40 protein-coding genes and 1 tRNA gene are annotated in these 50997 nt (G+C 60.2%); 22 read left to right on the top strand and 19 right to left on the bottom strand.

Annotation, left to right across the window (positions count from 1 at the left end; translation table 11 throughout):
• Window positions 1–96: 96 nt before the first annotated feature.
• The 3 genes from dnaA to QZ522_RS01925 form a co-directional block, all read right to left on the bottom strand.
• Window positions 97–1467 carry a chromosomal replication initiator protein DnaA gene (gene dnaA, locus QZ522_RS01935; RefSeq protein WP_294606881.1) on the bottom strand — a complete coding sequence of 457 codons (1371 nt, stop codon included), beginning with the start codon at window positions 1465–1467 and terminating at the stop codon, window positions 97–99.
• Window positions 1468–1953: 486 nt separating this feature from the next.
• Window positions 1954–2217 carry a 30S ribosomal protein S20 gene (gene rpsT / locus QZ522_RS01930; protein ID WP_294606879.1) on the bottom strand — a complete coding sequence of 88 codons (264 nt, stop codon included), beginning with the start codon at window positions 2215–2217 and terminating at the stop codon, window positions 1954–1956.
• Between the two features lie 181 nt (window positions 2218–2398).
• The gene (locus QZ522_RS01925; protein ID WP_294606877.1) at window positions 2399–3217 is read right to left on the bottom strand and encodes a sulfotransferase family protein; all 819 of its coding nucleotides are present in this window, start codon (window positions 3215–3217) and stop codon (window positions 2399–2401) included.
• Between the two features lie 151 nt (window positions 3218–3368).
• Between QZ522_RS01925 and QZ522_RS01920 the strand changes: the two genes are divergently transcribed.
• The 3 genes from QZ522_RS01920 to QZ522_RS01910 all read left to right on the top strand — a co-directional run bounded on the left by QZ522_RS01920 (window position 3369) and on the right by QZ522_RS01910 (window position 6213).
• The gene (locus QZ522_RS01920; RefSeq protein WP_294606875.1) at window positions 3369–4946 is read left to right on the top strand and encodes a DUF5928 domain-containing protein; all 1578 of its coding nucleotides are present in this window, start codon (window positions 3369–3371) and stop codon (window positions 4944–4946) included.
• An 8-nt stretch (window positions 4947–4954) separates the two neighbouring features.
• Entirely contained in the window at window positions 4955–5341 is a 387-nt protein-coding gene (locus QZ522_RS01915) for an HIT domain-containing protein (protein ID WP_294606873.1), read from the top strand.
• A 77-nt stretch (window positions 5342–5418) separates the two neighbouring features.
• A complete protein-coding gene (locus QZ522_RS01910; protein ID WP_294606871.1) occupies window positions 5419–6213 on the top strand; it encodes an ion transporter in 795 nt (264 codons plus the stop codon).
• 16 nt (window positions 6214–6229) lie between these two features.
• On the opposite strand, the gene QZ522_RS01905 is transcribed toward QZ522_RS01910, so the two are convergent.
• Entirely contained in the window at window positions 6230–7123 is an 894-nt protein-coding gene (locus QZ522_RS01905) for a GlxA family transcriptional regulator (RefSeq protein WP_294606869.1), read from the bottom strand.
• Window positions 7124–7284: 161 nt separating this feature from the next.
• Here QZ522_RS01905 and QZ522_RS01900 point away from each other — a divergent pair, with 161 nt between their 5' ends.
• From QZ522_RS01900 to pheS, 7 genes are all read left to right on the top strand, one after another.
• Window positions 7285–8535, top strand: a complete 1251-nt coding sequence (locus QZ522_RS01900) for a sarcosine oxidase subunit beta family protein (RefSeq protein WP_294606867.1) — start codon at window positions 7285–7287, stop codon at window positions 8533–8535.
• 70 nt (window positions 8536–8605) lie between these two features.
• Complete coding sequence (locus QZ522_RS01895) at window positions 8606–8893, top strand: sarcosine oxidase subunit delta (RefSeq protein ID WP_294606865.1); 288 nt, start codon at window positions 8606–8608, stop codon at window positions 8891–8893.
• The gene (locus QZ522_RS01890) at window positions 8890–11838 is read left to right on the top strand and encodes a sarcosine oxidase subunit alpha family protein (RefSeq protein WP_294606863.1); all 2949 of its coding nucleotides are present in this window, start codon (window positions 8890–8892) and stop codon (window positions 11836–11838) included. The genes QZ522_RS01895 and QZ522_RS01890 overlap by 4 nt, the downstream gene beginning before the upstream one ends.
• On the top strand, window positions 11831–12397 hold the full coding sequence (locus QZ522_RS01885) for a sarcosine oxidase subunit gamma (protein WP_294606862.1): 567 nt from the start codon (window positions 11831–11833) through the stop codon (window positions 12395–12397). Before QZ522_RS01890 ends, QZ522_RS01885 begins: the two co-directional genes overlap by 8 nt.
• A 45-nt stretch (window positions 12398–12442) precedes the next feature.
• Window positions 12443–13435, top strand: a complete 993-nt coding sequence (locus QZ522_RS01880; RefSeq protein ID WP_294606860.1) for a helix-turn-helix domain-containing protein — start codon at window positions 12443–12445, stop codon at window positions 13433–13435.
• A 205-nt stretch (window positions 13436–13640) separates the two neighbouring features.
• Window positions 13641–14489, top strand: a complete 849-nt coding sequence (locus QZ522_RS01875) for a fatty acid desaturase (protein WP_294606858.1) — start codon at window positions 13641–13643, stop codon at window positions 14487–14489.
• 51 nt (window positions 14490–14540) lie between these two features.
• On the top strand, window positions 14541–15614 hold the full coding sequence (pheS, locus tag QZ522_RS01870; RefSeq protein WP_294606856.1) for a phenylalanine--tRNA ligase subunit alpha: 1074 nt from the start codon (window positions 14541–14543) through the stop codon (window positions 15612–15614).
• Between the two features lie 143 nt (window positions 15615–15757).
• Here pheS and QZ522_RS01865 read toward each other — a convergent pair whose 3' ends face one another.
• Window positions 15758–16966 (bottom strand): aminopeptidase P family protein, encoded by a 1209-nt coding sequence (locus QZ522_RS01865; protein WP_294606855.1) that lies wholly within the window; start codon window positions 16964–16966, stop codon window positions 15758–15760.
• 223 nt (window positions 16967–17189) lie between these two features.
• Here QZ522_RS01865 and QZ522_RS01860 point away from each other — a divergent pair, with 223 nt between their 5' ends.
• The 5 genes from QZ522_RS01860 (at window position 17190) to infB (ending at window position 23680) form a co-directional block, all read left to right on the top strand.
• Window positions 17190–18185 carry a P1 family peptidase gene (locus tag QZ522_RS01860; protein WP_294606883.1) on the top strand — a complete coding sequence of 332 codons (996 nt, stop codon included), beginning with the start codon at window positions 17190–17192 and terminating at the stop codon, window positions 18183–18185.
• Window positions 18186–18322: 137 nt separating this feature from the next.
• Complete coding sequence (gene rimP / locus QZ522_RS01855) at window positions 18323–18904, top strand: ribosome maturation factor RimP (protein WP_294606853.1); 582 nt, start codon at window positions 18323–18325, stop codon at window positions 18902–18904.
• A 4-nt stretch (window positions 18905–18908) separates the two neighbouring features.
• Window positions 18909–20522, top strand: coding sequence for a transcription termination factor NusA (gene nusA / locus QZ522_RS01850; RefSeq protein WP_294606851.1), 1614 nt, complete (start codon window positions 18909–18911; stop codon window positions 20520–20522).
• A 23-nt stretch (window positions 20523–20545) separates the two neighbouring features.
• Window positions 20546–21169 (top strand): RNA-binding protein, encoded by a 624-nt coding sequence (locus QZ522_RS01845; RefSeq protein WP_294606849.1) that lies wholly within the window; start codon window positions 20546–20548, stop codon window positions 21167–21169.
• A gap of 6 nt (window positions 21170–21175) precedes the next feature.
• On the top strand, window positions 21176–23680 hold the full coding sequence (gene infB / locus QZ522_RS01840) for a translation initiation factor IF-2 (RefSeq protein WP_294606848.1): 2505 nt from the start codon (window positions 21176–21178) through the stop codon (window positions 23678–23680).
• Between the two features lie 405 nt (window positions 23681–24085).
• On the opposite strand, the gene mutT is transcribed toward infB, so the two are convergent.
• The 3 genes from mutT to QZ522_RS01825 are packed head-to-tail and all read right to left on the bottom strand — an operon-like array spanning window position 24086 to window position 26597.
• Complete coding sequence (gene mutT, locus QZ522_RS01835) at window positions 24086–24484, bottom strand: 8-oxo-dGTP diphosphatase MutT (protein WP_294606846.1); 399 nt, start codon at window positions 24482–24484, stop codon at window positions 24086–24088.
• Window positions 24485–24506: 22 nt separating this feature from the next.
• A complete protein-coding gene (argJ, locus tag QZ522_RS01830) occupies window positions 24507–25736 on the bottom strand; it encodes a bifunctional glutamate N-acetyltransferase/amino-acid acetyltransferase ArgJ (protein WP_294606844.1) in 1230 nt (409 codons plus the stop codon).
• A gap of 3 nt (window positions 25737–25739) precedes the next feature.
• On the bottom strand, window positions 25740–26597 hold the full coding sequence (locus QZ522_RS01825) for a peptidylprolyl isomerase (RefSeq protein ID WP_294606842.1): 858 nt from the start codon (window positions 26595–26597) through the stop codon (window positions 25740–25742).
• Window positions 26598–26787: 190 nt separating this feature from the next.
• Between QZ522_RS01825 and secA the strand changes: the two genes are divergently transcribed.
• The 3 genes from secA (at window position 26788) to QZ522_RS01810 (ending at window position 32142) form a co-directional block, all read left to right on the top strand.
• Complete coding sequence (gene secA / locus QZ522_RS01820) at window positions 26788–29484, top strand: preprotein translocase subunit SecA (protein ID WP_294606840.1); 2697 nt, start codon at window positions 26788–26790, stop codon at window positions 29482–29484.
• 95 nt (window positions 29485–29579) lie between these two features.
• The gene (locus QZ522_RS01815; protein ID WP_294606838.1) at window positions 29580–30557 is read left to right on the top strand and encodes a hypothetical protein; all 978 of its coding nucleotides are present in this window, start codon (window positions 29580–29582) and stop codon (window positions 30555–30557) included.
• Window positions 30558–30582: 25 nt separating this feature from the next.
• Window positions 30583–32142 (top strand): phosphate ABC transporter substrate-binding/OmpA family protein, encoded by a 1560-nt coding sequence (locus tag QZ522_RS01810; protein ID WP_294606837.1) that lies wholly within the window; start codon window positions 30583–30585, stop codon window positions 32140–32142.
• A 34-nt stretch (window positions 32143–32176) separates the two neighbouring features.
• Here QZ522_RS01810 and radC read toward each other — a convergent pair whose 3' ends face one another.
• The 3 genes from radC to dnaK form a co-directional block, all read right to left on the bottom strand.
• On the bottom strand, window positions 32177–32941 hold the full coding sequence (radC, locus tag QZ522_RS01805; protein ID WP_294606835.1) for a DNA repair protein RadC: 765 nt from the start codon (window positions 32939–32941) through the stop codon (window positions 32177–32179).
• A 118-nt stretch (window positions 32942–33059) separates the two neighbouring features.
• Window positions 33060–34211 carry a molecular chaperone DnaJ gene (gene dnaJ / locus QZ522_RS01800; RefSeq protein ID WP_294606833.1) on the bottom strand — a complete coding sequence of 384 codons (1152 nt, stop codon included), beginning with the start codon at window positions 34209–34211 and terminating at the stop codon, window positions 33060–33062.
• A gap of 79 nt (window positions 34212–34290) precedes the next feature.
• Complete coding sequence (gene dnaK / locus QZ522_RS01795) at window positions 34291–36201, bottom strand: molecular chaperone DnaK (protein WP_294606831.1); 1911 nt, start codon at window positions 36199–36201, stop codon at window positions 34291–34293.
• Window positions 36202–36413: 212 nt separating this feature from the next.
• Between dnaK and QZ522_RS01790 the strand changes: the two genes are divergently transcribed.
• Window positions 36414–37022, top strand: coding sequence for an alpha-ketoglutarate-dependent dioxygenase AlkB (locus QZ522_RS01790; protein WP_294606829.1), 609 nt, complete (start codon window positions 36414–36416; stop codon window positions 37020–37022).
• On the opposite strand, the gene QZ522_RS01785 is transcribed toward QZ522_RS01790, so the two are convergent.
• A complete protein-coding gene (locus QZ522_RS01785) occupies window positions 37019–37840 on the bottom strand; it encodes an ABC transporter permease (protein ID WP_294606827.1) in 822 nt (273 codons plus the stop codon). The genes QZ522_RS01790 and QZ522_RS01785 overlap by 4 nt on opposite strands.
• Window positions 37841–37975: 135 nt before the next feature.
• Here QZ522_RS01785 and cysQ point away from each other — a divergent pair, with 135 nt between their 5' ends.
• Window positions 37976–38818 carry a 3'(2'),5'-bisphosphate nucleotidase CysQ gene (gene cysQ, locus QZ522_RS01780; RefSeq protein WP_294606825.1) on the top strand — a complete coding sequence of 281 codons (843 nt, stop codon included), beginning with the start codon at window positions 37976–37978 and terminating at the stop codon, window positions 38816–38818.
• Here the strand turns inward: cysQ and QZ522_RS01775 are convergent.
• From QZ522_RS01775 to QZ522_RS01760, 4 genes are all read right to left on the bottom strand, one after another.
• A complete protein-coding gene (locus QZ522_RS01775; protein WP_051776621.1) occupies window positions 38815–39489 on the bottom strand; it encodes a hypothetical protein in 675 nt (224 codons plus the stop codon). The genes cysQ and QZ522_RS01775 overlap by 4 nt on opposite strands.
• Window positions 39486–40325, bottom strand: coding sequence for a sulfotransferase domain-containing protein (locus tag QZ522_RS01770; RefSeq protein WP_294606821.1), 840 nt, complete (start codon window positions 40323–40325; stop codon window positions 39486–39488). Before QZ522_RS01770 ends, QZ522_RS01775 begins: the two co-directional genes overlap by 4 nt.
• 3 nt (window positions 40326–40328) lie before the next feature.
• Window positions 40329–41603 (bottom strand): polysaccharide biosynthesis C-terminal domain-containing protein, encoded by a 1275-nt coding sequence (locus QZ522_RS01765; RefSeq protein ID WP_037165200.1) that lies wholly within the window; start codon window positions 41601–41603, stop codon window positions 40329–40331.
• Window positions 41604–42234: 631 nt separating this feature from the next.
• A tRNA-Thr gene (locus QZ522_RS01760) sits at window positions 42235–42310 on the bottom strand.
• A gap of 172 nt (window positions 42311–42482) precedes the next feature.
• Between QZ522_RS01760 and QZ522_RS01755 the strand changes: the two genes are divergently transcribed.
• The gene (locus QZ522_RS01755) at window positions 42483–43256 is read left to right on the top strand and encodes an NAD kinase (protein ID WP_037165203.1); all 774 of its coding nucleotides are present in this window, start codon (window positions 42483–42485) and stop codon (window positions 43254–43256) included.
• 132 nt (window positions 43257–43388) lie between these two features.
• Here the strand turns inward: QZ522_RS01755 and prfB are convergent.
• From prfB to QZ522_RS01740, 3 genes are all read right to left on the bottom strand, one after another.
• A protein-coding gene (gene prfB, locus QZ522_RS01750) for a peptide chain release factor 2 (protein ID WP_102248611.1) occupies window positions 43389–44520 on the bottom strand; the annotation gives its coding sequence in 2 pieces (ribosomal slippage) (window positions 43389–44450 and window positions 44452–44520; 1131 coding nt in all).
• A gap of 102 nt (window positions 44521–44622) precedes the next feature.
• Complete coding sequence (locus QZ522_RS01745; protein WP_294606814.1) at window positions 44623–47079, bottom strand: penicillin-binding protein 1A; 2457 nt, start codon at window positions 47077–47079, stop codon at window positions 44623–44625.
• Window positions 47080–47325: 246 nt separating this feature from the next.
• A complete protein-coding gene (locus tag QZ522_RS01740; protein ID WP_245280229.1) occupies window positions 47326–48561 on the bottom strand; it encodes an N-acetylmuramoyl-L-alanine amidase in 1236 nt (411 codons plus the stop codon).
• A 600-nt stretch (window positions 48562–49161) separates the two neighbouring features.
• Between QZ522_RS01740 and QZ522_RS01735 the strand changes: the two genes are divergently transcribed.
• The coding region (locus QZ522_RS01735) for a ribonuclease E/G (RefSeq protein WP_294606811.1) at window positions 49162–50997 on the top strand (1836 nt) is incomplete at its 3' end.

The raw sequence follows: 50997 nt of genomic DNA, 5'->3' as shown, positions 1-50997 counted from the left end.
TGATTTATTGCGTTTTCGGCTGTATTTGAGGCAGCGTCAAGGTCAGAGCCGCCCGATGGGGCAGGTCTGACCGTCAGGTGCGGATAAGTCTGGCGCTTAACCCTCGAGGGTGCGACGCAAAAGCTCAAGATCCTCGGCGATCTGGGCATCCTGAATACGCAGTTCCTCGATCCGCTTTACACCATGCATCACGGTGGTGTGGTCACGTCCGCCAAACCGGCGGCCGATTTCGGGCAAAGAGCGGCTGGTCATCTGTTTGCAAAGGAACATCGCCACCTGACGCGGCCGCGCAAAACTGCGCAGGCGTTTGGGGCCGATCATGTCGCTCAGCCGGATGTTATAGTGATCCGAGACCTTGCGCTGAATCTCTTCGACCGAGACCTTGCGTTCGGAGGCGCGTAGCACATCGGCAAGGCAATCCTGGGTCAGCTCAAGCGTGATCGGCTGACCGACAAGCGAGGCAAAGGCAAACAGCCGGGTCATCGCGCCTTCCAGAACGCGCACATTGGTGCTGATGCGATGGGCAAGGAATTCCAGCACGCCGTCGGCCATGTTCAGGTCGGGATATTGTTCGCGGTGACGCTCGACCTTGGACTGAAGGATGCCAAGGCGCAATTCGTAATCGGTCGGGTGCAGGTCAACCACCAAGCCGCATTGCAGGCGCGACTTGATCCGTTCTTCCAGATTGGCGATTTCGCCGGGGGCGCGGTCGGCGGAAATCACGATCTGCTTGTTCTGATCGACCAGCGCGTTGAAGGTGTGGAAAAACTCTTCCTGGGTGCTGTCCTTGCCCGCGATGAACTGAACGTCATCAACCATCAGCACATCAACCGAGCGGAACATTTCCTTGAAATCCATCATCTTGCGGTCGCGCAGCGCCTGCACGAAGCGATACATGAACTGTTCGGCCGACAGGTAGACGACATTCAGGTCTGGACGGGTGGTCTGAAGCTCCCAAGCGATGGCGTGCATCAGGTGGGTTTTGCCAAGGCCGACACCACCGTAAAGGAACAGCGGGTTGAACGTTGTCGGCCCGCCTTCGGCAACGCGGCGCGCGGCGGCATTGGCAAGTTCGTTGGGTTTGCCGACAACAAAGGTGTCAAAAGTAAAGCGCTCATCCAGCGGCGCGGTCGGCACCATGCTGTCGCCCGCCGGCATGCCGTTCGCGCTGCCTGTGGCCGGCTGCGACTGGCGTGCCGGTGCCCGAGTGGGGCGTTCGGCGGTGTTGGCTGCCACCTGAAAGTGAATGCGTCGGACGTCGGGGACGACCGAATTCATCTGATAGAGGATAAGATCGCCGAAGTGTTGCGAGACATAGTTGCCAAGAAAGCTGGTGGGGACCTGAAATGTCGCCACACCATCCGCGAGTTCGGAAAACTCCAGCGGTTCAATCCAGTTCTTGAAATTGCTCTGCCCGACTGATTGCTGAAGCTTCTGCTTCAACTGGCCCCATTGATCTTGTGTCATGCTTCCCCGTTTCGCGACTATTGATCATCCAAATACCAGCCTGACATGGTCAGGCCGCCTTGGTCTGCGACCAGGATCGGGTTTTGAAAAAAAGACATGTTGCCCGATGACCAAAATCAACGGCTGTCAAATCTTTAACACAAAGCCAAATACATTTCAGTAAGCCATAACTAAGGTGTCGCGGCCCGTCCCAAAAACCGCGCACTTTGAGTGCCTTATAAAATGCATACGCAATGGACATAAGCAGAGTACAGCATACAACGGCTTTTGTTTCTCAAAAGCATACGAGTGCTGACTTAGCCTGTCCCCCCAAGCGTGAATCGCCTGCTGAAGCTAGCAAAGTCGCAAGCGCGCGGGCAACTGATCTTCGCGCTTGACAGGGGCTTTGACTGAAAAGAATCTATCGGGCCTGTTTTGGAGGAGGAAAAACAAAAAGGCACCGATCGGACCGGTGCCTTTTGCATTCAATAACTTAGCTGGGTTGGCTTAGGCGATTGCCTTGACCCGTGCAGCAAGGCGCGAAATTTTGCGCGAAGCGGTATTTTTGTGGAACACGCCTTTGGTGACGCCACGCATCAGCTCGGGCTGAGCCGCGCGCAGAGCGGCAGTTGCCGCTTCCTTATCGCCGGATGCGATGGCTTCTTCTACTTTGCGCAGAAAGGTGCGGATGCGCGAGCGACGCGCCTTGTTGACGGCAAAACGGGTTTCGTTCTGACGTGCGCGTTTTTTGGATTGGGGCGTATTAGCCATGTGAATCAGACCCTTACTTTGGTTTGGTATGTGTTATGTGACGCGCAACGATACCAGACCGGGCCCCCGATCTCCGGGGTCATGATTCTTGCCTGAGCGGGCATCACGCGCATGTATGGGGCGGCATATACGCCAGTTCGGTGCAAATGCAAAGCCCCTTATGAAATCACCGGTCTATCGGTCAAACGCCCAGCTTTGCATGCACTTCCGCAAGGTCGATTTCGCCGGTCGGCATTTTGTTGGCAGGATTCTCGAAGTCATATTTGAACAGCTCGAAATCGCGCTTGTAGATTTCATAGACCAGATGCATCGACAGATCGTCGAAATAGTCCTCTACCGGATGGGCGCGCTTTGGACCGTGCCCCTCGGATTCATTGAACCGCGGCATTTTCTTGAGATCGACCTTTTCCGGGCTGTTGATCGCGTCAAGCACCTCTTGCATCCCGTCATTGAATTTCTCGGTCCAGAAAATCTTGTCATAGGTGCCGCCGTTCACGATGAATGTCGACACGTGGCCCGACATGGCCGACCAGTGAATGTCGGGCTCCATCGGGCGTTTCCAGCGGATGGTGTCGCGCGCGAACAAAAGAAAGCGACGAAAGCTTTTGATTTGGTCAAAGTCCTGTTTGCCGTCATCGCCGCCAACCTCGATCCCGTATTTCTGGACAAGGGTCGGCACAAGCTTGCCGCGATAGCGCCTGCCGTTGCGCTGAATGCCGCAGATCTTGTCGAAAAAGCTCGACAGGATGCGGGTGTAGGGATTTCTCACGCAGGTGAAGGCATAAGAGGTGTGCGTCCTGGCATTCGCATTGATCAGTTTCTGGCTGTCCTCACGGGCCCATTTATGCAGGCCGTCGGTCGCGTCATGAATGTCGCCGTCAAAAAATTTGCCATGATCCGAATAATAAAGAACCTGACCGATCGTCGAGCAGGCGCATTTCGGAACCACGCGATAAACCACGCTTTCACTCTCGGTCATCCAGGTGCCTGGGAACCCCATATTTACTGCCTCCGCACACTGCTGCCTGTTTTTTGCAGCTTTGAATTATGTCTACCCGGTTCAAAAAACCAAAGAAAGTCTGTTTATTCGGACCTTCTTCACGGCTATTGCTATAAACAGTCCAGGAAATCAGGGTTAAATCGTTTCTGTAATGGCAAAAATCGCCTTTATCCTTCTATGCCATAAAGACCCCGAGGCGATTATTCGTCAGGCGCAGATGCTTACGGCGGCGGGCGACTATATGGCGGTTCATTTCGATGCCCGCGCCAAGCCCGAGTATTTCGAGCGGATCAAAACCGAATTGGCCGACAATCCGAATGTGACCTTCGCCAAAAAGCGGATCAAGTGCGGTTGGGGCGAGTGGTCGCTTGTGCAGGCGACGCTTTACGCTGTCGAGGCCGCAGTCCAAGCCTTTCCGCGCGCCACGCATTTCTACATGCTGTCGGGGGATTGCGCGCCGATCAAATCCGCCAGCTTTGCGCATGAGTTTCTGGATTCCGCGGATGTCGATTACATCGAAAGCTTTGATTACTTCGACAGTGACTGGATCAAGACCGGGATGAAGGAAGAGCGGCTTATTTACCGCCACTTCTTTAATGAACGGACCCAGCCCAAAAGGTTCTATGCCTCTTACAACCTGCAAACCAGGCTTGGCCTGACCCGCGAGATCCCGCGCGACATCCAGGTTCAGATCGGAAGCCAGTGGTGGTGTCTGCGCCGCCGCACGATTGAATGGATTCTTGATTTCACGCGCAAGCGGCGCGACGTGATGCGCTTCTTTCGCACGACCTGGATTCCCGACGAGACGTTTTTTCAAACGCTGGTGCCCCATCTGGTGCCCGAAAATGAGATCAGCACCCGGACCCTGACGTTCCTGATGTTCACCGATTACGGCATGCCGGTGACCTTTTATAACGATCACTACGATCTTTTGCTGGGTCAGGATTACCTGTTTGCCCGCAAGATCAGCCCTGAGGCGCTGGAACTCAAGCGACGTCTTGGCATGCTTTATGCCAATGACAGCGCCCGCTTCCAGATTTCCGACGAGGGGCGCAGTCTCTTCAAGTTTCTTTCGGCGCGAGGCCGTGATGGGCGCCGCTTTGCAAGCCGTTTCTGGGAAACCGAAAGCAGCCTCGGCCGCGAGCGCGAATTGATGATCGTGGTCTGCAAGAAATGGCATGTGGCCAAGCGTCTGCTGGACCGGATTCGCCAGGTCACGAACCTGCCCGCGATCGAGTACCTGTTTAACGAAGAGAGCACGGCCCTGCCTGATCTGGGGGGCATTCAGGCCACCTTGGCCAAACGCACGCGCCATCGCCGTGCCCTGATGCGGATGCTGTTTGATTATTACGAAACCGACCGCCTTATCGTGTGCATGGACCCCGGCAGCATTGATCTGTTGCAGGATTTCTGCGGGGACCGCGCGACCACCAGACTTTTGGAGGTACAATGCGATTTTAGCGATGAATACCTTATCGGTCATGCCATGCGCGTCGGCCTTACCGGCGAACAGACGCCCGAGGATACGCTTGCGCGGCTGTTACCGACCATCCGGGGCGACATGACCTATGAAAGCGACAGTATCCGGGATGCAGGTTTTGAAAACCATCTGATCCTGCGTCAATCCGACGAGCGCGATCAGCATGCCGATCTTCTGGTGCGCTTCCTTGATATCTCGCGCGAAAAGGCGCATGAAATCACCCGACAAGACCATCTTTTTGCAGACTGAGGACCACCATGCCCTATGCCTATGACGAGCAGAACATTTTCGCCAAGATTCTGCGCGGTGAAATCCCCAATAAGACCGTTCTGGAAACCGGGCATAGCCTGGCGTTCTATGACATCGAGCCGCAGGCGCCGGTGCATGTGCTGGTGATCCCCAAGGGGCCCTATGTCTGTCACGATCATTTCGCCCTTGCCGCGACAGATGCCGAAATCGTCGATTTCACCCGAACGGTGGGCGAGGTTTGCCGCCTGACCGGCGTGCAGCCGGGCGAGGGCGGCGATGGCTTTCGCAGCATAAGCAACGCGGGCGAGAATGGCGTGCAGGAGGTGCCGCATTACCATCTGCATATTCTCGGCGGTCGTCCGCTTGGCCGGATGCTTGCGCGCGCCAAGGACTAGAGGTTCGCGGCTTGCAGCTTTGCCGGTGTGCGCCCATATGAAGCGCAAATATTCAGGCAGGACATATAGGCAGGCCCATGATTTCTCGCACCCACGTCGGCAGCTTCCTCGATAAATCCACTGTTCAGAACGCCATTCTCGGGGTGATCCTGTTCAACGCCCTCATTCTGGGAATGGAAACCTCGGCCCCGGTCATGGATCGGGCCGGTGATCTCATCACCCTTTTGGATCAGCTTTGCCTTGCGGTCTTCGTGGTTGAAATCGCGGCCAAGCTTTTTGCACGCGGTGTGACCGGGTTTTTCTCTCGCGGCTGGAACATCTTTGATTTCGTGATCGTCGGCATCTCTCTGGTGCCCGCCACGCAAGGTCTTTCGGTGCTGCGCGCGCTGCGCATCCTGCGGCTTTTGCGGGTGGTTTCGGTTGCGCCGTCCTTGCGCCGGGTGGTCGAAGGGCTGGTCAATGCCCTGCCGGGAATGGGGTCGGTTTTCCTGCTGATGGGGATGCTGTTTTACATCGGTTCGGTCATGGCGACCAAGCTTTTCGGCGCACATTTCCCCGAGTGGTTTGGCGATCTGGGGCGCTCTGCCTATTCGCTGTTTCAGATCATGACGCTTGAATCCTGGTCGATGGGCATCGTACGCCCGGTGATGGAGGTGTTCCCCTATGCTTGGGCGTTTTTCGTGCCTTTCATCATGGTCACGACCTTTGCCGTGGTGAACCTTCTGGTCGGTCTGATCGTGAATTCAATGCAGGATGCGCACCATGCTGAGGATGTCGAAAGGACCGACAGTCATCGCGACGAGGTCGTCGGGCGGCTCGCCAGAATCGAGGCGCTGCTTCAGGCGGATCAAACCAGGCGGCGGCCAGACTAGGGTCTGATTCAGCACTTTACGCTTGGCGATAGCGCGAGGGTGCCTGTCCGAATTGCGCGGTATAGGCCCGCGAGAAATGCGAGGAACTGGCAAAGCCGGTGGCAAGTGCGATCTCGGTCAGCGACAGGCCCGAATTGCGCAGCAGGTTCTGCGCCCGCTCCAGCCGCAATTCGCGGTAATAGCCCATGGTCGTGGTGCCAAGCTTGTCCTGAAACAGCCGGTTGAGTTGCCGCGCCGACAGTCGCGCCTGTTTTGCAAGCTGATCAAGGCGCAGGGGATCGGCGATATTGCCCTCCATCGCCTCGACCGCGTCCAGAATGGCCGGAGCATGAGTGCCGACCCTCTCGACAAGCCCCGATCGCTGTGGCCCGGTGGGCGGGCGGATCTCGGTATGCATGAACCAGTCGCTGACGTGACGGGCGAAATCGGTGCCATGATGCTGGGCAATCAACGCATGCATAAGGTCCATCGGCGCGGTGCCCCCGGCACAGGTCATCCGGTCGCGGTCGATCACGTAAAGCGTGCGCTCGATCGCAAGCTGCGGCGAAATTTCGGCCAGGGCCGTGGCATATTCCCAATGCACCGTCATACGCCGCCCAGCCATTAGCCCGGCGCGCGCCAGGATGATCGGCCCGCCCGATACCCCGCCAAGGACAACCCCGGCGCGTGCCTGTCGCGTGAGCCATGCGGTGATTGGCCGGGCAGGATAAAGGGCCGGATCGCCCCCGGCGACTACAAACAGGTAATCAAGGCGAAGATCATCCCCCAGCCCCGCCTGCGGCGTTATCTCGGCGGCCCCGGAACTTGCGACCGGTCTGGCCGTGGCGGCGATGTTGATCACCTCGTACAACCTGCGCCCGGCCAAAAGGTTGGCGGCGCGCCAGGGTTCTGTCGTGGCGGCATAGGACATAAGCGCAAAGCCTTCTATCGGCAGGATGCCGATTCTCAGGGGCTAGGCCGGGTTTCGTGTAATCTTGTCCATATTTGGTACGTATGTGACTTTTTCAGGCAAGTCTATCCTTGGTTAAAACGCGATGCTGGATCAGAGACACCAACAGGATGCATCGCCTCATGCGCTACTCTGCCTTGAAAATCCTCCGCGAGGGGCTGACCGGGAACAAAGGCTGGAAACCGGTTTGGCGCGAGCCTGACCCGAAACCGGAATATGACATCGTGATCATCGGTGGCGGCGGTCATGGTCTGGCAACGGCCTATTACCTCGCCCGAGAATTCGGGATGCGCAACATCGCGGTTCTCGAAAAGGGCTGGATCGGCTCGGGCAATATCGGGCGCAACACCACGATCATCCGCTCGAATTACATGCTGCCGGGCAATGAACCGTTTTATGAAATGTCGCTCAAGCTCTGGGAGGGGCTTGAACAGGATTTCAACTATAATGCCATGGTCAGCCAGCGGTCGATCCTGAACCTGTTTCACACCGATGCACAGCGTGATGCCTTCGTGCGCCGCGCCAACGCGATGTTCCTGGCCGGTGCCGATGCCGAGCTTGCAACCACCGAACAGCTTCGCGCCGAATTGCCGTTCCTCGATTATGAAAACGCGCGCTTCCCGATCAAGGGCGGGTTGTTTCAGCGGCGGGGCGGCACGGTGCGCCACGATGCAGTGGCCTGGGGCTATGCGCGCGGTGCGGATGAACGCGGCGTGGATATCATCCAGAACTGCGAGGTGACCGGCTTTGACATCGAAAACGGCAAATGCCGCGGTGTTCAAACCTCGCGCGGTGCGATCCGTGCGCGCAAGGTCGCGGTCTGTGTCGCCGGCTCGTCGGGCCGGGTGATGGCGCAGGCGGGCATGCGCCTGCCGATCGAAAGCCATGTTCTCCAGGCGTTCGTGACCGAAGGCCTCAAACCGGTCCTGCCCGGCGTGATCACCTTCGGGGCGGGCCATTTCTACGTTAGTCAGTCCGACAAGGGCGGGCTCGTGTTTGGCGGCGATATCGACGGCTATAATTCCTATGCGCAACGCGGCAACCTGCCCGTGGTCGAGGACGTCGCCGAGGGCGGCATGGCGATCATGCCGATGATCGGGCGCGCCCGCCTGCTGCGAAGCTGGGGCGGCATCATGGATATGTCGATGGATGGCTCTCCCTTCATCGACAAAACCGATATCGACGGCCTCTATTTCAACGGCGGCTGGTGCTATGGCGGGTTCAAGGCAACGCCGGCAAGCGGCATGTGCTATGCGCATCTGCTGGCCAAGGACACACCCCACCCGGTGGCCACGCAAATGCGTCTTGACCGGTTCAGGCGCGGCAACCTGATCGACGAAAAAGGTCAGGGCAATCAGCCCAACCTGCATTGAGGCGCGCCCATATGACCTTTCATCTTTCCAAAAATACTCAAGTCCAACCGCTGACAAAGGGCACGGACGCATGATCATCAATCACCCCCTTCTTGGCCCCCGCGATGCCGCCGAATTTGTCTATCTCGGCGATGCCTCTCTGATTGAGCGCCCCGACTGGCAGGCCGACGATGCCGCCGAGGCGTTCCATGCATACGGCTATCTGCGCGACAACCCGGCGGGCAAACATGCCGAGCTTTGGTATCACGAACAGGGCGACCGCTCGTGGCTCGTGGTGACCCGCGACACCACCACCCATGAGATTACTTCGGTCGAAATGGCCCGCGATGTGGCCCGGGCAAAGGGGCGTAGCAAATGAGCCAGGTCAACCGGATCAGCGGCGGCCAGATCGACCGCGCACAAGAGTTCAAATTCACCTTCAACGGTAAAGCGATGCAGGGCCATCCCGGCGATACGCTGGCCTCGGCGCTTTTGGCCAACGGCCAGCGCCTGGTGGGGCGGTCGTTCAAATACCACCGCCCGCGCGGGATATTCACTGCCGGATCGGAAGAGCCGAACGCGCTTGTCGAGCTTCGAAGCGGTGCGCATCAGGAGCCCAACACACGCGCCACCGTGACCGAGTTGTTCGACGGGCTTCAGGCCAAAAGCCAGAACCATCGCGGATCGCTTGAACACGACCTGATGGCGGTGACGGATTTCATGTCGCCATTCCTCTCGGCGGGGTTTTATTACAAGACCTTCATGTGGCCGCGTGCCTTCTGGGAAAAGCTCTACGAGCCGATCATCCGCAAATCCGCCGGCCTTGGGCGCCTGTCGATGCAGGAAGATCCGGACATCTATGACAAGGGTTATCTGCATTGCGACCTGCTTGTGATCGGCGCCGGTCCCACGGGTCTTGTGGCGGCGCTCACGGCGGGACGTGCCGGGGCGCGGGTCATTCTGGCGGATGAGGATTTCACCCTTGGCGGGCGCCTCAATTCCGAAACGCTTGAAGTTGGCGGCGTGCCCGGTGCCGGTTGGGCCAAAGAGGCGCTGGTTGAACTGGCGGCGATGGACAACGTGCGCCTGATGTCGCGCACCACGGTTTACGGTGCCTATGATCATGGGGTTTACGGCGCGCTTGAGCGTTGCACCGACCACTTGGCAAGCTCGGGCGGCAAGCCCCGGCAAATCCTGTGGCGTGTAACGTCGAAACGTGCGGTTCTGGCGGCGGGGGCGACCGAACGCCCGATTGCCTTTGGCAACAACGACCGCCCCGGCGTGATGCTGGCCGGTTCGGTGCGCTCTTATGCCAACCGCTATGGCGTCACACCGGGCCAGCAGGTTGCGGTGTTTACCAATAACGACGACGGCTGGCGCACGGCCGCCGATCTTGTCGCCAAGGGCGTACATGTGCCCGCGATCATCGACGTGCGCGACGCGCCTGCGGTTTGCGATGTGCCGGGCGCGCGTCACATTCGCAATGCGGGTGTGGTCGATACGATCGGGCGCAAGGGGCTGAAATCGGTTACCCTGACCGATGGTCAGGTGATTCCGGTCGACTGTCTTGCGGTCTCGGGCGGCTGGAACCCAAATGTGCACCTGACCTGTCACCAACGCGGGCGGCCCGCGTGGCGCGACGATATTTCGGCCTTTGTGCCGGGGCGTGATCTTCCGCCGGGGATGGCCGTTGCGGGGGCCGCGAATGGGGCGATGACGCTGGCCGCAGCCATGGCCGAGGGCCAAAGCGTGGCCAATACCCAGATCGAGGCGCTGGGGTACAAACCAAGCAAAGCCGACCTGCCCCGCGCCGAGGACGAGCCGCGCGAGTGCGTGCCCTACTGGCATGTGCGCGAAAGCACCAAGCGCGGCTGGCTTGATCTTCAGAACGACGTGACGGTCAAGGACGTCAGGCAATCGCACCGCGAAGGCTTTCGCTCGGTTGAGCATCTCAAGCGCTATACCACGCTTGGCATGGCCACCGATCAGGGCAAGACTGCGAATATCCCGGCGCTGGCGATCATGGCGGAATGCACCGGCAAGACGATCCCGGAAACCGGCACCACGATTTTCCGCCCGCCTTATACGCCGGTGCCGATCGGCGCCCTTGGCGGCCGATCGCGCGGTCGCGATTTCCGGCCCTATCGTCTGACGCCAAGCCATAACTGGGCCAAGGAAAACGGTGCCACCTTTGTCGAGGTCGGCAACTGGCTTCGGGCGCAGTGGTTTGCCCGGCCCGGCGAAAAGGGCTGGCGCGATTCGGTTGATCGCGAGGTTCTGGCGACCCGTAAATCGGTCGGCATCTGCGACGTGACCACGCTTGGCAAGATTGACGTTCAGGGCAAGGACGCGGCCGCATTTCTCAACAAGGTCTATGCCAATGGGTTCGCCAAGCTTGCCGTGGGGCGGGTGCGCTATGGGCTTATGCTGCGCGAGGATGGCATTGCCTATGACGATGGCACCACCGCACGCATGTCGGAAAATCACTTCGTGATGACCACCACCACCGCCAATGCGGTTCTGGTGTTCCGTCGGCTTGAATTCGCGCGCCAGTGCCTCTGGCCGGATATGGATGTGCATCTGATTTCGACCACCGATGGCTGGGCACAGTTTGCCGTGGCCGGTCCCAATGCGCGCAACCTTTTGCGTAAGGTGGTGGACGAGGCGCATGATCTCTCGAACGAGGCGTTTCCGTTCATGGCCTGCGGCGAGGTGACGGTTTGCAATGGCACTCCGGCGCGGCTTTTCCGGATCTCGTTCTCGGGCGAGCTTGCCTATGAGGTGGCGGTGCCCGCGCGTTATGGAAATGCGATGATGGATGTCCTGATGCGGGCCGGGCGCGAATTTGACGCCACGCCCTATGGCACCGAGGCGCTTGGCGTGATGCGCATCGAAAAGGGTCATGCTGCCGGTAACGAACTTAACGGCCAGACCACGGCGCATAATCTTGGCATGGGCAAGATGGTCAGCCAGACCAAGGAATGTATCGGCAATGTCCTGTCGCAACGCCCTGAAATGGTGCGTGAGGATGCCGTGAAACTGGTCGGGTTCCGCCCGGTCGAAAAGGATCGCGGCCTGATTGCCGGGTCGCATTTCATCACTAGGGGCGACAAGGCGATCATGGATAACGATCAGGGCTGGATGTCGTCGGTGGCCTTTTCGCCAAGCCTTGGCCATTCCGTCGGGCTTGGCTTTATCAAGAACGGCGACACACGCATGGGCGAGATCGTGCGCGCCGTAAGTCCGGTTCACGGAACCGAAATGGAGGTCGAGATCGTCTCGGCGCATTTCATTGATCCAGCAGGAGATCGTCTTCGTGCCTGAGTATACCCTTACATCCGCCGCCCCGCTTGCGGGCACCGATATCTCTGTCGCGGGCACCCGCCTTATGGCGCCCGCCGATCTTGCGATCGTGTCGGTCGCCCTGCCACTGGGCGAGGAAAAACCCGCCGGGAAGGCGATCAGGGCGGCCTATGGCGTGGCCTTGCCCGAGGTCGGAAAATCCAGCCTGGCAAAGGATGACAGCCGACTTGTGCGTCTGGGTAGCGATCTTGCCTTTGTGATCTTTGTGCATCCGACGCCTGATGCCGAACGGGTCGTGGCCGCGCGCCTTAAGGGGGCCGCCTATACCACCGATCAGACCGACGTCTGGGTGGCGCTTGATCTTTCGGGGCCGAGTGCACGCCGCGCGCTGGAGCGGATTTGCCCGATTGACCTGCATCCCGATGTCTTTGCGATCGGGGATAGTGCGCGCACGATGATGGAGCATCTGGGTACGCTGATCATCCGCACCGGTGACGACAGTTACCGCCTGCTTTCAGGCAGCTCATCCGCAGGTTCGTTCCTGCATGCGATTGAAACCTCGCTGGCCAATATAACCTGAGTTTTATCCGCCAAGCCGACGGCACGACAGGAAAGGACAATCACCATGTATCTTGATGCCCTCACTTCTGAACGGTCCAACGCTGGAGCGGCGCTACATTCACGGCGCAGCCTGTCGGGCGATTTCCTGTTCGTGTCGCAAGGCCCGGCCATGGCCTTTGCCGCCGAGGCCTGTATCGACGTGCTGCGCTCGGCGAACCGGCTTTTGGGGCGCGAAAGCTATACCTGGGATCATGTCTGCGGTGTCGGCGGGCTTGCCGGGATCGAAGGCTGTGGCCCGGATCAGACCCTGGTGCTTGTGGGCGGGATCGAGTTGGCATGGCGACCGGTGCAGGAGGATATTGTCGCCCTGCGCCGCGCGATCCGCAATGCGGCGCGGGTTTGCCTTGTCGGCTCGGCGGTGTTTGTGCCGCTTGCTGCCGGAGTTCTTGGCGCGCGTCAGCTTGCGGTACATCCCGATTTCCGCCCCGGCGTGCAGGAAACAAGCCGCCGGATCGAATTCAGCGATCAGACCACCTGTCATCACAAGGCGCTGAGCAGCGCCATCAGTCCCGCCGCTGCCGTGCAGATGATGGTCGAGCTTGTCGGGGCACGCGATGGCGAATTCACCCGTACCAGCCTGGCGCGGTATTTGGGGCTGAGCGAGCCGGGCCGTGAGGCGCCGGCAAGCGAGCACCTGCGCTATCACCGGCTTGCGCAGGGGGATGCCACGCTGAATGGCGCGCTTCAGATCATGCTTGAGCATCTCGAGGATACTCTGAGCGTGGGGCAGATCGCCGACCTGCTTGGGGTCAGCGCCCGCAAGCTTGAACGGGGATTTGGCGATTTGTTGCGCCAGACGCCGTTGAATGTCTATCGCGACCTGCGGCTTGACCGGGCGCGCCGGTTGTTGACGCAGACAGCGATGCCGATGAACGAGGTATCGGTGGCCTGCGGCTTTTCCAATGTCTCGTTGATGAAGAAATGGTTTGTCCAGAAATACGGTGAAGCCCCGGAAGCCGTGCGGCGACAGGCCTTTGGTGCATTGCAACCGGCCTGAGCGCGGCGGGGCCTGCCCCTTTGAGGGCGCTCCCACCCGCCCGCCCCGCACCCTCAAAGGGGCTGGAAAGTCGGCCGGGCACGGGGCCTTGCGGTCGGAATGAGTATTTGGCCCAAGAAGAAGCCGGGCTATGGCCTGTGGCCCGGATTTTGCGTAGGCTTTTTGCATGGATCACAAGGGGTTTATTTCAGGGTTGCCGCGGGACATGCGTGCGGCGCTGATGGAGAGGGAAAATGCGGCCGGGCTGTGCCATCTGGCGGGGCATGTGGCGCTTGTGCTGGTCTTCGGGATATGGATCGCGCAGGGCTGGTTTCTTTGGCCGCTCGCGCTTGTCGGGCAGGGAATAGCGATTTGCTTTCTGTTCACGCTGGAGCATGAGGCCACCCATAAGACGCCGTTTCGGTCGGAGCGATTGAACGAATGGGTAGGGCGGATTGCGGGGCTTTTGCTAATTTTGCCGTTCGAGTGGTTTCGCTATTTTCACCTGGCGCATCATCGGTTCACCAATATTCCTGGCAAGGACCCCGAGCTTTTGTCCGGGGCCAGGCCTGAGACGTGCGCGGCTTATGTGATCCATGTTTCGGGGTTACCCTTTTGGGCAAGCATGATCCGGCAGGTTGTCGGCAATGCGATGGGGCGTGATCCGGGCGGCTATGTGCCCGCGCGTGCGTATCGCCGGGTGCGGCGGGAAGCGCGTGTCATGCTGGTATTTTACGGGCTGGCGGGGCTTGGTCTTCTGGTCACGCCGCTTTTGTTTTGGGTCTGGCTTCTGCCGTGCCTGCTTGGGCAGCCGTTTTTGCGGCTGTATCTGTTGGCAGAGCATGGCCGTTGTGCCTTTGTGGCCGATATGTTTGAAAATACCCGCACCACCTATACCAACAGGATTGTCCGGTTCCTGGCCTGGAACATGCCCTATCATGTCGAGCATCACGCCCTGCCGCAGGTGCCGTTTCACAAGCTTCCCGTGCTGCACGAGCAGATGCGGGAGCACCTGAAGGTGACCGCGCATGGCTATGGCGAATTCACCGCCGATTATGCCAGTCACTTGCGCTAAAGGCGCAGCCGGGGTAACCCGCGCTTGACCCGCAGTATTTGGATAAGACCGATGGATGATCTCAGAGACAAATATATCAGCCTGATTGCCAATGCCGCCGATGAGGCCGCGCTTGAGGACCTGCGCGTGCAGGCCGTGGGCAAGAAGGGCGAGATCAGCCTTCAGATGCGAGAGCTTGGCAAGATGAGCGCCGAGGAACGGCAAGTGGCCGGACCCAAGCTTAATGCCCTCAAGGATGAAATCAACAGCGCACTGGCCGCCAAGAAGCAGGGCCTGGCCGATGCCGCGCTTGATGAGCGTCTGCGCGCCGAATGGATGGATGTCACGCTTCCGGCGCGCCACCGCCGGGTGGGGACGATTCACCCCGTCAGCCAGGTGACCGAAGAGGTGACGGCGATTTTTGCCGATATGGGGTTTGCCGTGGCCGAGGGGCCGCAGATTGAAAGCGACTGGTTCAATTTCGACGCGCTGAATATTCCCGGCCATCATCCGGCGCGCGCCGAGATGGATACGTTTTACACCCATCGTGCGCCCGGTGATGATCGCCCGCCGCATGTGCTGCGCACCCATACAAGCCCGGTTCAGATCCGCACGATGCAGGATCAGGGCGCGCCTTTGCGGGTGATCGCGCCGGGCCGTGTCTATCGCGCCGATTATGACCAGACCCACACGCCGATGTTTCATCAGATCGAGGGTCTGGCGATCGACAAGGACATCAGCATGGCCAACCTCAAATGGGTGCTGGAAGAGTTCGTGAAGGCGTTCTTCGAGGTCGATGATGTCGAGTTGCGCTTTCGCGCCTCGCATTTCCCGTTCACCGAACCCTCGGCCGAGGTCGATATCCGCTGTTCCTGGGAGGGTGGCACTCTCAAGGTGGGCGAGGGCGACGACTGGCTTGAGATTCTCGGAAGCGGGATGGTGCATCCGAAGGTCTTGCAGGCCGGCAATATCGACCCCAATGAATGGCAGGGCTTTGCCTTTGGCATGGGGATCGACCGGATCGCGATGCTGAAATACGGCATCCCGGATTTGCGCGCGTTCTTTGATTCCGATCTGCGGTGGTTGCGGCATTACGGGTTTGCGGCGCTGGACGTGCCGACGCTGCATGGCGGGTTGTCGCGGTAGAGGTGATACCGCACGTCCGCCCTTCGATCTTGCCGTTGGGCGCCGCTTTGGCGGTTGCCCAAATCCCGGATCGACAGGGATCGGGCCGCCACGCCTGATCAGGCGGCGGTAAAGGGGCGCGCGATGACGCGCACCCCAATGTTTTAGCCGACGACGTTGAAATCCGGCCCATAGGGATAGCCGGTGATGTTGTCATTGCCGTCCTCGGTGATCACCAGGATATCATGTTCGCGATAGCCGCCGGCACCGGGTTGATCGGCGCCAAGCGTCAGCATCGGCTCCATCGAGATCACCATGCCCGGTTCCAACACCGTGTCGATATCCTCGCGCAGCTCAAGCCCCGCCTCGCGGCCATAATAATGGCTGAGGATACCGAAGGAATGGCCATAGCCAAAGGTCCGGTATTGCAGGAGGTCACGCTCTTCAAAGAACGTGTTGATCTTGTGTGTCACCTCGGCACAGCTTACGCCGGGCTTGAGCAGGGACATGCCATATTCATGCGCCGCGATGTTCGCCTGCCAGATCCTAAGGCTGGCGTCGTCGACTTCGCCCACGAACATGGTGCGTTCCAGCGCCACGTAATAGGCTGAAATCATCGGAAAGGCGTTCAGGCTAAGGATATCGCCACGCTCAAGCTTGCGGGCGGTGACCGGATTATGCGCGCCATCGGTGTTGAGACCCGACTGGAACCAGACCCAGCTATCGCGGTACTCGGCATCCGGAAAGCGTTTCGCAATTTCGATTTCCATCGCGTCGCGGCCTGCCATGGCGACATCAATTTCGCGGGTGCCTTCGCGCACGGCGTCGCGGATCGCATAGCCGCCCACATCGGCCACCTGGGTGCATTGCCGGATCAGGGCGATCTCGGCGGCGGATTTTCGCATCCGCTGGCGCATGGTGGCGGCGGCCAGATCAACCATGGTCACAGGCTTGAGGAAATCCTCAAGCTTGTCGCGCTGCATCAGGGTAAGGTGATCGCCCTCATAGCCGACAACCTTGCCTTCGCCCGCAACAGACTCCACGGCGCGCCAGAAGTTGTCGCGTTGCCAGTCGGTATAGGTGATGTTGTCGCAAAAACAGCGACGCCAGGGCTGGCCTGCGTCAATGCCCGCCGAGATCGTGACGCAGTCGGTTTCGGTCACGACAAGGCCATAGGGCCGACCGAAGGCGCAATAGAGAAAACCCGAGTAATAGGCGATATTATGCATCGAGGTGAAGACAACGGCGCCCGCGCCGGTCTCGGCCATGATGGCGCGCAGGCCCGCAAGCCGGGCCTCGTATTCAAAGTGGGCAAATGGCAGGGGTGCCTTTTCGCCGTTGTGGAACCGATAAAATTCAGGACGTGAAGTCATTTTGACCCTCCTACTCAAAGAAAGGTCCCGGCGTTCAGGACGGTTTGGATTGTGCGGTGCTTGTCCCCGGATATGGGGGGGGGCGACGCCATCGCCCTGCACAAACCTCTCTTCGGCTGAATCAGGTTCATAATCAAGACAATTCCCGCTAGGCTCGGACGTAAAATGGAGAGTGGCCATGAGCAGAGTGAACGGCGCTGGAAATTCAGAGGCTGGCGCCGTGATGCGTCCCGGTATGCTTAACCTCATCACCGATGTGCCGGGGCTGCGTGTCGGCAATGCAGAAGATGCCCGGATCAGGACCGGGGCCACGGTGTTGCTGGGCGATGTGCCGTTTACCGCCGGGGTGCATGTGATGGGCGGTGCCCCCGGTACCCGCGAGACCGACCTTTTGGCCCCCGACAAGACGGTCGAGCAGGTCGATGCACTTGTCCTGTCCGGCGGGTCGGCCTTTGGGCTTGATGCGGCGTCGGGTGTGGCGGATGGCTTGCGTGCGCAGGGGCGCGGCTTTGCCGTGGGGGATATCCGCGTGCCGATCGTGCCGGGGGCGATCCTGTTTGACCTGCTCAATGGCGGGGCCAAGGATTGGGCCGAAAACCCCTATAAGGCGCTTGGGGCAGAGGCGCTTGGCAATGCTGCCGGGCGATTTGAAATCGGCAGTTTCGGGGCGGGCACAGGCGCGACTACGGCGACGCTGAAAGGCGGGCTTGGCTCGGCCTCGGCTGTGTTGCCATCGGGGGCCGTGGTGGGCGCGCTTGTGGCGGTCAATGCGCTTGGCTCGGCCACGGTGGGCGAGGGGCCGCATTTCTGGGCGGCGCCGTTCGAGATCGACGATGAATTCGGCGGTCTTGGCCCCCCCGTGCGCCATGACGGTGCGGCGCTTCCACCGACCAAGCTGTCGCAGCACGCCAATACCACCATCGGCATCGTGGCCACCGATGCCGCCCTGAGCCAGGCGCAATGCACCCGCCTTGCCACCGCCGCGCATGACGGGTTCGCGCGCGCGCTTGTGCCGTCGCACACACCGATGGATGGCGACCTTGTCTTTGCCGCCTCGACGGGCGCGCGCGCACTGGACGATCCGATTGCCGAGACGCTTTTGCTGGGGCATGCGGCGGCCTGCGCCATGGCGCGTGCGATCGCCCGTGCGATCCATGCCGCCAACCCTGCGCCGGGCGATGTCCTGCCGTGCTGGCAGGCGCAATTTGGCCAGGCGTGAATCTTTTAACGCGGGACTTGCAGACTCAGGGCAAGGGGCGTATATGGCTTTCAACAGCGGCGCTCTCGGGTCCACTCCGAAAGCCCACCGGATTGATTTCGACGGGCCGCGCGCCCGTTTTTTTGTGCTTGGACGATATGACAAACGACCTGATTGCCAAAGCTGCGATTGACCGCCGGATGGCGGAGATCATCACCCCCGTGATCGAGGATCTGGGTTACGAGCTTGTGCGCGTGCGCCTTATGGGCGGCAAGACCCACACGCTTCAGATCATGGCAGAGCGCCCCGAGGGTGGCATCGAAGTGGATGATTGTGCCAGGATCAGCACCGCCGTGAGCGCGGTTCTGGATGTCGAGGACCCGATCACCGACCAATATACCCTTGAAGTGTCGAGCCCCGGTATCGACCGGCCGCTGACCCGGCTCAAGGATTTCGAGATGTTCGAGGGCTATGAGGCCAAGATCGAGACATCCGAGATGATCGACGGGCGCAAACGCTTCAAGGGCGTGCTTGCGGGCGTCGAAGACAACGAGATTCTGATCAACCTCGACGAAGGCACCATCGGGCTTGAGTTCGACTGGCTGGCCGATGCCAAGCTGGTGCTGACGGATGAGCTGATCAAGGAAATGCTGCGCCAACGCAAGGCGGCTGGCGTGATCGACGAAGACGAATTTGACGAGATCGAAACCGAAACTGATACCGGTTCTGAGGAGGACTAAGACCATGGCAATCACCTCTGCCAACCAGCTTGAGCTGTTGCAAACCGCCGAGGCCGTGGCCCGCGAAAAGATGATCGACCCCGAACTGGTGGTCGAGGCGATGGAAGAATCCCTGTCGCGCGCCGCCAAGAGCCGCTACGGCAGCGAGATGGACATTCGCGTCTCGATCGACCGCAAGACCGGTCGCGCCACCTTTACCCGTGTGCGCACCGTCGTCGAAGATGACGCGGTTGAGAACTATCAGGCGGAAATGACCGTCGAACAGGCCAAGCAGTATATGGATGACCCGAAGGTCGGCGATACCTTTGTCGAAGAGGTTCCGCCGGTTGAAATGGGCCGCATCGCCGCGCAGAGCGCCAAGCAGGTGATCCTGCAAAAGGTGCGCGAAGCCGAGCGTGATCGCCAGTACGAGGAATTCAAGGACCGCATCGGCACGATCATCAACGGTCAGGTCAAGCGTGAAGAATACGGCAATGTCATCGTCGATGTGGGCCGTGGCGAGGCGATCCTGCGTCGCAACGAAAAGATCGGCCGCGAGGCCTATCGCCCCAACGACCGTATCCGTTGCTACATCAAGGATGTGCGCCGCGAACAGCGCGGGCCGCAGATTTTCCTGAGCCGCACAGACCCGCAATTCATGGCGGAACTGTTCAAGATGGAAGTGCCGGAAATCTATGACGGCATCATCGAGATCAAGGCCGTTGCCCGTGATCCGGGCAGCCGCGCCAAGATCGCCGTGATTTCCTATGACGGCTCGATTGATCCAGTGGGTGCCTGTGTCGGTATGCGCGGCAGCCGTGTACAGGCCGTTGTGAATGAGCTTCAGGGCGAAAAAATCGACATCATTCCGTGGAATGAAGACCAGCCGACCTTCCTTGTGAACGCATTGCAGCCCGCCGAAGTCACCAAGGTGGTTCTTGACGAAGAGGCCGAGCGCATCGAAGTTGTGGTGCCCGAAGAACAGCTTTCGTTGGCGATCGGGCGTCGTGGTCAAAACGTGCGTCTGGCAAGCCAGTTGACCGGGCTTGATATCGACATCATGACCGAGGCCCAGGACAGCGAGCGTCGTCAGAAGGAATTCGAAGAGCGCACCGGCCTGTTCATGGAAAACCTCGATCTGGACGAGTTCTTTGCCCAGCTTCTGGTTTCCGAGGGCTTCACCAATCTCGAAGAGGTCGCCTATGTGGATCTTGACGAACTCTTGGTGATCGACGGCGTTGACGAAGACACCGCCAGTGAGTTGCAGGCCCGCGCCCGCGATGTGATCGAAGCCCAGGCCAAGGCGGCCCTTGAAAAAGCGCGCGAGCTTGGCGCCGAGGACAGCCTTATTGAATTTGAGGGTCTCACACCCCAGATGGTTGAGGCGCTGGCCGAAGATGACGTGAAGTCGCTTGAAGATTTCGCAACCTGCGCCGACTGGGAACTGGCCGGCGGCTGGACCACGGTCAATGGCGAGCGTGTCAAGGACGAGGGCGTGTTGGAGAAATTTGACGTCTCGCTGGAAGAGGCGCAAAATATGGTGATGACTGCCCGGATCATGCTGGGTTGGGTCGATCCCGAAGAACTCGGGCCTGAGACGGGTGAAGACGCCGCTGATGACGAGGAGATCGAGGCCTGATTTTTCAGGCCTCGGGGGCACACATGGGGCGCGCAGGGCAACCCAAAGACCGGACTGATGGTCCAGAACGCAAGTGCATCGTCACAGGCGAGGTTCAGCCCAGATATGGGCTGATCCGGTTTGCTATTGGTCCCGAAGGGCAGATTGCCCCGGATCTGATGGAAAAGCTGCCCGGGCGCGGTATCTGGGTGTCTGCGGATCGTGCGGCCTTGGAAAAGGCGGTGGCCAAAGGGCTTTTCGCCCGCGCCGCCAAACAGCCGGTTCAGGTGCCCGAGGGGCTTGCCGATCTGGTCGAGACACAGCTTGCAAAGCGGGTGATCAACCTTATCAGCCTTGCCCGCAAGGGCGGACGCGCCGTGTCTGGCTATGAAAAGGTCAAGACCATGCTGGGCAAGGAAGAGGCCCGCGTTCTTATTCAGGCCAGCGATGGGTCCGAGCGGGGAAAATCAAAGCTGAGCACGCCACAGGGCGGCTCATTCATAGGCTGGTTGACGGCGGACGAGCTGGGCCAGGCCTTTGGGCGACAAACCACGATCCATGCGGCACTGGGTGCTGGAGGTTTGTTGCAACGTGTTGTAGAGGAGGCGGCAAGACTGAAAGGTCTGCGCGTCTCGGACGGCGAGACAGCGCGCCGGAAAGGAAAGTAGAGTAATATGAGCGACAACGACGGAAAGAAACCTTTGGGTGTGCGTGGCGGCGGTTCCCGGCCGGGGAACGTGAAGCAGAGCTTCAGCCATGGCCGGACCAAGAACGTCGTGGTGGAAACCAAGCGCAAGCGCGTTGTCGTGCCCAAACCGGGCGCGGGAACGGCTGGTGCGGCTGGTGGGGCTGGCAAGCCGTCTGGTGCGGCTGGTTCGGGCAAGCGTCCCGCAGGTATCTCGGACGCCGAGATGGAGCGCCGGATGAAAGCCCTTGCCGCTGCAAAGGCGCGCGAGTCTGAGGAAGCTGCCGAACGCGAAGCCCAGGAAAAGGCCCGCGAAGAAGAGCGCATGCGCCGCCGCGAAGAGGCCGACGCCAAGGAACGCGAACAGCGCGAAGCCGAAGAACGGGCCCGCGCCAAGGCTGAAGAAGACGAGCGCAAGAAGCGCGAATCAGAGCAGGCCGCGATCAAGGCCGCCGCTGCTGCGGCAGAGCCCGACGCCGTGCCCGAAGCGCCGCGTCAGGCATCGGCCAAATCTGCACCGGCCCCGCGCAAGCAGGAACCCGAACGCGAACAACCCGCGCGCCGCAACAAAGGCCGTGGCGGTGACGATAGTCGTCGCGGTGGCAAGCTGACCCTTAATCAGGCGCTTTCGGGCGGTGAAGGCGGTCGACAGAAATCCATGGCCGCGATGAAGCGCAAACAAGAGCGCGCACGTCAAAAGGCGATGGGCGTGAATGTCGAGCGCGAAAAGGTCGTGCGTGACGTACAGCTGCCTGAAACGATTGTGGTCTCCGAGCTTGCCAACCGTATGGCCGAGCGCGTCGGCGATGTCGTCAAGGCGCTGATGCAGAACGGCCTGATGATGACGCAGAACGAAACCATTGACGCCGATACCGCCGAGCTGATCATCGAAGAATTCGGCCATCGCGTTGTGCGGGTGTCGGATGCCGACGTGGAAGACGTCATCGCGCAAGTCGAAGACGATCCCAAGGATCTTGAGCCGCGCGCGCCGGTGATCACCATCATGGGTCACGTCGACCACGGCAAAACCTCGCTTCTGGACGCGATCCGCAACGCCAAGGTTGTCGCGGGCGAGGCCGGCGGCATCACCCAGCATATCGGCGCCTATCAGGTGACAACCGAGAGCGGTGCCTTGCTTACGTTCCTCGATACACCCGGTCACGCGGCCTTTACGAGCATGCGTTCGCGCGGGGCCCAGGTGACGGATATCGTGGTTCTGGTGGTGGCGGCGGATGACGCCGTGATGCCGCAGACGATCGAGGCGATCAACCACGCCAAGGCGGCGCAGGTGCCGATGATCGTGGCGATCAACAAGATCGACAAGCCCGATGCCAACCCCGACAAGGTGCGCACCGATCTTTTGCAGCATGAGGTCATCGTCGAGGCGATGTCCGGCGAAGTGCAGGATGTCGAAGTGTCGGCCGTGACCGGTCAGGGACTTGATGAATTGCTTGAGGCGATAGCGCTTCAGGCCGAGCTTCTGGAGCTGAAGGTGAACCCGAACCGGGCCGCCGAGGGCGCTGTGATCGAAGCGCAGCTTGACGTGGGCCGTGGCCCCGTGGCGACGGTTCTGATCAAGAAGGGCACGCTGCGTCTTGGTGATATCTTTGTTGTCGGACAGCAATACGGCAAGGTCCGTGCGTTGATCAATGACCGTGGCGAGCGCGTCAAGGAAGCAGGGCCATCGACCCCGGTCGAGGTTCTGGGTCTGAACGGCACGCCCGAAGCGGGCGACGTGTTGAACGTCGTCGAGACCGAGGCGCAGGCGCGCGAAATCGCGGAATATCGCGAGAGCGCCGCGAAAGAAAAGCGCGCTGCTGCCGGTGCCGGCACCTCGCTCGAACAACTTCTGGCCAAGGCCAAGCAGGACGAGAACGTCAAGGAGATGCCGATTGTCGTCAAAACCGACGTTCAGGGCTCTGCCGAGGCGATCGTTCAGGCGATGGAAAAGATCGGCAACGACGAGGTTCGCGTGCGGGTGCTTCATTCCGGGGTTGGTGCGATCACCGAATCCGATATCGGCCTTGCCGAGGCATCGGGTGCGCCGGTCTTTGGCTTTAACGTCCGGGCCAATGCGCCCGCGCGCAACAGCGCCAACCAGAAGGGTGTCGAAATCCGCTATTACAGCGTGATTTACGATCTCGTGGATGACGTCAAAGCCGCGGCATCGGGACTTTTGGGCGCGGAAATCCGCGAAAAGTTCATCGGTTACGCCAAGATCAAAGAGGTCTTCAAGGTTACGGGCGTCGGCAAGGTCGCCGGTTGTCTTGTCACCGAAGGTGTTGCGCGCCGCTCTGCCGGTGTGCGCCTCTTGCGCGACGATGTGGTGATTCACGAAGGTACGCTCAAGACGCTCAAGCGCTTCAAAGACGAAGTGCCCGAGGTTCAATCCGGTCAGGAGTGCGGGATGGCGTTCGAAAACTACGACGATATCCGCCCCAACGACGTGATCGAGATTTTCGAGCGCGAAGAAGTCACGCGCACCCTGGCCTAAGCGTCACGCGTCTGATCAAAGCAAAAGGGCAGCCGATGAGGCTGCCCTTTTTGTTTGTTGAACAAGGCGTTAGCTTTATGACGCTATTGGCCCTGTCACGCGGCGCTTGTGACCGGGCGACCGGAATACACCCGATTGCCGACCCGGACCTGAATGAACCCATTGGTCAGCAAGCCCACAAAAATCCCCTGAATGGACGTGCAAGATCCAACCTGAATTGTACGAAGCATGTTTCCTCCCCAGATGAACATGAGCAAAAAAGTTGGCAGACATTTAAAGCTAATGTGGATTGTCCCCAATTTTGTACAAATGTCACGTAAATCTTAAGAATGTTCAGAAATACATCCTAAAGCGCGTCGATTTGCACCGAGATACATCCATGGGCGGCATGCGCCATCTTCGCCATCAAAGCCAATCGCGCAGGATGGGAATCAGGGGAATATCCGCAGGCGGCATCGGATAGGATTTAAGATCCTGCGCGCGCACCCATTTCAGGGTCTGGCCCTCGCGCCCCTGCGGTATGCCTTGCCATTTGCGACAGGCGAACAGCGGCATCAGAAGGTGAAAATCGTCATAGGAATGGCTGGCAAAGGTCAACGGGGCAAGGCAGCTTGCCCAGGTGTTGATGCCAAGCTCTTCTTCCAACTCGCGGATCAGTGCGTGTTCGGGGCTCTCGCCGGGTTCTACCTTGCCGCCGGGAAATTCCCACAGCCCCGCCAGGGATTTCCCGGCGGGGCGTTGGGCCAAAAGGACGCGGCCATCGACATCAATCAGCGCGACGGCAGAGACAAGAACGACTTTCATTGGCAAACCTTCGGGCTCGGCCTTAGGACCGGTAATCGGCATTGATGTCGATATAGCCGTGGGTCAGATCGCAGGTCCAGACCGTGGCGGTACCTCCGCCGAGGCCAAGATCGACGTGAATTTCGATGTCCTGATTTTTCATGTAGGCGGCGGCGCCTTCCTCGTCATATTCCGGGCTGACCCAGCCATCCTTGGCCACAAGCATCTCGCCAAACCAGATCGACAGGGTGTCGCGATCGGCGCGTGCGCCGGATTTGCCGACTGCCATGACGACTCGGCCCCAGTTGGGGTCTTCGCCGGCAATGGCGGTTTTGATCAGCGGCGAGTTGGCGATGGCTTTGGCATGAACATGCGCCTCGGCATCGCTGGCGGCACCGGTCACGGAAATCTCGACGAATTTGGTTGCCCCTTCGCCGTCGCGCACAACCTGATGGGCAAGGTCAAGCATGACGCGGCGCAGCCCTTCCATGAAACCGATGTTGTTTTCGGTCACACGGATGCCCGAAGCCCCCGTCGCGGCCACCAAAAGGGTGTCCGAGGTCGAGGTGTCGCTATCGACGGTGATACAGTTGAAGGTGGTCCGGTTAAGCGCGGTAACGGTGCTTTGCAGGATCGCCTGATCAATCGCGGCATCGGTGAAGATATAGACAAGCATCGTCGCCATATCGGGCGCGATCATGCCAGAGCCCTTGGCGATCCCGGCGATATGAACCGCTTGCCCGTCGATCATCACGGTCTCGGACGAGCCTTTGGGAAAGGTGTCGGTGGTCATGATGGCGCGCGCCGCGCCGCTTATCCCATCGGGGCTAAGCGCACCCTTGAGGGTGTCGATGCTGTCGATGATGCGCTGATGCGGAAGCGGCTCGCCGATCACGCCGGTCGAGGAAGAAAATACCCGCGCGGTGGGCACGCCAAGCCGTTCGGCAACGGCCCCCGTGACGGCCTCGACGGATTTGTCGCCGACACTGCCGGTGAAGGCGTTCGCATTGCCTGAATTCACGATGATGGCCGCGCCTTCGGTTGGGTCGCCGCCAATCTTGGCCTGACAGTCAAGCACTGCCGCCGACCGCGTTGCAGAGCGCGTGAACGCCCCGGCAATCGCCGTTCCCGGCGCAAGCGTGACCAGCATCACGTCGGTGCGCCCCTGATAACGCACCCCGGCCGAGGTCGTGGCGAAATTCACCCCGCCGATGGTCGGAAGATCGGGAAAGGCGGCTGGGGCAAGCGGTGAAAGCGGCGGGGTGGCGCCCATGATTCATTTCTCCAGAAGATCGGTTTTGTTGATCAGCGCCGGATCATAGGCGCTTGTGTCTGTGCGGGTAATTTCGGTGTTTTTCTCAAGTCCGGCCACGTAATCGTTGAAAGCGGCCTGACGGATATCGTCCAGCAGTTCGTCGCGCACCTCGTCCAGCGTGGGGCGTTCCATGACGCGGGTCTCGTTGAGCTTGATCACATGCCAGCCGAATTGCGTCTGAACCGGGGCTGAGACCTCTCCGGGTTCAAGCTTGGCGGCGGCATCAAAGAATTCCTGCACCATCACGCCCTCGCTGAACCAGCCAAGATCGCCGCCACCGGGGCCCGAGGGGCCCGTGGAATGTTCCTGAGCGAGTGCCGCAAAATTCGCGCCACCTTCAAGCTCGGTGATCAGCGTCTTGGCTTCGTCCTCGGTCTCGACCAGGATATGAGCGGCCCGGTATTCGGTTTCCTGTTCGGCGCTGGTATATTTGGCCTCATAGGCGGATTGCAGGGCCTCGTCGGTCAGGGCGGTCTCAAGAACGTCGTCGATCACATCGCCAGCCGTCACGGCGCGGGTTTCGTTTTCAAGGCGAAGCTTGGCGGCGGTGGACAGTGGCCCCTCGTGGGCCTGCATCAAAAGGGTTTGCTGGATCAGCTGATCGAGAACACCCTTGAAAAGAACCTCGGGCGGAAGTTGGTCGTAATTCGCAGGCAGACTGTTGCGCAGGGCAAGAACATGGCCAAGCGTGATCGTACTGTCACCGACCGAGGCCATGACGGTATCCAGTGTCGGGTCGTCCTGTGCCGCGACCGCAGAGCAGAGCGCAAAGCTTGTGATCAGCGCGGTGGCAGACAAATGGCGAAGGCGTGTGAACATGAAGATATTCCTTTGACGATACTGCTATGGCGGCCACACGGGCGCGCAACGTTGACACTCTGTCGGCGGCCCCTTACATCGCCTTAGGATAAAGGCAAAACCGCGCTCTTTCGCCCGTTGTAGGGTGACCGGGGAAGCGGGGCAAGTAATTGCCTGTCACGGATAGTCAAAACACCGGAACGGATAAAAAATGCTGGGTATTTCAACGGTCGCCAAAAAGATCTTCGGAACGCCGAATGACCGAAAGATCAAGGCGACACGGCCGCTGGTCGAAAAGATCAACGCGCTGGAACCCGAGTTTGAAGCACTCAGCGATGCCGGGCTGATTGAAAAGACAGAAGAATTCCGCAAGCGGATCGCCTCGGGCGAGAGCCTTGATGCGCTTTTGCCAGAGGCCTTTGCCAATTGCCGCGAAGGTGCGCGCCGGGCGCTTGGCCTGCGGGCGTTCGATGTACAGCTGATGGGCGGGATTTTCCTGCATCAGGGCAACATTTCCGAGATGAAGACCGGCGAAGGCAAAACGCTTGTGGCGACCTTTCCGTCCTATCTTAACGCATTGTCCGGGCGCGGCGTGCATGTGGTCACGGTCAACGATTACCTTGCGCGGCGCGATGCCGAGTGGATGGGCAAGGTGTTTGCCGCCCTTGGCATGACCACCGGTGTTGTCTATCCGCAACAACCCGAGGCCGAGAAAAAGGCCGCCTATGCCGCCGATGTGACCTATGCCACCAACAACGAGCTTGGCTTCGACTATCTGCGCGACAACATGAAATCCTCGCTCGAAGAGATGAACCAGCGCGGCCACAACTTTGCCGTGGTCGATGAGGTGGACAGCATCCTGATCGACGAGGCGCGCACGCCGCTTATCATTTCGGGCCCAAGCCAGGACCGAAGCGAACTTTACCTGACAATCGACGCGCTGATCCCCGAATTGCAGGACGACCATTTCGCGATTGACGAAAAGACCCGCAATGTCACCTTCACCGAAGAGGGCAACGAGTTTCTTGAGCAACTTCTGCTGACGCGGGGCGTTCTGGAAGAGGGGCGTTCGCTTTATGACCCGGAAAGCACCACGATCGTGCATCACGTCAATCAGGGGCTGCGCGCGCACAAGCTTTTCCAGAAGGACAAGGATTACATCGTGCGTGACGGCGATGTCGTTCTGATTGACGAATTCACCGGCCGGATGATGGCCGGTCGGCGGTTGTCCGAGGGGCTGCATCAGGCGATTGAGGCCAAGGAGGGATGCAAGATCCAGCCCGAGAACGTGACCCTCGCGCAGGTGACCTTTCAGAACTATTTCCGTCTTTATGACACGCTGTCGGGCATGACTGGCACCGCCGTGACCGAGGCCGAGGAATTCCTTGAAATTTACGGTCTTGGCGTGATCGAAGTGCCGACCAACCGGCCGATTGCCCGGATCGACAAGGACGACGCGGTATACCGCACGACCACAGACAAGCTTAACGCGATCATCGAGACAATCCGCGAGGCGCATGACAAGGGGCAGCCAACCCTCGTTGGCACCACCTCGATCGAAAAGTCGGAATTGCTCAGCGGGCTTCTGACCGAGGCGAAGATTCCGCATAACGTCCTGAACGCGCGCCAGCATGAAAAAGAGGCGCAAATCGTCGCCGATGCCGGTAAACTTGGTGCCGTGACCATCGCCACCAACATGGCCGGGCGCGGGACTGACATCAAGCTTGGCGGCAATGTCGACTTCAAGATCATGGAGGCAATCGCCGCCAATCCCGAGGGCGATCCCGAAGAAATCCGCGAAAAGATCGAGGCCGAACATGCCGCCGATGAAGAGGCTGTGAAAGCCGCAGGTGGGCTTTTCGTTCTGGCCACCGAGCGCCATGAAAGCCGCCGTATCGACAATCAGCTGCGCGGTCGTTCCGGTCGTCAGGGCGATCCCGGCATGTCGGCATTCTTCCTGAGCCTCGAAGACGACCTTATGCGCATTTTCGGAAGCGAGCGTCTGGAAAAGGTGCTTTCGACGCTTGGCATGAAGGAAGGCGAGGCGATCATTCACCCCTGGGTGAACAAATCGCTTGAACGCGCGCAGGCCAAGGTCGAGGCGCGCAACTTTGATATTCGCAAGCAATTGCTCAAGTTCGACGATGTGATGAACGAACAGCGCAAGGTGGTGTTCAAACAGCGTCTGGATATCATGAAGGCCAGCGATCTGTCCGAGATCATCGAGGACATGCGCGGCGAGGTGATCGACGATCTGGTTGACACCTATATGCCGCCCAAGACCTACGCCGATCAATGGAATACCGAAGGGCTTCATGCGGCGGTGATGGAGCGGCTTAACCTGGATCTGCCGGTGATCGACTGGGCCGCCGAAGAGGGCGTTGACGATGAAGAGATCACCGAGCGCCTTGAACGGGCGGCCGATGAGATGATGGCCGCCAAGGCCGCTGCCTTTGGCCCCGAAAGCATGCGGATGATCGAAAAGCAGGTCTTGCTTCAAACCATCGACAGCAAATGGCGCGAGCATCTTCTGACGCTTGAACATCTGCGCAGCGTCGTAGGCTTTCGCGGTTATGCACAGCGCGATCCACTGAACGAGTACAAGAACGAAGCGTTCCAGCTGTTTGAAAGCATGCTCAACAGTCTGCGCGAGGATGTGACCCAGAAGCTGGCACAGATCCGCCCGATGACAGAGGAAGAGCAAAAGGCCCTGATGCTGGAAATGGCCGCACAGCGGGCCGCGATGGAAGCGCCTGCGCATGACGCAACGCCCGCTGAAAACCCGGAAAACGCTGCCAACGGATTTGTTGAATCCGATCCCAGCACATGGGGAAATCCGGGCCGGAACGAGCTTTGCCCCTGTGGGTCAGGCAAGAAGTTCAAGCATTGTCACGGGCGGCTGGCCTGAGCCGCCCGCCTGAATGACTCCGTTTCTTCGCCACACGACAGCCTTTTTTGATCAATAGCCTCTCCCGTAACCCCTCAAAGGTATGGGAGAGCGTTATGGCCAAGTATCGTCGTTATATCACCGCTGGCGGTATCCTCGTCTGTGCGCTTGGAATTGGCTATTTCATGCAGGCGGGCCGTTCGGGGGCCCAATCACCCGATGCCACGGCCATATTTGATGTCGGCGAGCCCGAGATCAAAATCACTCAGATCACGTTGACCTCGGCGGCGCCGACGCCACCTGCTGCTATGCCCGAGCCCGCGGCCTTGCCTGCGGCGCCGGTGACACTGGCCCTGGCCACCGATGAACTGCTTGCCGATAACTTTCCCGAGGAAGAGAGTGTTCCGGGGTTTGCCTGCGACTACACGATGACAGCCGAGCCGCTGGCCGCCGCGATGGTGAAGGTCACGCTTGATGCGCCCTGCATGATCAACGAGAAATTCACCCTGCATCAAAGCGGCATGATGTTTACCGAGGTGACGGACGATAAGGGCCAAAGTGTTCTGACCGTTCCCGCGCTTGGTGAGAATGCTGTTTTCATCGCCTCCTTTGCCAACGGCGAAGGGGCGATCGCGACGGCTGTGGTCGATACATTTGCCTATTACGACCGCTTTGTGGTGCAATGGGGTGGCCAGAGCGGCATGAAGATTCATGCGCTGGAATACGGCGCTGATTTCGGTGATCAGGGTCACGTCTGGGACAATGCCGCCTATGACATGGCGCGGGCCGCCCATGGCGAAGGCGGGTTCCTGACCCGGCATGGGGCGCCTGATCTGGACAATGCTCTCTTGGCCGAGGTCTATACCTTTCCGACCGGGACCGCGCTGCGTGCCGGCGACGTGAGCCTGCGGGTCGAGGCCGAAGTGACCGCGGGCAATTGCGGACGCGACCTTGAGGCGCAAACCATCGCCACGGGTGGTGAGAGTGGCCTCAAGGTACAGGATATCGTGCTGGCGATGCCGGATTGCGATGGCATCGGTGACTTTCTGGTGTTGAATAATCTGTTCAATGACCTGAAGGTTGCGCGGAACTAATTGCGCAGCATTCGGGGGGCATTCTATGACAATGGTCCGTGTGGCGATCTTCGCCGCACTTTTTGTATTTGCCAGGGTGCTCCCCCTGGCGGCGCAGGACGTGACCCTCAGGTCCCATGACGGAGATGTCGAGATTTCCGGCAATCTTCTTGGCTTTGACGGAGAGTTTTACCGCCTCGACACTGTTTATGGCGAGTTGACGGTCGATGGATCGGGGGTTGCCTGCGAGGGGCCGGGGTGCCCCAACCTTGAGAATTACGTGGCGCGGCTGGTGTTTTCCGGCGCCCCGACAATTGGCAAGGTCCTGATGCCTGCGCTGATCGAGGCCTTCGCCATTCGTGGCGATTATGACGTGATCCGCCACGAGAATAGTGACACAGAGATAAGCTATGCCCTGAGCACCCGCAAAACCGGCGATCTTATCGGCGAGTTCACTTTTCGCCTTACCAATACGGATGAGGGGTTCGCCGATTTGCTGGCCAATGAGGCCGATATCGCCATGACACTGCGAGAGGCGCGCAGCGATGAACTTAGCCATGCCAAGGCCGCCGGGCTGGGGGATCTGACAAGGCCGGGGCGGGCGCGGGTGCTGGCGCTGGATGCGTTGATACCCGTGGTTGCGGCAAGCAACCCGGTGCAGGGGATCACCATGGCGCAGTTGGCACAGGTGCTGGATGGTCGGCTTGTCAATTGGAACGCGCTTGGCGGCCCGGATGCGCCGATTGACCTGCACCTGTGGGACGAACGCACCGGTATTGGCCAGGCCAGTGTCGATCAGTTGCTCGGCCCCAAGGGCCTTCCGAGTACGAGCCGCATCCGGCGCCATGCCAACGGTGCAGAGTTTGAAGAGGTCGTCGCGCGCGATCCCTTTGCCCTTGGGCTGACCACGCGATCCGAGCAGGGCGATACCTGGGAGCTGGCCCTGACGGGGGCATGCGGCTTTGCGCTCAAAGCGACGCGCCGTGCGGTCAAGACCGAAGACTATCCGCTGACCGCGCCGCTGTTTCTCTATCTTCCGGCGCGGCGGTTTCCCAAGCTGGCGCGCGAGTTTCTGGCCTACCTGCGCGACCCTTCCGCGCAACTCGTGATCCGTCGGGCCGGCTTTGTCGATCAGGCACCGGAAGAAATCGAGATCAATGCCCAAGGCGACCGTTTTGCCAACGCCATTGCACAGGCAGGAACAGAGGTCGGATTGCAGGAACTCCAGCGGATGGTGCAGGTTCTGTCGCCGCTCAAGCGGTTGACCACCACCTTCCGGTTTGAACCGGGATCGGTGCGCCTTGACGCGCAATCGCGCTCGAATGTGGAACAATTGGCGCGCTCGCTCGAGCTTGGGCTTTATGATGCGCGGCGGTTGGTTTTTGTGGGGTTCAGCGACGGCGATGGCGCGGCGGGACCGAACAGGGACATTGCCCTGCGCCGCGCCGAGACCGTGCAACGCGCGGTGGCGCGGGCCGCGGAGACCGCCAATCTCGACAGGATCGCAGTCGAGGTTGATGCCTTTGGCGAAGCGATGCCGATGGCCTGTGATGACACCGCATGGGGCCGACAGGTGAACCGCCGGGTCGAGGTCTGGGTGCGCTGATGTGCGGGACCGGCACAGAAAAGCCGGATGAGCATCACAGATATCCGTCGGATCGAAAGCTTATTTCGCAGGATTTCCCGATGATGATATGGTCATGCAGGGTGATGCCCATGGTCGCGGCTGCGGCCGCGATCTGTTGGGTCATATCAATATCGGCCCCCGAGGGTGTCGGATCGCCCGATGGATGATTATGGACCAGGATAAGCGCGCTCGCATTTAGCTGAAGTGCGCGTTTCACCACCTCGCGCGGATAGACCGGAACGTGATCGACCGTGCCCTCGGCCTGTTGTTCATCGGCAATAAGGATGTTCTTGCGATCAAGGTAAAACACCCGGAATTGCTCGGTCTCGCGATGCGCCATGGTGGTGTGGCAGTAATCCAGAAGCGCACCCCAGGACGACATAACCTGGCGGCGCAGGACCTTGGCCCGCGACAGGCGATGCGCTGCGGCCTCGACGATCTTCAGTTCGGCTATCACCGCCTCGCCGACGCCGGGAAGGGCCGCAAGCTGATCCGGGGTGGCCGAGAGGGCGCCGTTGAAATCGCCGAATGTCTCGATAAGCTTATGCGCCAGCGGTTTTACATCCCGGCGCGGAATGGCGCGGAACAGGACGAGTTCCAACATCTCGTAATCCGGCATCGCCTGTGCGCCGCCTTCGAGGAAGCGTGCTCGCAACCTCTGGCGGTGATCGCGGATATAGGAGGGCAGCTTTCCCGGATCGAGCGGCGTGGTTTCCATGGCTTCATCGCCGACAAAAAGCGGCAGCGGTATCTCTGAAAAGGCGCGAGGATCACTCATGCCAGAACCCTCCCTGATCAGGGTTAGCGAATGGTTAACCGGTGCTATGTGGCCGTCGCAAAATAAAAAGGCGCGCCCTGGGGCGCACCTTTGAAATCAAGAAGGGATTGTCAGTGCCTTAGCTTTTCATCGAGTCCCAGAAATTCTTGACCGACGAAAAGAAGCTTTTGCTTTCGGGGTTGTTGTCCTCTGACATCGCCTCGAATTCACGCAGCAGCTCTTTTTGTTTGCTGGTCAGGTTCACCGGGGTCTCGACTGCCAGTTCGATGAACATATCACCGGCGCCCCCGCCGCGAAGGGCAGGCATGCCTTTCCCGCGCAAACGCATCTGGCGCCCGGTCTGGCTTCCTGCCGGAATTTTCACGCGGCTGCGACCGCCATCAATCGTCGGCACTTCGATATCTCCGCCAAGCGCGGCTTTGATGACCGATACAGGGACGCGACAAAAGAGGTTGGTTTCTTCGCGTTCGAACAAGTCGTGCCTTGCAACCTCGATAAAGATATACAGATCCCCGGCCGGGCCGCCGCGCATGCCCGCCTCGCCTTCTCCGGCAAGACGGATACGGGTGCCGGTTTCAACACCCGCAGGGATGTTGACGCTAAGCGCGCGCTCTTTTTGCATGCGCCCCTGACCCTGGCAGGATTTGCAGGGGTTCTTGATGATCTGGCCCAGACCGCCACAGGTCGGGCAGGTGCGTTCGACGGTGAAAAATCCTTGCTGCGCGCGCACCTTGCCCATGCCTGAACAGGTGGGGCATGTGGTCGGCTCTGCGCCGCCCTCGGCGCCGGTCCCCTGACAGGAGTCACAGGCAACGGCAGTCGGCACCTTGATGGTCTTTTGCAGGCCCGAATAGGCGTCTTCCAGCGTGACGCGCAGGTTGTAACGCAAGTCAGACCCGCGCGCGGCGCGCTGGCGTCCGCCACCGGCACGTCCGCCACCCATGAAGTCGCCAAACAGGTCGTCGAACACGTCGGAAAAGGCGCTGGCGAAATCGCCTTGCCCACCGCCCATGCCGCCGCCGGGGCGCGGGCCGCCCATGCCGCCTTCAAACGCGGCATGACCGAAGCGATCATAGGCCGCCTTCTTGTCGGGGTCTTTCAGCGCATCATAGGCTTCGCCCGCCTCTTTGAACTGGCGTTCAGAGTCGGGGTTGTCAGCATTGCGGTCGGGGTGAAGTTCCTTGGCCTTCTTGCGGTAGGCCTTTTTGATCTCTTCCGCCGAGGCGCCCTTGGATAGCCCAAGCACTTCGTAATAATCACGTTTGGCCATCGGGGATCTCCTTTTGACGGATCGTCAGGGTGCGGTCCGGCAGTGCGCCAAACCGCCCCTGATCAATCCTTGACGTGCCTTAGGCGCGCTTGTTGTCGTCGAGATCCTCGAAATCGGCGTCGAGGATGTCATCGTCGTCGGCACCGGCACGATCCGCTGCGGCGGGTTCGCCCTCGGCCTCTTCCTGGCTTGCCTTATAGATGGCTTCGCCGAGCTTCATCGCGGCCTCGGTCACGTTCTGGATGCCGGACTTGATCTTGCCAGCGTCCTCGCCTTCCAGCTCGTCCTTGAGCGCGGCGATTGCCAGCTCGATCGCCTCGATCGTGGTCGGGTCTACCTTGTCGGCATGCTCTTCCATCGATTTTTCGGTCGAGTCGATCAGGCTCTCGGCCTGGTTCTTGGCTTCGACCAGCTCGCGACGGGCCTTGTCTGACTCGGCGTTTTCCTCGGCGTCGCGAACCATCTTTTCGATGTCCTCGTCGCTAAGGCCGCCAGAGGCCTGGATCGTGATCTTCTGCTCTTTACCAGTGCCCTTGTCCTTGGCCTGAACCGAGACGATGCCGTTGGCGTCGATGTCAAAGCCGACCTCGATCTGCGGCATGCCGCGCGGCGACGGCGGGATGTTTTCAAGGTTGAACTGGCCCAGCATCTTATTGTCTGCGGCCATCTCACGCTCGCCCTGGAACACGCGGATCGTCACGGCCGACTGATTGTCTTCGGCGGTCGAGAAGATTTGCGATTTGTTCGTCGGGATGGTGGTGTTGCGGTCGATCAGGCGGGTAAAGACACCGCCCAGCGTTTCGATACCAAGCGACAGAGGCGTCACGTCAAGAAGAACAACGTCCTTGACGTCGCCCTGCAGAACACCGGCCTGAATGGCGGCGCCCATGGCGACAACCTCGTCGGGGTTCACGCCTTTGTGGGGCTCTTTGCCGAAGAACTTGGTAACTTCCTCGATCACTTTGGGCATCCGGGTCATCCCGCCGACAAGAACGATCTCGTCGATTTCACCGGCTTTCATGCCGGCGTCTTTCAGGGCTGCAGCGCAGGGCTTCATCGAGGCCTTGATCAGGTCATTGACCAGGCTTTCAAGCTTGGCGCGGGTCAGCTTGACCACCATGTGAAGCGGCGACCCATCCGAACCCATCGAGATGAACGGCTGGTTGATTTCGGTTTGCGAGCTGCTGGAAAGTTCGATTTTGGCTTTCTCGGCGGCCTCTTTCAGGCGTTGCAGGGCCATCTTGTCCTTGGTCAGGTCAACGCCGTGCTCTTTCTTGAACTCGTCCGCCAGATAGTTGACGATCCGCATGTCGAAATCTTCACCGCCAAGGAAGGTGTCGCCATTGGTGGCTTTCACCTCGAACAGGCCGTCGTCGATTTCAAGGATGGTTACGTCGAATGTACCGCCGCCAAGGTCGTAGACCGCGATGGTGTGGGTGTTTTCCTTGTCCAGACCATAGGCAAGCGCGGCTGCGGTCGGTTCGTTGATGATGCGCAGCACCTCAAGACCGGCGATCTTGCCGGCGTCCTTGGTGGCCTGACGCTGAGCGTCGTTGAAATAGGCCGGGACGGTGATGACAGCCTGTGTCACCTCTTCGCCAAGATAGCTCTCGGCGGTCTCTTTCATTTTCCCAAGGATGAAGGCCGAAATCTGGCTGGGCGAATACTTCTCGCCGCGCGCCTCGACCCATGCATCGCCGTTGCCGCCATCAATGACGTTGAACGGCATGTTCTTCTTGTCCTTGGCCAGATCCGGGTCGTCCGAGCGACGACCGATCAGACGCTTGACGCCAAATACAGTGTTTTCGGGGTTGGTCACGGCCTGCCGTTTGGCGGGCTGGCCGACAAGGCGCTCGCTTTCGGTGAACGCGACGATAGACGGCGTGGTGCGCGCGCCTTCGGAGTTCTCGATCACACGTGCCTGGCTACCATCCATGATGGCGACACAGCTGTTCGTGGTTCCAAGGTCAATACCAATAACTTTGGCCATTTTATTCGATCCCTTCATACTTAGGCGATGTGGCGGAAACCTGACCCGTTTCGGCATCAAATCCCCGGTTGAGTGACGGCGCCAGACGAGGCATTACCGCGTTTCTGGGCGTATATAGGCAGAGCATGGTAACGCTGCAAGCGGTGCAAGGGTGTGGATTCCGCAAATTTGCCCTAAATTACTCATGGCCCGGCAAAAAAGAGGCAATTGCAATGGCAGAGCCAACGCTTGTTGTAGGCGGTGTTGATATTTACAAAGGCTGGCTTGACGGGGATGCGCAGGCCACCCTGGTAGAGGACCTGCGCGCCGTGGTGTCGCAGGCGCCGCTGTTCTCGCCCCAAACCCCCTATGGCAAGCCGATGAGCGTGCGGATGACATCGGCGGGCAAGTACGGCTGGTATTCCGACCGGCGCGGGTATCGCTATGAGGCGAGGCATCCGCAGGGTCAGCCATGGCCGCCGATCCCGCCTTCGGTGCTGGCGATCTGGGCGGCACTGGTCGGCCCGCAGAGGATGCCCGATTGCTGCCTGATCAATTATTACAAGCCGGATGCACGGATGGGGATGCATCAGGATCGCGACGAGGCCGACTTTGGCTGGCCGGTCCTATCGGTCTCGCTTGGCGATGATGCCTTGTTCCGGATTGGTGGCGTCGCCAGGGGCGGGGCAACCTCTTCGGTCTGGCTTGGATCGGGGGATGTGGTGGTGATGGGCGGCGCGGCGCGCCTGTGCTATCACGGCATAGACCGGATCAGGCCGGGCACATCGGCGCTTTTGCAGGGCGAAGGGCGGATAAACCTGACCTGTCGGGTGGTGGATTAGCGGCGCGCATTCCAGCTGCTTGAGGCGTATTGCCGGGTGTAAAATTCGCCCATCAGACCGATCACCAAAAAGGTGATGGACAGGTAGATCGCGTATTCGAGCGAGGTTTTATGTGGCATATAGTTTATGAATACAAAGCCGCGTGCCTGGTCGATAATGTGAAACAGCGGATTCCAGTCAAACAGGTTTAACATAAAGGTCGGCAGGGTGTTGACCACGAACATCTTGCCCGAGGCGATCATGTTGGCGCGTTGATAGACGGTCGTGAAAATACCGACAAATCCAGGAAACCAGGGTTTGATTGCAAGCAGGACAAGACCGACCGAAACCCCGCTGAACCATGCCAGCAAAAGCATGCCAAAGGCCGCAATCGGGCGTTCTATATCAAACGGCGTAAAGCCGACGTGATAGACGAACAGGATCACGAACATCGAAAGCGCCTGGATATAAAGCACGCCGATGGCAGCGGCGCTTATCGAGATGATGGTGTTCATCGGCGCGTGCTGCATCATTGGCGATGACGGCCCCTCGGCCCCGACCACCGCGCCCAAGGCCTTGATGTGGGTCAGGTACATGAAAATACCCGACATCATGAACAACAGGAAGTCGCCCCGCATCTTGGCCGCGCGCAGATCAAGCACCGTGAACATGACGTAAAAGGACATCACCATGATTACGGTGGTCAGGATATTCATCACCAGTGCCATGATCGCGTTGCTATGGCCCTTGCGGATGTTGCGCACCACCGAATGATAGATCAGTTCGGCGATGACAAATGCCGAATGTATGTTCGATCTTGGTCTTGCGGTTCTGAACATGGTCGATTGTGCCTGATTGCCCGTGTTTTCTTATGCGGGTTTCTTGCTGTCCCGGGGTGAGCGTATCATAAGGGGCGGCAAGTAATCTATCTATTAACGGCGCAGGAACGCGTCGCGCCAAGAAGGAGCGGCATTTTGGACTACGACAGGCTTGTCACGGTAATCCGTCAGTTGGCGCTAGAGGCCGGTGATCGGATCATGGAGATTTACAACGTGGACGATTTCGAGGTGAAGGTGAAATCTGACGACAGCCCCGTGACCGAGGCCGACGAAGCCGCCGATGCGATCATCTCTGCCGGATTGCGCGCCGCCTTTCCCGATGTGACGCTTGTGACAGAGGAACAGGCCGCATCGCATTCCAAGCACGCCGAAACTTTTCTGATCGTTGACCCGCTTGATGGCACCAAGGAATTCATCAACCGGCGCGGCGATTTCACCGTGAACATTGCCTATGTGGAAAACGGTGTGCCGACGCGCGGCGTGGTCTATGCGCCCGCCAGGGGGCGAATGTTTTTTACTCGGGCCGACGGCAGCGCGGTCGAAGAGGATGGACCGTTCCACAAGGACACCCCCGGCATCCTGCGCGCCATCCGCGTTTCAGAGCCGGACAATACCGCATTGATGGTGGTGGCAAGCAAGTCGCACCGCGATCAGGCGACGGACGACTATATCGGCAAATATGCGGTCAAGGACATGAAAAGCGCCGGTTCCTCGCTCAAGTTCTGTCTGATCGCCACGGGGGAAGCGGATATTTACCCCCGCGTCGGACGCACGATGGAATGGGACACCGCGGCTGGAGATGCCGTGCTGCGCGGCGCCGGCGGATCGACGGTGACTCTCGACGGCAAGCCGCTCGCCTACGGCAAGCGGGAACAGCTCCACGACAGCGACTTCGCCAACCCGCATTTCATTGCCTGGGGGCGGCGGGATGAGGAAGCAACGGAGAATGATCTAAAAGTCAGCTTTGGACGCGACTAGTGGACCCAGCCCTCCGAGCGCGTGAAGTAGGCGTCGGCTTTGTCAATGGGCTGCACGGGTTTCGCAGGTACGCCCCCGTAGAGATGCCAGGAAAGATCGAAAGATTTGGCAAGAACTGCGCCGGCAGCCAGAACACTGTGATCAGGCAGCACCGCCCCTTTCAGAACAACAGAAGCCGTGCCGACAAAGCAGTACTCGCCGATGGCGATCGGTCCCAAGGTCTGTCGGGATTCCCGAAGATCAATCGAGTGCGTCAGGAACTGTGAACGCCACCCTGCAATGGTCGTGAAGGCGCCTATCTCCACTCTGGACGAACAGTCGAAGAGATGGCGATTGGTAATGGCCGCATGAGCACCAAGCAGGAGAGAGCGGTCGGAGAACTCTGCATCGTCTCGGAACGAGCCTCGTGATGCGCAAGAAATCCAGTTGAGATTTCCTATAACCGAATTGGCGCCAAGACGCAGAACATCAAGCGACGTAACGATGTTCAGATGCCCGATCACTGCCCCCTCGTCCAACTGGACAACACGAGCACCTACGACAGAGAACCCGATGCGGGCACCAGGTCCGATCTGGAACCCAAGAAAAGCCTTCAACGCTTGCTTGCGCAGAAACCACGGAGCAAAAAAGAGTAAGACCTGAATCAGTAGTCTGATCTTTGCATTTTTCACTTGCTAGGAGCTCCGGAGTTGGACGCCTGTGATGTGGACTTTCCTTCGCCAATCTTCCCGCTACGAAAGGTGAAGCTTCTCTTTGATCGGGACGCTCTTTCGATTTCCTCCACCACAGAGGGATCCGGCCGCAAACCTACATGGGCAACGATCTTCTTTATGCTGTCTATTCTCTTTTCCTGAGAGCCGCCGCCCCTCATGCCGACGAGGTCCTCGAAAGCGAGAACAAGTTTCTCGCTACTTTCTTCATTTGCCCATCCGTCATAGGCCTTGAAGATGTCTGCAATTGAATCAAGGCAGGGATCGCCAGGAAACCGTGGAGGAATTCCCTTTTCTATGGCGTCACGCCTCTCTTCGTCTGTCGCATATTCACGCATCAACCGCTCGTGGATGTAGATGCGTTTAAGTCCTTTTATGTAATGAAGATTCGAATTTACGATGTCCTTCGGACTTCTCGTAATGAAGACGACTTTGAAGTTCATATCCCTGAGAGCTGCGGCAATCTCAGGATTCCATGGCAGATGCCCCGTTGCAATTTGACCCGCACGGACTTCCGAAAGCAGCCGTTTGAATCTCGCAACGTCGGCTTTGAAATCTGCGATGGGAGCAAGGCGCTCTTTTCCGCTGTGGACGTCCCACATATCGATGTGCAGCCGTGACTGCATCAGTCCCGGCACCTCTTCGATGATCGCGGTGGCAAGGTGCGCGCCTGCCTTCGGGATCGAATTGATGAACACCTTCGGCCCCTTGCGCCAGACCATGGAGCTGGCATAGGCCCGGTAGGTCTTCAGCAGAACGCGCCGCAAGGTCGCATTCTGGAAAAAGTGCTTGGACATGGATCAGTCCTTCATGTTGGACGTGCGGTAAAGCTTCAGGATCTGCCACCCCTGCCCCGAAAAGATGAGGGCAGCGCCGGCCAGAGAGGCCAGGGCCGCGCCCGCTGCACCCATCGCATCGATAAGGACAAGGTTCAGGCCCGCGTTGACCGCGAGCCCGAGAAGGCTGAAAACACCATAGGAACGGCCCTGGCCGTTGGCAATCAGCAGGCTGGCGCAGGGTATCGAAAGCGCCGTCAGGGTCTGAACGATCGCCAGAACCTGCAATGTCGATCCCGCCGGGGCATACTGGGCGCCGTAGGCGAGCGTCATGATCTCGTCGGAAAAGATGAAAAGCAAAATGCTTGCCGGCACCGAGGTCGCCAGTGCGAAGATGCTCGACAGGCCGAATGCCCGCCACATGGCCGCAAGCCGGCCGGACGCATGCATCTCGCTCAGCATCGGTGTCATCACCGTCATCAGCATGACCTGGGGAAACGTCACCAGATAGGTCAAGCGGTAGGCGGATCCGTAGTAGCCGGTCTCCTCGAACCCCGCGAGGGGACCGAGCATCAGGATGTCCATCCGATCCATGACCAGCTTCGACAGGAGACCGAGGAGAAGCGGAAAGGCCATCCCCATCCAGACCGCAGGCTGCCCCTGTGCCGGTGCCGCCCAGACCTCCCTTGGCGTGGCACGCCAGAGCGCCACGGTGGCCGCCGCCGCCGCCAGGGCCGTCGAGATGGCCAACAGGATGACCGCATGCCGGGCATCCGCGACGACGCCGATGACCAGGGCCGCGATCAGAATGAGCGGCGGAACCCCCTCGTCGAGCAGGATCCCGAGTGCGGGGCGACGGGCGCCGGCGAGCTGGCTGCGACGGGCCAGATTGATTGCACTGGGGATGATCAGGACAAGGGCCATCCCCAGACCGATCGCGATCTCGGACCGGGCACCGGGAAAGAGCGACAGCGAAGCGACAATCGCGGTTGCGACCACAGCCGCCGAGAGCACCACGATATCGCCCCACCGCAGCAGCGATCGCAGCGACGACCAGTCGCTCTGCGCCCGAAAGGACGGAATGAGCCGCGACATCAGCATCGGCCAGCCGAGGCCGGCAGTCTGCGCGATCAGCATCGCGCAGCCGGTCGCGAAGGTGAACTGACCATACCCCTCCGGCGACAGGTGCCTCGCCACCAGGATCGTCATCACGAAGATGAGCAGCCGCGTGGCTATTCCGGCGGCGAACGTACTGACGATGGCATGCGAGGATCGAGCCCTGGCAATGATCGGGCCCATGACGTTAGAAAAACCTTGAGGCACCATTTTCCCCGCACCGCTGTCTTCCGTCCACGTGAATTCTTCCTTCGCAAAGCACACACACGATATTCACAGTCACCTCGGACGGAATGATCGGCGCGTACAGAACAGTAACTTTTCAGCGTGGCGACGGCAAAGTTTCATGAGCAACGAATCCGCCTTTGTGGAAAAAAATCAAAATATACTTAAATACCGGGCGCGCTTTCCAATCAGAGCACCTGTATAGAAGCACACCCGCCGAATAGAAACACTCAAATTAAAGAGCACACCCATAATTAACGCGCTACACGCGAACTATGGGGTACAGAGCTTATGTGGCCGTATTCGTTGGAGGTCCTGACACGCAGCAGCGCCGCGGTTTCGCCCCTCCCCACAGAGCGACGGATGCTGAAGCATCACCGAATGAAGTCGCCCGTGAGGCTGCTTCACCCGGTTTATGGCTGGCCTGGAATCGCAGTTAAACCTGCTGGTTCCGCTCTTCTTCTTGCTGTGGAGCGGAGGGGCCGTCGACGGCCGCGGTTTTGCGCGCATGCAGGCGAGCCAGCAGCGGTGACGGACGGCTTACAGAAGGGGAAATGCGTGGCACAGGCCTACGCCTGAGAAGATGAATTGGTGCCCCCGCCAAGGTTCGAACTCGGGACCCCCTGATTACAAATCAGGTGCTCTACCAACTGAGCTACAAGGGCATTTCCAATGCCGTCGAGTTACCAGATTCTGCTTTCCTGTAAAGCGAAAAATTGCGTTTTGTCGAGATCTCCGGCTCCCGGGGTAGCCGATCGGGAGTACCAGTTCAGGCGCAAAGCGCTTGTCTTCAAAGGATTTTTGCGGGTAGGTATGGCCGCTAATACGAGGCGAGCCATGTCGAACCCAGCCAAGTCCCTCTCTTTCTGTGCGTCCTCCGCCCCCGAGGCTCTTGCTGCGCGCGAGGAGCTGATCGGCATCTACGGCAATATCTCCGACAATGACGCCGACGTCGTCGTGGCGCTGGGAGGCGACGGCTTCATGCTGCACACGCTGCATGGCACGATGAGCTCGGGCAAGCCCGTCTATGGCATGAACTGCGGCTCCGTGGGCTTCCTGATGAACGACTACCGCACCGAGAACCTGCGGGAGCGGATCGAGGTCGCGGTGGAGAACACGCTGCATCCCCTGCAGATGAAGACGACCAACGCCGACGGCACAAGCTCCATCGCATTGGCCATCAATGAGGTCTATCTGTTCCGGCAGTCCTACCAGGCCGCCAAGCTGCGCGTCGAGATCGACGGCCAGGTGCGGCTCGACGAGCTGATCTGCGACGGGCTGATGATCGCCACACCGGCGGGATCGACGGCCTACAATCTTTCGGCCCATGGGCCGATCCTGCCGCTCGAAGCGCCGCTGCTGGCCATGACGCCGGTCAGCGCCTTCCGGCCGCGCCGCTGGCGGGGCGCCCTTCTGCCCAATCAGGTCCGCGTCGACATCCACATTCTGGAGCCCGACAAGCGCCCGGTGAACGCGGTCGCCGACAACATGGAGGTGAAGTCGGTGCTGCACGTAGAGATCGCCCAGTCCCAGGAGATGACGGCGCGCATCCTGTCCGATCCGGACCACTCCTGGTCGGACCGCATCGTGGCCGAGCAGTTCAACAACTGAGATCGCACAAGCCGCGCTTGAGGCCGGGCCAACTGACGCCAAGCGTCATTCCAGCGCGTTCCCCCCCTAAAATGCAGAAGAGCGGCCGTCGATGCGGCCGCTCTTCTCATATCATCGTCCGGCCCAGGGCTGTCAGTCGACGTCGTCGATGCCAGCGTCGGCCTTGCCGCTGATCCGGTGGGCAAGAGCCGCTTCCATGAAGGGATTGAGGTCGCCGTTCAGGACATCGTCCGGCGCGGAGCTCTCCACCCCGGTGCGCAGGTCCTTGACCATCTGGTAGGGCTGCAGCACGTAGGAGCGGATCTGGTGCCCCCAGCCGATCTCGGTCTTGGACGCGGCTTCGGCATTGGCCGCCTCTTCCCGCTTCTTCAACTCTGCTTCGTACATGCGGGCACGCAACATCTCCCAGGCCTTGGCCTTGTTCTTGTGCTGCGAACGCTCCTGCTGGCAGGACACCACGATGCCGGTCGGAATGTGCGTGATGCGGACGGCCGAGTCGGTGGTGTTGATGTGCTGGCCGCCGGCGCCCGAGGCCCGGAAGGTGTCGATGCGGCAGTCGCTCTCGTTGATGTCGATGTTGATCGAGTCGTCGACGACCGGATAGACCCAGACCGACGAGAACGACGTGTGCCGCCGCGCATTCGAGTCATAGGGCGAGATCCGCACGAGGCGGTGCACGCCCGATTCGGTCTTCATCCAGCCATAGGCATTGTGGCCCTTGATCAGGATCGTCGCGGACTTGATGCCGGCCTCTTCGCCGTCGTGCATTTCCAGGATCTCGACCTTGTAGCCGGAGCGTTCGGCCCAGCGGGTGTACATGCGCAGCAGCATGTTGGCCCAGTCCTGGGACTCGGTTCCGCCAGCGCCGGAATGGACTTCGACATAGGTGTCGTTGCCGTCGGCCTCGCCGGACAGCATCGCCTCGACCTGTTGACGGTCCGATTCGGCCTTCAGGGTCTTCAGGGCGTCCTCGGCATCCTTGACAACGCTCTCGTCGCCCTCTTCCTCGCCCATCTCGATCAGCTCGATGTTGTCGTTCAGCTGCTGCTCGAGGCGCTTGACGCCGGCAATGCTGTCATCGAGCTGCTGGCGCTCGCGCATCAGCTTCTGGGCTTCGGTGGCATCGTTCCAGAGGTTGGGATCCTCTGCCTTGTTGTTCAGCCAGTCCAGCCGTCGTACCGCCTGATCCCAGTCAAAGATGCCTCCTCAGCAGGCTTATGGCCTGCTTGATTTCGTCGACGACGCCAATGATTTCAGCCCGCATGGGTATTTCTTACTCTCGCTTGATTGGAAGACGGGGTGGACATAGTTGCGCCGGCCGCGGATGTAAAGGCCGCGCCGGCGCAGAGATATCCCTTGGTTCAGGCTAGAAGAGGCCGGCCGCACCGGATGTGACCGCCTGCTGCGCCTGCGGAGAGGTCTCGAGGATCTCTTCCGGTGGCAGGTACTCGCCCTCGCCGATGACGGCAAAGACGACGGCCGGGCCGGTTCCGGGCTTGAAGGCTTCCACGATCGTATCCGGTTCGCCTTCGAAGGCCATCATGCCCGTCGTCCGATTGACCGGGATGAACTGCATCCCTTCAGGCACAAGGAATTTCTCCGCCGGCAGATGCTTGACCGCCTTCTCCATGAAGTCAGCGAAAATCGGCGCAGCAAGCCCGCTGCCGGTGCTGCCGCGACCAAGCGGTGCCGGCGTGTCGAAGCCGACGTAGACACCGGCCACGAGGTTGGGCGTGAACCCGACGAACCAGGCATCCTTCTCGTCGTTGGTGGTGCCCGTCTTGCCGGCAACCGGACGATCCGAAATGTTGATCTTGCCGGCCGCGGTTCCGCGCTTGACCACGCCTTCCATCATCGAGGTGATCTGGTAGGCGGTCATCGGGTCGAGGACCTGCTCTCGGTTGTCGACCAGGGTCGGCTCGTCCTGGCCCGTCCAGGCCGTGGCATTGCAGCCGTCGCAGGTGCGCTCCTCGTGGCGGAAGATCGTGTTGCCATAGCGGTCCTGGATACGGTCGATGACGGTCGGCTTGATCTGCTTGCCGCCATTGGCAATCACGGCGTAGGCGGAAACCATGCGCAGCACGGTAGTTTCCCCGGAGCCAAGGGACATGGCCAGCACCGGCAGCATGTCGTCATAGATGCCGAAGCGCTCCGCATATTCCGCCACAAGCTCCATGCCCATGTCCTGCGCCAGCCGCACGGTCATCTGGTTGCGGGACTTCTCGATCCCAAGCCGCAGGGTCTGCGGGCCGGCCGATCCGCCGCCGTAGTTTTCCGGTCGCCACACCTGGCCGCCCGAAACCATTTCGATCGGCGCATCGAGGATCACCGAAGCGGGCGTATAGCCGTTGTCGAGCGCGGCCGCGTAGACGAACGGCTTGAAGGAGGAGCCCGGCTGACGCATCGCCTGCGTCGCGCGGTTGAATTCCGACTGCGCATAGGAAAAGCCGCCTGTCATGGCCAGCACGCGGCCGGTGTTGGGGTCCATGGCGACGAAACCGCCCTGCACCTTCAGCGGCTGGCGCAGGCGATAGCTGCCTTCCTCGTCGGCGATCGGCTCGACATAGACAACGTCGCCCGGCTCGAGAACGCCTTCCGGCGATTTCGCCGTCTTCCGCTCGCCCGCGGCGTCGCGGTAGGCCCACTTCATGTTCTCGGCTTTGATCACGCCCATCTTGCGTGCTTCATCAACCTTGTCGCCGGCATCCGTGGAAGGCTGCAGCCCGATATCGACTTCCTTGCTCGAGACGGCAATCACCACCGCGACCTGCCATTCCGGCACATCGCGAAGGCTTGGTACCTTGGCGAGCTCCGGTCCCCAGTCGCCGCTCACGGCGATCCTGGAGAGCGGTCCACGGAAGCCGCGCCGCTCGTCGTACTGGACGAGGCCATTGTGGAGAGCGGCACGCGCCAGAACCTGGAGTTCCGGATCAAGCGAGGTGCGGATGGAAAGGCCGCCTTCGTAGAGCGTGTCGTCGCTGTATTTCTCGATGATCTCGCGACGGACCGCCTCGGCGAAATATTCAGAGGCCGCAAGATGCGAACCACCGGTCCTCGGCTTCACGCCAAGTGGCTGCTGCTTGGCCTCGGCCGCATCGGCTGGCGTGATGTAGCCATTTTCGGCCATCCGATCGACGACCCAGTTGCGGCGCTCGATGGCCGCGGCTTCGCGCCGGTACGGGTGGTAGTTGTTGGGGCCCTTCGGCAGGGCCGCCAGATAGGCGGACTCGGCGATGGTCAGCTCGGTCACGGACTTGTCGAAGTAGGTCAGCGCCGCCCCGGCGATGCCGTAGGAATTCAGGCCGAAGAAGATCTCGTTCAGGTAGAGCTCGAGGATCTTGTCTTTCGAATAGGTCTGCTCGATGCGGAAGGACAGAATGGCTTCCTTGACCTTGCGGTCGATGGTCTGGTCGTTGCTGAGCAGGAAGTTCTTCGCCACCTGCTGGGTGATCGTCGATGCGCCTTCCGGCCGGCGACCGGAACCGATGTTCTGGAGGTTGTTGACGATGGCGCGCGCCAAGCCCGCCGGATCGACGCCCGGATGATTGTAGAAATTCTTGTCTTCGGCCGAAAGAAAGGTCGCCTTGACCCGGTGCGGGATCGCCTGGATCGGCAGGAAGAGACGCCGCTCGCGGGCATATTCGGCCATCAGGGCGCCATTGCCCGCATGGACGCGGGTGGCGACGGGCGGCTCGTAGGAATTCAGAACCTCGTAATTGGGCAGATCCCGGGAAACGCCGGCGAGATAAATCGCGGCGACGACGGCAACGCCCAGAAACAGAACGCATGCCAATCCAAAGAAATACCCAATAAGTCTGATCATATCGAAGCTACCGTTCGGCTTGTCATTCGGTGCCAGCACACCATCGCACGATTGATGCGGTTTTGCACGGCGGATGTCCCTGCGCAAGCAGGCATAGGCTCAGCAACCGAGTCGCCGTAGCACTTGGCTGCGACTAACGGTTTGAATGTGAGGAAAATAGGGCTCGAGTCCCCTCCTCCCAGCTCCCAACTCTGCGCCAGGTGCGTTTCTGCTGGCGGTGTTGCCAACCCGCAACCCGCCGTCCCCTCAGCCGCCGTTGGCAACCGCCATGTTCTTGTAACGGCCGACCGCATCAACCAGCAGCCTGCTCACCTTCTTGCGCCAGGCCTCGTCGAGAAGAAGCTTCTCATCATCCGCATTGGACAGGAAGCCGAGTTCCAGCAGCACCGACGGGATATCGGGAGCGCGCAGCACCTGGAAACCGGCATGACGGTGGGCGTTGTTGATCAGGCCGACCTGCCCTTCGAACGAGCTGAGGACGTTCTGAGCGAGCGTCACGGAAAAAGCCTGGGTCTCGCGGCGGGTCAGGTCGAGGAGGATGTCGGCGACCTCCGGCGGCTCGTCCTTCAGGCGGATTCCCGCGATCTGATCGGAAAGGTTCTCACGCGCCGCAAGGTTTTCGGCCATGCGGTCGGAGGCGCGGTCGGAGAGCGTATAGACAGTCGCGCCACGGATGTCCTTCTGGCTGAGGGTGTCGGCGTGCAGGGAGATAAACAGGTCCGCCTTCGCCTGGCGCGCCAGCGTCACCCGCTCGGAGAGGGACAGGAACACGTCGTCGTCGCGGGTCAGCACGGCGTCGATGCCCGCCTCGCCGCCCAGTTCCTCGGCGAGCAGTTTCGCGAACGACAGCGTGATCGACTTTTCCGGGGTCTGCGTCGTCGTGCCGATCGCTCCGGTGTCGATGCCGCCATGGCCGGCATCGATTGCCACGACGAAGGCGTCATCGTCGACGGCGGCAAGAGACTCATCGGCGGCAGCCGCACTGCCTTCCCACTCCTGGCCCTGGACAAGTTTCTGGAAAGCCTCGGCCGTGGCCATCTCCGCATCCAGAACCAGGCGGAACTCGCCGTTCTCGCCCTCCTGCACCTCGGCAAGGCTCAACTGCACCGGCCGCTTGGCGGTCAGAACAAGACGGGCACTGGTTTCGTCCATGGCGCCGAAGCGGATGTCGTTGAACAGGCCGCGCGCGGCAAGATCCTCGTCGGGAAAGCCGAACGCGGTTGCCGGAAGGTCGACCACCACCCGTTCCGGCGCGGCCACATAGTGAACGGAAAACTCCGGCTTTTCGTCGAAATCGATGACAATCCGGGTGCGGGCATCATCGCCGGCGATACGGGCCGCAAAGGCCAGGAGCGGCTTGTCCGCAGCCTGCAGTCCGCCGACGCCCAACAGCGCGACGGAAAGAATGCCGAACACGGCGCCGCGCCCGATTCGCGCGATCAACCGCTTCGGCGCAGCGATGCGCCCTCTGGTAACCATCATTCCGACGTCGTCCCGCTTGCCGACTTCAATGTCCCCGTCTTTCGTGGGCGCCCGAACATGCATGATTTTGCTGATCGGCGCTTACGAATCAACGGCTTCCACTAGCCTCTTAATTCAATCGAGAATATGGCGGTACGGGCTTTTCCCTTGCTATTATGTCACGGAAACCATACAAGGCGGTTAAGGACTAAAGTGTTGACGGGATAGTCTGCCCGCAGGCTGGCCAGCCCAAAAGGAACCTGGCGCCGAATCCGAGCAGTTCATCCGCCGTCTGTACATTTTATTCCTGATACTCGATCTCATCCGGCGTTGGCCGGTCACATACTGGGTGGCGCGCCACCCAAGCTCAACAAGAGCACCTCCACCGGCCCTCGAGGCCTAAGATATCGTCGTTCTCGTTTGGACTTTCATGTCTCGGCAAGTGTTTCAGAACCTGGATACCCTGAAGGAGCCAAATGCTCCGTCAGCCGTCCGGCTGTCGCCGCAACATCGTTCAAAGGGAACCATTTTTTCCGGCGCAATCACCATCATGCATGAACGGCCTGTCCTAGCGGCAGGCCTTTTTGCACCTGCTCGGCTGCGCCGAGGAGCAGAATTTACATGGCAGACAAAATGCTCATCGACGCGTCTCACGAAGAGGAGACGCGGGTAGTCGTCGTTCGCGGCAACCGTATTGAAGAATTCGATTTCGAGTCCCAACACAAGAAACAGATCCGCGGCAATATCTATCTGGCAAAGGTGACGAGGGTCGAGCCCTCGCTGCAGGCAGCCTTTGTCGATTATGGCGGCAACCGTCACGGGTTCTTGGCTTTCGCCGAAATTCACCCCGATTACTACCAGATCCCGCATGCCGACCGGCAGGCCCTGAAGCAGGCCGAAGCGGAAGATCAGCGGCGGATCGCCGATGACGACTCGGCGGATCCCGTCGACCCGGCGTCCGCCGAACAGCCCTACGTCAACGAGCCGGCCGCACTTTCGGCGGAAGCGGCCGCCAGCGAGGCCGGTGCCGAAGCCGCCGAGGTCAGCCCCGGCGAAGCAGCCGCCGCCGAACCGGAAAAGCCGAAGGCAAAGCCGCGCCGCAGCCGTGCGCGCAAGAAGCCAGTGGACGCCGAAGCGGTCGAGGCTACGACCGACGAGTCAGCTCCCGAGACGTCCGATGGCGACGACAAGGGCACGCCCGGCGAAATGGCGGCCATGGTCGAGACCGATTCGATCTCCGAAGACATCCGAGACCGTCGCAACAATGACGACGATGATGACGACGACGACAACGGCGAGAAGGAAGAGATCGAATCCGTCGGCGCAGAAGACGCCATGGAAGAGGTTCCCGACCGCGTCGTACGTCGGCCGCGCAAGCAGTACCGCATCCAGGAAGTGATCAAGCGCCGCCAGATCCTGCTGGTGCAGGTGGCGAAGGAAGAGCGCGGCAACAAGGGTGCAGCCCTGACCACCTATCTGTCGCTTGCCGGTCGCTACTCGGTGCTGATGCCGAACACGGCGCGGGGCGGCGGGATTTCCCGCAAGATCACCAGCCCGCAGGACCGCAAGCGCCTGAAGGAAATTGCCCGCGAGCTCGAAGTGCCGCAGGGCATGGGCGTGATCCTGCGCACCGCAGGTGCCAACCGCACCCGCGTCGAGGTCAAGCGCGACTTCGAATATCTGATGCGCCTGTGGGAGAACGTCCGCACGCTGACGCTCAGCTCGATGGCTCCATGCCTTGTCTACGAGGAAGGCTCGCTGATCAAGCGTTCGATCCGCGACCTCTACAACAAGGACATCTCGGAAATCATCGTTGCCGGTGAAGAAGGCTATCGTGAAGCGAAAGACTTCATGAAGATGCTGATGCCGAGCCACGCCAAGGTGGTCCAGCCCTACCGCGACCTGCATCCGATCTTCTCGCGCTCCGGCATCGAGGCACAGCTCGACCGCATGCTGCAGCCGCAGGTGACGCTGAAGTCCGGCGGCTATCTGATCATGAACCAGACGGAAGCGCTCGTCGCCATCGACGTCAACTCCGGTCGCTCGACCCGCGAGCACTCGATCGAGGACACGGCGCTGCAGACCAACCTGGAGGCCGCCGAAGAGGTTGCCCGCCAGCTCCGCCTGCGCGACCTTGCCGGCCTCATCGTCATCGACTTCATCGACATGGAAGAGAAGCGCAACAACCGCGCCGTCGAGAAGAGGCTCAAGGATTGCCTGAAGAACGACCGTGCGCGCATCCAGGTTGGACGCATCTCGCATTTCGGTCTTCTGGAAATGTCGCGCCAGCGTATCCGCGCATCGGTGCTGGAATCCACAACGCAGGTCTGCTCGCATTGCGGCGGCACCGGCCACGTGCGGTCGCAGTCCTCCATCGCGCTCCACGTTCTGCGCGGCGTCGAGGAATACCTGCTGAAGAACACGACGCACGACATCAGCGTCCGCACGACGCCCGAG

It is taken from the genome of uncultured Roseovarius sp., from assembly GCF_913054395.1.
Classification (GTDB): Bacteria; Pseudomonadota; Alphaproteobacteria; order Rhodobacterales; family Rhodobacteraceae; genus Roseovarius.
The sequence above is the reverse complement of the archived record's forward strand: the minus strand, read 5'-3'. Positions and strand labels throughout refer to the sequence as shown.

Excerpts from the sequence above, each read along its gene's own strand:
- mutT (WP_294606846.1), bottom strand. The coding sequence starts at position 24,484 with ATGAAAGTCGTTCTTGTCTCTGCCGTCGCGCTGATTGATGTCGATGGC.
- rpsT (WP_294606879.1), bottom strand. The coding sequence starts at position 2,217 with ATGGCTAATACGCCCCAATCCAAAAAACGCGCACGTCAGAACGAAACC.
- QZ522_RS01745 (WP_294606814.1), bottom strand. The coding sequence starts at position 47,079 with ATGATCAGACTTATTGGGTATTTCTTTGGATTGGCATGCGTTCTGTTT.
- QZ522_RS01755 (WP_037165203.1), top strand. The coding sequence starts at position 42,483 with ATGTCGAACCCAGCCAAGTCCCTCTCTTTCTGTGCGTCCTCCGCCCCC.
- QZ522_RS01875 (WP_294606858.1), top strand. The coding sequence starts at position 13,641 with ATGCGTGCGGCGCTGATGGAGAGGGAAAATGCGGCCGGGCTGTGCCAT.
- QZ522_RS01905 (WP_294606869.1), bottom strand. The coding sequence starts at position 7,123 with ATGTCCTATGCCGCCACGACAGAACCCTGGCGCGCCGCCAACCTTTTG.
- nusA (WP_294606851.1), top strand. The coding sequence starts at position 18,909 with ATGGCAATCACCTCTGCCAACCAGCTTGAGCTGTTGCAAACCGCCGAG.
- secA (WP_294606840.1), top strand. The coding sequence starts at position 26,788 with ATGCTGGGTATTTCAACGGTCGCCAAAAAGATCTTCGGAACGCCGAAT.
- QZ522_RS01865 (WP_294606855.1), bottom strand. The coding sequence starts at position 16,966 with ATGACTTCACGTCCTGAATTTTATCGGTTCCACAACGGCGAAAAGGCA.
- QZ522_RS01770 (WP_294606821.1), bottom strand. The coding sequence starts at position 40,325 with ATGTCCAAGCACTTTTTCCAGAATGCGACCTTGCGGCGCGTTCTGCTG.
- infB (WP_294606848.1), top strand. The coding sequence starts at position 21,176 with ATGAGCGACAACGACGGAAAGAAACCTTTGGGTGTGCGTGGCGGCGGT.
- QZ522_RS01895 (WP_294606865.1), top strand. The coding sequence starts at position 8,606 with ATGATCATCAATCACCCCCTTCTTGGCCCCCGCGATGCCGCCGAATTT.
- QZ522_RS01915 (WP_294606873.1), top strand. The coding sequence starts at position 4,955 with ATGCCCTATGCCTATGACGAGCAGAACATTTTCGCCAAGATTCTGCGC.
- QZ522_RS01880 (WP_294606860.1), top strand. The coding sequence starts at position 12,443 with ATGTATCTTGATGCCCTCACTTCTGAACGGTCCAACGCTGGAGCGGCG.
- dnaK (WP_294606831.1), bottom strand. The coding sequence starts at position 36,201 with ATGGCCAAAGTTATTGGTATTGACCTTGGAACCACGAACAGCTGTGTC.
- QZ522_RS01890 (WP_294606863.1), top strand. The coding sequence starts at position 8,890 with ATGAGCCAGGTCAACCGGATCAGCGGCGGCCAGATCGACCGCGCACAA.
- QZ522_RS01825 (WP_294606842.1), bottom strand. The coding sequence starts at position 26,597 with ATGTTCACACGCCTTCGCCATTTGTCTGCCACCGCGCTGATCACAAGC.
- QZ522_RS01860 (WP_294606883.1), top strand. The coding sequence starts at position 17,190 with ATGCGTCCCGGTATGCTTAACCTCATCACCGATGTGCCGGGGCTGCGT.
- QZ522_RS01815 (WP_294606838.1), top strand. The coding sequence starts at position 29,580 with ATGGCCAAGTATCGTCGTTATATCACCGCTGGCGGTATCCTCGTCTGT.
- QZ522_RS01790 (WP_294606829.1), top strand. The coding sequence starts at position 36,414 with ATGGCAGAGCCAACGCTTGTTGTAGGCGGTGTTGATATTTACAAAGGC.
- dnaJ (WP_294606833.1), bottom strand. The coding sequence starts at position 34,211 with ATGGCCAAACGTGATTATTACGAAGTGCTTGGGCTATCCAAGGGCGCC.
- QZ522_RS01785 (WP_294606827.1), bottom strand. The coding sequence starts at position 37,840 with ATGTTCAGAACCGCAAGACCAAGATCGAACATACATTCGGCATTTGTC.
- pheS (WP_294606856.1), top strand. The coding sequence starts at position 14,541 with ATGGATGATCTCAGAGACAAATATATCAGCCTGATTGCCAATGCCGCC.
- QZ522_RS01925 (WP_294606877.1), bottom strand. The coding sequence starts at position 3,217 with ATGGGGTTCCCAGGCACCTGGATGACCGAGAGTGAAAGCGTGGTTTAT.
- QZ522_RS01740 (WP_245280229.1), bottom strand. The coding sequence starts at position 48,561 with ATGATGGTTACCAGAGGGCGCATCGCTGCGCCGAAGCGGTTGATCGCG.
- QZ522_RS01765 (WP_037165200.1), bottom strand. The coding sequence starts at position 41,603 with ATGGGCCCGATCATTGCCAGGGCTCGATCCTCGCATGCCATCGTCAGT.
- QZ522_RS01900 (WP_294606867.1), top strand. The coding sequence starts at position 7,285 with ATGCGCTACTCTGCCTTGAAAATCCTCCGCGAGGGGCTGACCGGGAAC.
- QZ522_RS01920 (WP_294606875.1), top strand. The coding sequence starts at position 3,369 with ATGGCAAAAATCGCCTTTATCCTTCTATGCCATAAAGACCCCGAGGCG.
- radC (WP_294606835.1), bottom strand. The coding sequence starts at position 32,941 with ATGAGTGATCCTCGCGCCTTTTCAGAGATACCGCTGCCGCTTTTTGTC.
- QZ522_RS01810 (WP_294606837.1), top strand. The coding sequence starts at position 30,583 with ATGACAATGGTCCGTGTGGCGATCTTCGCCGCACTTTTTGTATTTGCC.
- rimP (WP_294606853.1), top strand. The coding sequence starts at position 18,323 with ATGACAAACGACCTGATTGCCAAAGCTGCGATTGACCGCCGGATGGCG.
- dnaA (WP_294606881.1), bottom strand. The coding sequence starts at position 1,467 with ATGACACAAGATCAATGGGGCCAGTTGAAGCAGAAGCTTCAGCAATCA.
- QZ522_RS01845 (WP_294606849.1), top strand. The coding sequence starts at position 20,546 with ATGGGGCGCGCAGGGCAACCCAAAGACCGGACTGATGGTCCAGAACGC.
- QZ522_RS01910 (WP_294606871.1), top strand. The coding sequence starts at position 5,419 with ATGATTTCTCGCACCCACGTCGGCAGCTTCCTCGATAAATCCACTGTT.
- argJ (WP_294606844.1), bottom strand. The coding sequence starts at position 25,736 with ATGGGCGCCACCCCGCCGCTTTCACCGCTTGCCCCAGCCGCCTTTCCC.